The sequence below is a fragment of the Frondihabitans cladoniiphilus genome (genome assembly GCF_039544345.1).
GTDB lineage: Bacteria > Actinomycetota > Actinomycetes > Actinomycetales > Microbacteriaceae > Frondihabitans > Frondihabitans cladoniiphilus.
Genome location: NZ_BAABLM010000012.1, coordinates 1 through 55,891, shown reverse-complemented (window position 1 = coordinate 55,891; position 55,891 = coordinate 1). Strand labels below are relative to the sequence as shown.

The following is a 55,891-nucleotide window of genomic DNA, read 5'->3' as shown; positions in this document are numbered from 1 at the left end:
CGATCCTCACCGAGCTCGGCACGGAGTTCCCCGACGCCCCGAAGCTCGTCCCGACCACGTCTCTGCACCGAGCCGTCGAGGGCAGCGACTTCATCTTCGCTGCCATCCGCGTCGGCGGCCTCGAGGGGCGCCGCTGTGACGAGCACGTCGCGCTCGACCTGAACATCCTGGGTCAGGAGACCACCGGCCCGGGTGGTCTCGCCTACGCGCTCCGAACCGTGCCCGTCATGGTCGGCATGGCCCAGGTCATCAAGGACCTGGCCCCCAACGCGTACTTCATGAACTTCACCAACCCGGCGGGCATCATCACCGAGGCGATGCAGTCCGTTCTCGGGGACCGGGTCCTGGGCATCTGTGACACCCCGTCCGGGCTCGGTCGTCGCGTCGCCGGCCTCATGGGGCTCGACCACGAGCGCGTCCAGATGGACTACGTGGGTCTGAACCATCTCGGGTGGATGCGCCGCGTCATGTACGACGGCAAGGACGTCCTCCCCGAGCTAGTGGCCGACGACGAGAAGCTCGGGATGATGGAAGAGGGTCATGTCTTCGGCCTCGACTGGATCCGCACCATGGGGATGATCCCCAACGAGTACCTCTTCTACTACTACTTCAACCGGGACGCGATCCGCGGCATCCTCAGCAGCAAGCTGACGCGGGGCGACTTCCTCCAGGAGACGCAGAGCGCTTTCTACGACCGGGCGAGCAAAGCCGGCGACGGGGTCGCCGAGTTCTGGCGCGAGACGGTCGAGAACCGCAGCGCCAGCTACATGGCCGAGGCCAAGGGCGGCGAACAGGGTAAGCCGAAGAACGCCAAGGAGCGCGAGACCGACCCGAGCCACCAGGGCTACGCGGGCGTGGCCCTCAGCGTCATGGGTGCCATCAGCCGCAACGAACGGTCCACGATGATCCTCAACGTCCGCAACCAGGGGGCCATCGCGGGGATGCCGTGGGACGCTGTCGTCGAGATCCCGACAACGGTGGATGCCAACGGCGTCCACCCGCTCGCCGTCGACATCCAGCCGAACCTCCACCAACTCGGTCTCATGCAGCAGGTCAAGGCCGTCGAGCGCCACACCATCGCCGCCGCGATGACGGGGTCGAAAAGCGAAGCCCTCCAGGCCTTCGCCCTGCACCCTCTCGTCGACTCGGTCACGGTCGCACGCGACCTCCTCTCGGGCTACATCGACAAGATCCCCGAGGTCGCCGCGGTTCTGACGAAGTGACCACCGCCGTGTTCACGCGGCCCGCGTCTCGCGCGTGGGCCGTGTGGCTCGTCGGCACCGTCGCCTACTACGCCGCCGTCTTCTCCCGGACCTCGCTCTCCGCTGCCGGCGACGACGCGATCGCGAGGTACCACATCACCGCCTTCGGGCTGTCGATGTTCTCCGTCCTCCAGCTCCTGGTCTACGCGACTCTGCAGATCCCGGTCGGCACGCTGATCGACAGGTTCGGGCCCCGTGCCCTGATCGCGTCCGGCGCGGCCCTGATGGCGATCGGCCAGGTCACCCTCGCCTTCTCGGACACGCTCCCCGTGGCGATCACCGCCCGAATCCTCATCGGGGCCGGGGATGCCATGACGTTCGTCTCGGTTCTCCGGCTCGTCGCCGCCTGGTTCCCCCCTCGGCTCGTTCCGATCATGAGCCAGGTGACCGGCATGCTCGGCGGTCTGGGCCAACTGGCGAGCGTCATCCCCTTGGCCGCCCTCCTGGGCGCTCGGGGCTGGACGACCACGTTCCAGGCCCTCGGCGCGCTGCTCGTGCTCAGTCTCTGCCTGGCGTTGGGCTTCCTGCGGAACGGGGCCGCGCATCCTCACCCTGAGGCTCACATCGCTGGGCTCGGCGAATCGTTCCGCCTCGTCCGAGACAGTTGGCGCAATCCCGGAACACGTCTGGGCTTCTGGGTCCACTTCAGCTGCCCCTTCGGCGGAACCGTCTTCGGCATCCTGTGGGGCTATCCCTTCCTGGAATCCGGTGAAGGGCTGAGCATCCCCCAGACCCAGGGGGTCTTCGCCGCCTACACGCTGCTCAGCATCGTGGCGGGGCCGATCGTCGGAACACTGACCGCTCGGTACCAGGCGCACCGCGCTTCCTTGGCGCTCGGGATCGTCGCGAGCCAGGTGGCCGCCTGGGCGCTCGTCCTGCTCTGGCCCGGTGCCGCTCCGCTGGGAGTCCTGTACCTCCTGGCAGGCGTTCTCGCCATCGGCGGGCCAGGCTCGCTGATCGCCTTCGACCTGGCGCGCACCAACTCGACCCCCGAGCGCCTCGGCGGTGCCCTCGGCACCGTCAACGTCGGCGGCTTCGTGGCCGCTCTGGTCGCCATCGCGCTCATCGGCGTCCTGCTGGATGCCCAGGGAGCCGGTACTCCGGCCACCTACACGCTCGCTGCATTCCGGTCGGCCATGAGCATCCAGATCCTCCTGTGGTTCCTCGGCGCCGCAGGCATCCTCATCTCGCGGCGACACGTGAAGGCCGCCGAACCAGCCCTCGAAGGAGTCCTCCGATGAAGATCGTCATCCAGCACTCGCCCTCCGACGCCGGACGCGTCGCGGCCCGGCAGATCGCCTCGACCCTGCGCCTCCAGCAGAACGGGATCATCGGTCTCGCAACAGGAAGCTCTCCGCAGCCCCTCTACGAAGCCCTCGCCGCACTCGTGCGGGCGGGGGAGGTCTCGTTCGCGTCCACGCGAGGTTTCGCGCTCGACGAGTACGTCGGTATCGATCCCGACCATCCCGAGAGCTATCACTCGATCATCGCGCGGGATGCCATCGCTCCTCTCGGCATGGATCCTCGACTCGTTCGAGTCCCCTCGGGTTCGGGCTCCGTCGAGGAAGTCGATGAGGCGGCAGTCGAATACGAGGCGGCGATCCGCGAGGCCGGCGGTGTCGACGTCCAGATCCTCGGGATCGGCGCCAACGGCCACATCGGGTTCAACGAACCGGGCTCGGCCGCCGACTCGGTCACGCGCCGCGTCGACCTCGCGCCCGAGACCATCGCGGCCAACAGCAGGTTCTTCCCGTCGGTCGCCGACGTCCCGACACAGGCCGTCTCCCAGGGCCTCGGTACGATCCTGAGCGCTCGGGCGATCGTCCTCGTCGCGAACGGTTCCGAAAAGGCGCAAGCGGTGCGGGATGCCCTCGAGGGGCCGATCGAAGCGAGCTGCCCGGCGTCCTTCCTGCGCGAGCACGACGACGTCACGTTCTGCCTCGACGAGCAGGCCGCTGCGCTCCTCTCCGCCGAGACCCGGGCGAGGTCGGTCACCACCGCTCTCGACGACTCGACTGCGTTGTCCCACTGACCGGCGGCGCACCGGCGGAGGCAGGGCCCACGCCCGCCCATAGGATCGACTCGTGGAGTCCAAACCCGCTTCCGTCCTGAAGGCCCTCCGTGCGGAGATCATCGCCGGCAGCCTCGCCCGGGGCACACGCCTGAAAGAGGATGCCCTGGCCGAGCGTTTCGGCGTGTCGCGGGTGCCCGTCCGCGAGGCCCTGCGGCAGCTCGAGACCGAGGGCTTCGTCGTCGCCGAGAAGTTCAAAGGGGTGACCGTCGCGGACTCCTCCTCGGAGGCGGTGATCGAGCTCATGCAGATCCGGCGCGGACTCGAGGTGCTGGCGGCCGAGTTGGCTGCGGGACGCCAGGGGGGCGACAGCGCCGACCTGTTGCGCGCCGTCGTGAACGAGCAGCGCTCCGACCAGGAGGTCGAGGCGCAGACTCCCCGGTTCTCGTTCCATCGCCTCGTCGCAGCCGCATCCGGCAACGGCCACCTCGACGCCATGATCGAGCGACTCATCCACCAGACGGCGTGGGCTTTCGAGCGCGTGACACAAGAAGAGGTCGCTTCGAGCGGCGGAGACCACGCGGCCGTGGCCAACGCGATCCTGCGCGGCTCGGGCGTCCAGGCAGGTCTGCTGATGGACGAGCACCTGCGGCGCGACGAGGCGCTGTACCGCGCGCTCGACGTCTGAACGTATACGAAAAGCGCTTTTTCTCGAATCCGGCTGTCTTTGGAGGCCTGAAGTTACGGGCATCCACTTGCCTCGTAACAAAGCGTTTCCTCCCCGAAACCAGCCGGAAACACCTTTTCGTATACAAAAGAGTGTCCCCGGATGCGATACTGATTCTGATGTCAGCGATCGGTCCTCCACACCTCTTTCCGTGCCTGGAGTCGCAAATGACTGCTGTGACCCGCTCCACCGCTCCGACCCGCTCTTCGCTTCCCGGCGACGCCTCTTCCCGTAACGGTGTCGCCTCCGCCCTCGACTCCATCGGCTTCACCCGCGCCCAGTTCGCGGTGCTCATGCTGATCCTCGCCGGCGAGTTCTTCGACACCCTCGAGCAGAACTCGGTCGGCGCCATGGCCACCAACATCAAGTCGTCGCTCTCGATCGGCGACCTGCAGTTGACCACGATCAACACGGCGACCGTCATCGGCGGTCTCATCGGACGTTTCGTCGCCGGTTGGCTGGCCGACCGCTACGGTCGCCGCTTCTCGCTCAGCCTCAACCTGCTCGTCTACACGCTCGGCGGCCTGCTCAGCGCCGTCGCCTTCAACTACGACATGCTCCTCGTCAGCCGGCTCATCGTCGGCATCGGCGTCGGCGGCGAATTCATGATCGGCATCGCGATGCTCTCCGAGATGGTCGCGACCCGCTACCGCGGCGGCCTCATCGCCACCATCAACGTGGGTGCCGGCGGTATCGGCAACTTCATCTCCTACGGCTTCTTCCTCCTGCTGCTGGGCCCCCTGGCGGTTCCGCTGGGCGGGAACGACACCGTCTGGCGCTGGTCGTTCGCGATCCTCGCCATCCCCGCGCTCTTCGTGGTCCTGTTCCGCCGCCGCCTGCCCGAGACGCCGCGCTGGCTCCTCTCCCAGGGGCGTGTGGACGACGCGAACCGCTCGCTCGCCATCCTCGCGTCCTCGTCGCTGCGTCCCTCCGCCGCGTCCAAGTCGCCGGTCACCCTCACCGAGGCCGACCTTTCGCCGGTCGCCCTGCACTCCTCGCCGGCCGCCGTGTTCCGCCGCAACGTCCTGGGCCGGACGATCTCCATCGGCATCGCCTCGTGGATGGCCTTCGGGTCGCAGGTCACGCTGAACTTCCTCATGCCGACCCTTCTGGTCGAGCGCGGCTACTCCGTCTCGCAGAGCCTGCTCTACACGATGATCATGAACATCGGTTCGCTGCTGGGATGCACGGCCGCCGCCCTGATCGCGAACCGGGTCGGTCGCAAGGCGGCCGTGACCACCGCCGGCATCCTCGGCTGCCTCACGGCGCTCGCCTTCGCGGGCTTCGGCAACGACACGGCCCTCATCCTGGTCCTCGGCGCCCTGTTCCAGTTCTTCACGATGGTCACCAACACGACGCTCGCCGCCTGGACCGCCGAGGTCTACCCGACCGCGATCCGTGCCTCCGGCGCCTCGATCGTCAACGGGATCGGCAACATCGCCGGCGCCGTCATGCCCTTCCTCGCCATCGCCCTCTACGGCCACTTCGCCTTCGCCGGCGTATTCGGCCTGGCGGCCCTGATGTACGCGATCCTCGTCGTCGCCTCCCGGTTCGCACCGGAAGCCCGCGGCCGCTCTCTCGAGGACGTCAACGAGAACGCCCTGGTCGCGAGCCAGGTCTGAAGCCCCCTCGGGCGGGCCGGAACCTCCGGCCCGCCCATCACCCCCCGAACTCCTCTGGAGGAACACATGGACACCCTGAAGATCTCGGCCACTGCGAACGGCCTCAACTACCTTCCCGAGTACGTCGCCGATCAGGGCGGCCTGTTCGCGGAGCGCGGCCTCGCCGTGTCCGCCGTGGCCCGCGACCCGTGGACCGGCGTCGTCGACGACATCGAGTCGCGGGAGGCGGACCTCGCCCTCGGCGGTCTCTGGGTTCCCGCCATGTACGCCGGCACCCCCCGCAAGCTCTCCGTCGTCGGCCAGCTCAACCACATGTTCCCGATGACCATCGTCGCGCGCAACGAGACCTCGCCGATCTCTCTCGACTGGCTGGCCGGCAAGGTCGTCCTCGCTCCCGGAGCCGGCGGGAGCGCACCGTACGAGTTCACCGCCGGCCTCATCCGCGAGGCGGGCTTCGACGTCTCGAAGACGCGCTTCGTCCGCGACCTGTCCACCGCGATGCTGATCGAGCTCTACCAGGGCGGACTCGGCGACGCGATCATCCTCGACCTGGTCTCGGCCGAGGAGCTCGTCGCCGCGGGCGGTGGCACCATCGTCTTCCGCCACCTCCAGTCCGGCGGCGTCATGCCGAACAGCGTCTACTACTGCGTCTCGGAGCGGGTCGACGAACTGGGCGACCGCATCGAGCGCTTCATGGACGGCATCGCGGCCGCGATGACCAAGATCACGTCGCACGAGGCCGACGCGGAGATCGAGGCCGTCCTGGCCGCGCGCTGGCCCGACAAGGACAAGGCGCTGCTGCGCCGCGCCGTCGACGAGATGGCCGAGGGCGGCGTGTGGGACTCCGCAGTCGTCGACCGGGACGCCTCCGACCGATGGATGACGATCCTGTTCGACGGCGGCCTCACGACGCACACCCCGTCGCTCGAAGAGCTCCTCGGCGCGCGCGCCGCGGTCGACGCCTGATGACCGTCGTCCTCGGCGCGTCGGAGATCGGCGCTCTGATCGGGGCCGTCGACGTCGTCGAGGCGGTCGAGGCCATCCACGCCGATCTGGGCTCCGGCGCCGCGCGGCAGCCGGCGCCCACCGCCCTCACCGGCGCGGACGACGCGATCTTCCTGCCCATGTCGGTCCGCTCGGACCGCCTCGGCCTGGTCGCGGTCAAGCTCATGGCCGACATCCCGGCGAACGGCGACCGCGGGCTGCCCACGCAGCGGTCGACGATCCTCGTGTCGTCGTCGGTCACGGGGGAGTGCGTCGCGGTGCTCGACGGCATGGCCATCACCCGGGCCCGGACCGCCGCCACCTCGGTCGTGGCCACCCGCCACCTGGCCCGCAGCGACAGTCGGACCCTCGGCCTCATCGGGGCGGGCAACCTCGCCATCGAGCACGTGCGGGCCTTCGCCGCGACCCGGCCCTTCGACCGCATCGTCCTCTGGTCCCGCTCGTCGACGACCGTCGACCGGTTCCTGCGAGAGGTCGGCGGCGACCTGCCCGGGCGCTGCGTCCTCGCATCCGGGCCTCAGGAGGTCGTCGAGGAATCCGACGTGCTCTGCACGCTCACCCCGTCGGTCGACCCCATCGTGCTGGGGGACTGGCTGCACGAGGGCCAGCACGTCAACGCGGTCGGCGCCCGTCCTCGGCCGACGCACCGCGAACTCGACGGCCGAGCCCTGGCTCGGGCCACCGTCTTCGTCGACAGTCGGGAGACCGCCCTGGCCAAATCGGGCGACCTGCTCGTAGCCATGGCGGAAGGGACGATCCCGAAGGACGCCCACTACGCCGAACTGGGTGAAGTCATCGCCGGGCGAGCGACGGGCCGCTCGAGCGCCGACGAGATCACCGTGTTCGACTCGGTCGGTCTCGGAGCGCAGGACCTCGCCGTGGCGGCGTGCGTCATCGAACTGGCCCGGAAGAGGGGGATCGGAACGCCGGTGGCGATCGCGCCCGGGTCGTCGGCCACCTTCGCACCGCTCACGGGGGTGGCCTCGTGATCCGCATCGCCGTCGTGAACTGCAACACCACCGAGTCGATGACCGAGACCGCCGCGTCTCGGGCCCGGCTGGCAGTCGGGCCCGACGTCGAGATCGTCGGCATCACCCCGGCCTGGGGAGTCGCCTCGGCCGAGGGCTGGTACGACAGCTTCATCAGCGCCGCCGCCGTGCTCCAGACCCTCGAGACCCTGCCCGACGACATCGACGGCGTCGTGATGGCCGGCTTCGGCGAGCACGGTCGCGAGGGCGCCCGAGAGCTCCTCTCGATCCCCGTCGTCGACATCACGGAGGCCGCTGCGCACCTGGCGATGCCCCTCGGCCGTCGCTACGGAGTGGTCACCACCGTGCGTCGCGCCGTCGGGCAGATCGAGGACAGCCTCACGACCGCAGGCCTCATCGACCGATGCGCCGCGATCGAGGACACCGGGCTCGGGGTCCTCGAGCTCGACGAGGACCCCTTCGCGACCGCCGAGGCGTTCGTCGAGGCCGGGCAGCGCGCCATCGCCAAGGGCGCCGAGGTCATCTGCCTCGGCTGCGCGGGCATGGCGGGCCTCGAGGAGCACGTCCGCGACCGCCTGCCGGTGCCGGTCATCGACGGCGTGGCCGCGGCGGCCGCCCTCGTCGAGACCCTGATCCGTCAGGGGCTCTCGACGAGCAAGATCGACTCCTTCGCCACGCCGCTGGCGAAGCGCCGGAGCTGGAGCGTCTGAGGCGCCCCGGCGGGGATGCCTGCCTGGTCGGCGCCGACGAGCGACTCGCCGTGCCCGGAGGGTACGGCGTCACCCGGAACGTCCGACCTCGCCGCCGGCCGGGGTAGGGCTGCCCCTACCCCGACTCGGTGGGCACCCCCGTTCTCCTGAATCGAACCGATCCGTAGCGTCGTAGACGTCGCCACACCAACAGATCGGAACCGACATGGAAGCGTTCACCCATCTCCTCCTGGCGGGGGCCGCGTCCCCGCTGATCCTCGTCGCCGTCTTCCTCGTCGTCGCGATCGACGGCTTCTTCCCGCCGGTGCCGAGCGAGACCGTCGTCGTCGCGCTGGCCTCGATCGGGTTCGCGACCGGAGCCCCGAGCCCGTGGCTCGTCCTGCTGGTCGCGGCGGCCGGTTCGTTCGTCGGAGACAACGTCGCCTTCGCCATCGGCCGTCGTCTCGGCATCGACCGCTTCCGCTTCACTCGCGGCCCGCGCACCGCACGCCTGCTCCGGCGTGTGCGCGGAACCCTCGAGGCCCGGCCCGCGTCGACCGTTTTGACGGCCCGCTTCGTCCCCGTCGGTCGGGTGGCCGTCAACGTCCTCGCGGGGTCGAGTGCGTTCCCCCGGCGCCGGTTCATGCTCCTCAGTGGTGTGTCCGGGGTCGTTTGGGCCACCTATTCCATCCTCATCGGAGTCCTGGCCGGCGCCTGGCTCCACGACCGACCCCTCCTCGGTGCGATCCTCGGTGCCGCCGCCGCTCTGGGTATCGGCCTGCTCGTCGATCGACTGCCCCGGCAGCGCCGGGCGCTGCGACCCGCCAGGATGGGCTCATGACCGACGTCCCGACCCCCTCGCCGCGGCGATTCGGGTATGTCGGCCTCTGGCGTGCGCTCCCTCGTGAACTGGCCTTCCTGCTGACCGTGCTCCCCGTCGCGATTGTCACCTGCGTCGTCGGCTGGACCGGCCTCGCCCTCGGACTCGGCCTCGCGATCGTCTGGATCGGCCTGCCGATCGGTGTCGCGACCCTTCTCCTGTCCCGCCGCTTCGGCGAATTCGAGCTCCGCCGCCTCCGTCTGGCCGGCCGGCCGGCGATCGCAGCCCCCGACTGGAGCCTACGCCATCGCGGTCAGGGCATCTGGCGCCGGGCACTCGTCGTCCTCGTCGACGGTCGCACCTGGAGCTACTGGGCGCACGGCGCGATCGTCCAGCTCGTCCTCGGCACGATCACCTGGTCCATCGGCCTGGTCTGGATCGTGCTGGCCCTGGGCGGTCCGACCTATTGGTTCTGGGGTCGATTCGAGTCGCACGGCGACGGCGAGATCTGGCTGCACACCGTCGTGCTCGAGGGATTCCCCGGCTACACGGCCGAGCGGAGCCAATCCGGACTGTTCGTGGGCGAGAGCGTCTTCTTCGCCGTGGTCGGCGTCGTCTTCCTGGTCACGCTGCCGCTCGTCGGGCACGGCCTCGTCCTCCTGCACCAGGCCGTGGCCCGTGGGATGCTCGGCGAGGGCGAGTCCGCAGCCCTGCGTCGCGAGATCTCCGCCAGCGAGTCCTCGCGGGTGTCCGCGATCCTGGCCGAGGACGACGCCCTCCGCCGACTCGAACGCGACATCCACGACGGTCCGCAGCAGAGCCTCCTCCGGGTGCAGTACGACCTGTCGAGTTCGATCCGAGCGCTGTCGAGTGACGACGAGACCCTGCGGCCGCTGCTCGAGAGCGCTCTCGGCCTGACCAAGGACACGCTCCACGAACTCCGCGAGCTCTCGCGCGGAATGGCTCCGCCCCTGCTTCAAGACCGGGGTCTCGCGTCGGCGATCCGGTCGCTCGCGTCCCGCAGTCCCGTCCCGACGACGGCTGCCGTCGACCTCACGGTCGGCGAGGTCGATCTCGGCCCGGTCGAGCGCAGCGTCTACTTCGTCGTCTCCGAGCTGCTCGCGAACGTCGCCAAGCACTCCGGAGCGACGGCCGCCTCGGTCACGATCCGCGCCACCGTCTCGACCGGGCTCCGCGCCCGTCGGCGTCGGGACCTCGTCGTCGAGGTCGTCGACGACGGTCGCGGCGGTGCCCGCGAGGTGTCCGGGCACGGGCTCAACGGAGTTGCCGCACGCGTCACGGGTCTTCGAGGCACGCTGGTCGTCGACAGCCCCGGGGGCGGACCCACCCGGGTCACGGTGACCCTGCCGGTCGGGAGCGCTTCAGGTACGGAACTCGCGGCGCCCCTACGCTGAGGCGATGCCGTCCTCCGCCTCCGAATCCGTGCCCGTCGAACCCGTCGCCGTCGTGCGCGTCGTCCTCGCCGACGATTCCGTCCTCCTCCGCGAGGGAGTGGCCCGGCTCTTCCAGGAGGCGGGTTATCACGTCGTGGGCACCTACGGGGATGCCGATTCGCTGATGGCCGATCTCGACCGGACCAAGCCCGATCTCGCAGTCCTCGACATCCGGATGCCGCCGACCTACCGCGACGAGGGCGTGCGGGCGGGGATCGCGATCAAGGCCGTGCATCCCCCGGTCGGGGTCTTGCTCCTCAGCCAGTACACGGAGGCCGAGTACGCCGCGGATCTGCTCGACACCGGGGCCGCCGGGGTCGGCTACCTGCTGAAGGACCGGGTCTCGTCGCTCGACGAGCTGCAGGACGCGGTCGAGCGGATCGTGGCCGGCGGAACCGTGATCGACGAGCAGATCGTACGGGAGCTGCTCGCCCGTCGCCACGACCCGCTCGAACGGCTGACGCCCCGCGAGGTCGAGGTGTTGTCGCTGATGGCGGAGGGCCGCACCAATCAGGGCATCGCCGACGGCCTGCACCTGGCCGTCGCGTCGGTGGAGAAGCACACGACGTCGATCTTCCAGAAGCTCGACCTCGACGACTCCGGGGCGGCGCATCGTCGAGTGCTCGCCGTACTGGCCTGGCTCCGGAAGGACTAGTGCTCGCAGCCGCAGGACTCCCGGAGGATCAGCTTCGGCGGGTGCAGGGGGTGCTCGGTCTGCCTGCTGGCCGCCAGATCGAGGACGGCTGTGACCGCCTCCACGGCCATGGCCTTCACCGGCTGCTGGACGGCCGTCAGGCTCGGTGAGGTGTACTCCGTGTCTTCGGTGCCGTCGAAGGAGACGATGGCGACGTCGTCCGGCACCCGGAGACCGAGTTCATGCAGGGCTCGGAGGAGGCCGAGCGCCTGCATGTCCGAACTGACGAACACCGCTGACGGATAGTTCACCGACGAGAAGAGGCGCATGCCCCCCTCGTAACCGCCGGCACGAGACCACGGTTCGCGGGCGATGGGGCCGTCGGGGAGCCCCGCGTCTCGGGAGGCGGCCAGCCAGCCGCTCTCGCGGAGTTCGGGGTTGCCGCCGGACCCGCCGCCGATGATCAACCCGATGCGCGCATGGCCGTGGCCGATCAGATGGGTGACGGCCTCGTAGGCCCCGGCGTACGCGTCGACACCGATGCTGACCGTGCCGGGCCCCTTCTCGAGCACGCCGAGGACGACGGTGGGGATGCCCTGCAACGAGGGGACGGCCAGGTCGGGCCGCGCCATCGACGAGGTGACCAGGAGCCCGTCGATCTGACGTTCGGCGAGATGGGTGATGGCGCGGTGATCCGACTCGGGATCTCCGTCGCTGTTGATCAGGAGCACCATGTAGCCCCTCTCGGCGGCTGCGACCTCGAGGGCCACGGCCCACGCCGCGTAGAGGGGGTTGTTGATCTCGGGGAGGACGAGGCCGAGCGTCTTCGTCGTGCCGGTCCGCAGCGCGCGCGCGCTGAGGTTGGGCCGATAGCCGAGCGTGCGAATGGCGTCGGCCACCCGTTTTGCCGTGGCCGGTGCCACGGCTCGCGGGCCGCCGTTCACGACGTAGCTGACCACCGCGCTGGACACGCCGGCGTACCGGGCGACATCCGATCGGGTGACCTGACGAGGGGCGGGCTCGGAGACGGACATCCTCACCCTTCCTCTTCGCCAGGCAACCTGACCGATGTCGCACACCACACCGGCGTGCTCCGCATCAGTGCGATTCTGAGGCGAGTTTAGCCGTCGAGACGAGCGCGGCCGGTGCGTCTCCGTGGTCGGGGACGACGAGTCGCTCGCCACCCTGCAAGGCGGATCGGTGGGCGATGATGCCCGGCAGGGTGAAGCGCGCCGCCACCCAGGCGTTGACGGGCGGCAGGGTGCCGTCGACGACCGCGCGGACGAAGTCGTCGACGAGGAAGTGGTGGCTTCCCTCGTGGCCGCTGGGCATGCCGTGGAAGACCGAGGGGAGACGGTCGATGTCGTGAACCGTCGCATAGCCGGACACGAACGCGTCGCGCAGCTCCGGCGCGACGTTCTGCAGCGAGGGGTCGTCGTGCGACATGCTGGCCTCGGCCCGGAGGTCGTCCGAGACGTCCGTGACGTCGTGCTTGTCCTGCCACAGGCTCACCGTGGCGAGCTGCTCGAAACTGGCCTCGGTTCCGAAGTAGCGGAAGCGCGACTCGCGGATCTGAGACGGGTAGCCGACCCGGCGCATCTCGTTGATGCGCATGACGCCGCCGTTGTCGAGTTCGAAGAGAGCACTCGCGTTGGAGAAGTCGTTGTCGAACTGGCTCACCTCCTTGTCGAAGACCCCGTCGCCGCGGTCGTCGCGGACACCGATGCAGCTCACGCTGACGGCGTGGCCGGGAATCGCGCCGAGGACTCCGCCGATGGAGTGCGTCGGGTAGAGCATGGGCGGGTAGCTCGCCGTCTTCTTCCACTCCTCCCCGCCGCTGTATTGGTAGGCGGCGTAGAAGCCGAGATCCATGTCGTGCACGTAGTCTCCCTCGGCGTAGAAGATCCGCCCGAACGCGTTCTCCTCCACCTTCTTCCGGGCGAAGACGGTGGCGGGGTTGTAGAAGCTCGTCTCGCCCATCATGTAGGTGAGGCCGGTCTCGCGGACCGCCTCGATGATGGCGGCGATCTCGTCCTCCGTGATGGCCATGGGCACGGCCGAGTAGACGTGCTTGCCGGCATGCAGCGCCCGCACGACGAGCGGCCCGTGCGACCAGCGCTGGGTGAAGATGGCGACGGCGTCGACATCGGTCTCGAGGAGAGCGTCGAACGATTCGACGACACCGGCCAGGTGCTCACGCTCGACCAGGTCGCGAGCCCGCTCGGGGATCACATCCGTCACGTACACGTCCGAGACGTCGGGGTGGACCTTGAAGAGCGTCGCGAACTGGCCGGAGAACTGGCCAGCGCCGACGATTCCGAGGGAGATCATTTGGTGCCTTTCGTCTTTGAATGGGGGATCGCGCCGCCGTCGATCCGGCACGTCTTCGGCTCGAGGGCACCGGTAAATCAGTGGCGGAATCATGCGGATCTACACGAAGCGCTTTTCAAAAGTAGTGGTGAAATCGGTCAAGTAAAAGTCTTGCAGAAAAAATAGTTACTCGTGTAGATTCCCACACATCGTCCCGATGCCGCGACTCGATGACCGAGCTGCCGTCCGCGGGGTGACTCAATCGCATCCACAGAAGGAATGACAATGAAGTCGAAAACTGCTCGCGTCGGGGCGCTGATCCTCACGGCAGCCACAGCAGCGGCCCTCCTCACCGGCTGCTCGTCGGGCGCCGGAGGCTCGTCCGGCGGCACGATCCAGGTGGAGACCGGATTCGCGTCCGGATCCGATCTGCTCGCGACCTTCACCAAGGTGACGAACGCCTACGAGAAGTCGCACCCCGGAGTGAAGTTCAACCTGATCCCGTCCTCGACGAACTACGAGCAGGATCTGAAGGTCAAGCTCGCATCCCACGACGTCCCCGACATGTGGTGGACCCACGGCTGGTCACGCGACCGCTACTCGAAGTTCCTCGAGCCGTTGCAGGACCAGTCCTGGAACAAGGACGTCAACCCGCAACTCGACGCCGCCATGAGGACCTCGTCGGGCGCGATCTACGCCCTTCCGCTCGACACCGACGTCGCGGGCATCCTCTACAACAAGTCGGTGCTCACGAAGGCGGGCGTCGACCCCGAATCCCTGACCTCCTGGTCCGCCTTCGACGCGGCGGCGGCGAAGATCAAGGCGACGGGAGTGACTCCGATCGAGGTCTCGGGAAAGGCGAACGGTCCGGCGGGCAACCTCATCGACTGGATCGCCCCCGGCAAGTACACCGACGCTCAACTGGCATCGCTCAAGGCAGGTACGTTCGCGGGATCCGTCTACAAGCCGATCGTCGACCAGGTCGAGTCGTGGCGCGCGGCCGGCTACATCAACCCGGACTACTCCTCGGCGACGCAGCAGGACATGTCGAAGGCCCTCGGCGCAGGCCAGGCCGCCTTCATCTTCCAGCAGAACAGCGTCGCGGCGGATGCCCTGACGACGTCGCCCGACGCCCAGCTCGGGTTCCTCCCGGTGCCGTCCGACACCGGCAAGCCGTACCTGATCGGCGGTGAGATGAACGCCTTCGGCATCTCGAAGACCTCCAGCCACCTGACGGAACTCAAGGCCTTCCTGAAGTACCTCGCCCAGCCGGCGAACGACTCGGCGCTCGCCAAAGCGGCGGGCTCCGCTGCAGGGCTCACGACGTCCACGAGCGACCTCGGTGCCCTGCAGACGAGCTATGACCAGTTCGTCGTGAAGGACAAGACCCGACTGGTTCCCTACTTCGACCGGGTCTACCTCCCCAACGGAATGTGGAACACGCTCGTGACGACCACCGACTCGGTGATCACGGGGCAGGCCCAGCCGGCGGAGGCCGTCAACCAGGTCGGCACCGACTTCAAGAGCCTCTACGGGCAGAACAAGTAAGGGCACGGGTCGCTCATGGCCGACACACCCGCCGCATCTCGGGTGACCGGAGCCCCGGCGGCTCGCCCCTCGCGCAAGCGAGGGGCGGGCCGTCCGGCCCGCGTCAACCTCTTCTACGTCCCCGCCGTGGTCCTCCTCGGACTCTTCACGGCCTACCCTCTCGTCCGGGGGATCCTGCTCTCGTTCCAGAACTGGGACGGGTATTCCCCGGACATGACGTTCGTCGGCCTGGCGAACTACGCTCGACTCTTCACCGATCAGGTGTTCCGCACCTCGTTGCTCAACACGTTCGTCTACGGGTTCGGCAGCACCCTCGTCCAGCAGGTCCTCGGTCTGGCTCTCGCGGTCGCGTTGGACCGCGCGCTCCGAGGCCGCAACGTCGTCCGGGCGATCATCTACCTGCCCGTCCTCGTCTCACCGGTGATCATGGGCACGATGTACTACCTGCTGTTCCAGTACAACTCCGGGACGATCAACGACATCGTCATCGCGTTCGGAGGTCATCGCCACGCTTGGCTCTCCGACTCGGCCACGTCGGTCGCGCTGATCGTCCTGGTGAACTCGCTCCAGTTCGTCGGCATCTCGATGATCATCTACCTGGCCGGACTGCAGTCGATCCCGGCAGAGCTGCAAGAAGCCGCCATGCTGGACGGCGCCGGGGGCTGGAAGCGGTTCTGGGGCGTCACACTGCCGCTCCTCCAGCCGGCCTTCGCCACGAGCATCGTGCTGAATCTCATCGGCGGACTGAAGCTCTTCGACGTGATCCAGGTGCTGACGGGCGGTGGGCCCGGCTACTCGACGAACTCCGTGTCGACCTTCATCGGCAAGGCCTACTTCGACAACCAGAGCGCGGGATACGCGTCAGCCATGGGGGTCGCCCTGTTCGTGCTGATCATCGTCTTCACACTCGTCCTCAACCTCTTCCTCAACCGACGCCGCCTGGAGATGTGACCCATGACCGCACTCGACAACGCAATCGGACTCGACCCCGGCCGGACCGAGGCGGTCGCGACCGACGGACCACGTCCCGACCGACCGGCCGCACGGCTCCGCACCAAGAGGCGCGTGACTCCGGGCGGGGTGGTCCTCATCGTCGCCCTGGTCCTCATGTGCGTGCTGCAGCTGGCCCCGTTCTGGATCGCGGTGACGACGGCCCTAAAGTCGGCGAGCGACACCTCGCTGCAATTCGCCCTCCCGCTGACCCGCCTGACCTTCTCCAACTTCGTCACGGCGGCGGTGGACGGCGGGATCCTGCGGGCCATCGGCAACAGCGTCGTCATCACCGTCGCGTCCACCGTGCTCACCTGCCTGATCGGAGCCTTCGCGGCGTATCCGCTGGCTCGACGCTCGTCGGGCCTCAACCGGCTGGTCTTCGCCGGGATCGTGGCGCTGATCATGGTGCCGCCGCTGAGCATCCTCGTGCCCCTCTATTCGTTCCTGGCACAGTTGCACGGCACGAACACCTACTGGGGGATCATCCTCGTGATGGTGACCGGCCAGCTGCCGCTGGCGATCTTCCTCTACTCGGCGTTCATCCGGTCGATCCCGGTCTCGCTCGAGGAGGCCGCGGCCCTCGACGGGGCCTCGACGATCCAGATCTTCACGCGTATCGTCCTGCCGCTCCTGAAGCCGGTCACCGCGACCGTCGTCATCCTCACCAGCGTCAACGTCTGGAACGAGTTCGCCCTCTCCGGATACCTCCTGACGAATCCGGGGATCCGGACCATCGCGCCCGCGATCGCCTCGTTCTTCTCGCAGAACAGCAACAACCTCGGAGCGGCGGCGGCGGCCTCGCTGATGGCGGTCGTGCCGGTACTGATCGCCTACCTCTTCCTCCAGCGCTTCTTCATCAAGGGAATGGTCGCCGGAGCCGAGAAGTAGTCCGCCTCGAGGCCCACCCCCAGCCCCGCGACCAAAGTCGATACAAGAGAGACCCGATGACCCAGGAAGCCAACCCCAACGGCCGAGTCCGACTCGACGAGGCCGAACTCGCCCTCCTCCGCATCCGTCGCTTCACCGCGTTCCGGATCCGGCCCCACGTCTACGCCGAGACCCGCCCCGCTCGGGTGCGGTCGTGGACGGTGGGCGGCGAACCCGTCCCGTTCGACGTGGCCGTACGGCAGGACTTCACGCCTTTCGAGGCGGGAGACCGGTGGGGGAGGCCCTGGGACACCGTGTGGTTCGAGGTCGAGGGGACGGTGCCGGAGGGGTGGGAGCCCGATGAGACCGAGCTGGTCGTCGACCTCGGGTTCGTCGACGAGCAGCCCGGGTTCCAGGCGGAGGGGACGGCCTACCGGCCGGACGGCACGATCATCAAGGCGATCGAACCCCTCAACGCCTGGGTGCCGCTTCCCGCCGGAGGTGCGTTCCGCATCCTGATCGAGGCGGCCGCGAACCCGGTCGTCCAGGTACCCGGCCAGTTCGAGCCCACCCCCATCGGAGACCCCGCGACCTCGGGAACCGAGCCGTACTACGCGCTCGGTGGCATCGACGTCGCTCGGCGGGATCGGACGGTGTGGGAGCTCCTCCACGACGTCGAGACCTTGCTCGGCCTCGTCGACCACCTTCCGACGGCGGGCGTCCGGCGAGCGGAGATCGTTGCGGCTCTCGAGCGGGTGGTGGACGAGATGGACCCGGACGACATCTCCGGGACCGCCGCCCGAGGGCGCGAGGTCCTGGAGAGCGTCCTTGCGAGTCCGGCCGTTCCGAGCGCGCTCGTCGTCTCCGCCGTGGGTCACGCCCACATCGACAGCGCCTGGCTCTGGCCCACGCGCGAGACGGTCAGGAAGGTCGCTCGTACCTTTGCCAACGTGCTCGACCTCATCGATCGCGACGACCGGTTCGTCTTCGCGGCCTCGTCCGCCCAGCAGTACAAGTGGTTGCGCGACAGCCAACCGGAGCTGTTCGAACGGGTCCGTGTCGCGGTCGCGAACGGCAGGATCCGTCCCGTGGGCGGCATGTGGGTGGAATCGGACACCAATATGCCCGGGGGAGAAGCGCTCGTCCGCCAGTTCGTCCTCGGCAAGAAGTTCTTCCTGGCCGAATTCGGCATCGAGACCGACGAGGTCTGGCTCCCCGACTCGTTCGGTTACTCCGCCGCGCTGCCGCAGATCATGAGGTCGGCGGGTGCCCGCTACTTCCTCACGCAGAAACCGTCGTGGAACGAGACGAATTCGATGCCCCACTCGACCTTCCTGTGGGAGGGGATCGACGGATCCCGCGTCTTCACGCATTTCCCGCCAGCCGAGACGTACAACTCCGACCTCGGTGCGGCCGACCTCGCTCGCAGCGAGAGCGTCTTCAGCGAGAAGGGGCGGACCAGGAAGGTGCTCGGGCTGTTCGGCTACGGCGACGGCGGTGGAGGGCCGACCCGGGAGATGCTGGCGACCGCTCGGCGGAAGGCCGACCTCGAGGGCTCGGCCCGGGTGGAGCTGACCGACCCGCACACCTTCTTCGTCCAAGCGGAGGCGGACCTGGCCGACCCGGCCGTCTGGTCCGGCGAGATGTACCTCGAACTTCATCGCGGCACTCTGATCTCGCAGCACAAGACCAAGGACGGCAATCGCACGAGCGAAGCGCTGCTGCGGGAGGCCGAGCTGTGGGCCGCGACGGCGAGCATCGTCGCCGGCTCGGAGTACCCGTATGACGACCTCGAGGGCCTCTGGGAGACCGTGCTCCTGCAGCAGTTCCACGACATCCTGCCGGGTTCGTCGATCGCCTGGGTCCACCAGGAGGCGGAGGCGAACTACGAACGCGTCGCCGCACGTCTCGAGGAGATCGTCGCCGGCGCGCTCGCATCCCTCGCCGGTGACGGTCGCCAGGAGCTCTTTGCGAACGCGGGTCCGCTCGACTCGCGCGGCGTGCCTCGACTCGGCATCGGGCCGGGCCCGGCGCCGATTCGGGCGAAGGTGGTGGAAGGCGGCGGCCAGTGGGTCCTCGACGACGGCTCGCTCCGGGTCGCGATCGACCAGCGAGGGGTGATCGCCTCGCTCCGCGACCTCGTCGCCGATCGCGAGCTGATCCCCGACGGGCAGGCCGGGGGAGTCCTGCAGCTGTTCAGGGACACTCCGCGCGAATGGGACGCCTGGGACATCAACCAGGAGGACCAGCGCAGTGTCCGGGAGCTCACCGACCCCGTGTCCGTCGAGGCCGCCGACGATTGCGTCCGCATCCGCCACCGGATCGGCGACACGACCGTGCGAGTCGAGATCGGCCTCGTCGACGGCCGGCTTTCGTTCGACTTCGACATCGACTGGCACGAGAAGCAGAAACTGCTCAAGCTGTCGTTCCCCGTCGACCTGCACACCGATCGGGCGGCGTCGGAGATCCAGTTCGGGCACGTGTTCCGACCGATCCACCGCAACACGTCGTGGGACACGGCGCGGTTCGAGACCGTCGCCCACCGCTGGATCCACATCGGCGAGCCCGCCTACGGGGTCGCCATCGCCAACCGGACGGTCTACGGTCATGACGTCCGAACGCGAGTCGGCCCGGGCGGGCGCCCGTTCACCGAGGTGCGGCTGTCGCTCCTGCGGGCGCCGCTCTATCCCGACCCGACGGCGGACCAGGGGCGACACGAGTTCTCCGTCACGCTGCGCCCAGGAGGAATCCCCGAGGCGATCGAAGACGGCTACGCCCGACATGTTCCGCTCCGTCGGGTGATCGGCCGACCCGTGGAGTCGTTGATCGAGTTCTCCGAGCCTGCGGTCGTGGTGGAGAGCGTGAAGCTGGCCGAAGACCGATCGGGCGACGTCGTCGTGCGGATCTCCGAGGCCCACGGCGATCGGGTCCGGTCGACCGGACGCACCTCGTTCGCCTGGACACGGGTGGAGCCGACCGACCTTCTCGAACGGCCTCTCGGCACCGCCGACCTTCCTGTCCGTGCTGTGGACGGGGAGGTCGACGTGAGCCTGCGGCCGTTCGAGTTGCAGACGCTCCGCTTCACGCGGTCGTGAGGCGGGATCCGGCCGGGAGGATGCCCACGGCTCAGGCGGGGAGGAACCCCCAGGCGACGCCCTTCGACGTGGCCGGGACGGTCCGAAATCCCCCCTCGCTCGGCACGGTCTCGATGCCCTGCGTCTAGGTCGCTGCGACGGGGCCGCTCGGAAGGGCGGCCCCGTCAGTCGTCGCCGCGCATGATCGCCGCGATGCGCTCGACCGGGATCTTCGGGGTGCGATCGGCGCCGACGAGCCCGTTGACTTCCTGGCCGGTGTCGGTGAGCTGGGTGTAGCAGTAGCCCGCCAGGAACCGGCTGGCCTGGACCGCGCAGAGGAGCTCGTGGACGCGCTCGGCGAAATCGGCCGCGTTCGTCGCCTGCGAGTAGCCCCAGCCGTCCGCCTCCGAGTCGTCGACGGCGAACTTGACGCCACCGAATTCCGTGAGCATGACGGGTTGACCCCGGTCGACCACGCCGTCGAGGAGGATCCGTCGACCGGCCGGCCCGAACCCGCGCAGCAGTCGGCCGCGGGCCGCCTCGTCGAGATAGCGGGCTCGCACGACCTCCCCGGACGCCTCGTAGTCGTGGATCGACACGATGTCGCTGTTCTGGTGCTCCCAGCCGTCGTTCGAGATGACCGGGCGAGTCGGGTCGAGCGCTTTCGTGGTGTCGACCAGGGCACGCGAGAAGGCCTGCTGCGCGGGGTCGTGGGCGATGTGCTGCACACCCCAGCTCTCGTTCACCGGCACCCAGGTGACGATCGAGGGATGCGAGACGTCGCGCTCCACGACGTCGATCCACTCCTTCGTGAGACGGGAGACGGCGGTGGGCGAGAACTCGAAGGCGCCGGCGACCTCGCCCCAGACGAGGAGCCCGAGACGGTCGGCCCAGAACAGGAACCGCGGGTCCTCCACCTTCTGATGCACCCGCGTGGCGTTGAAGCCGAGTCGCTTGATCAGTTCGACCTCCTCGCGGAGCGCGTGGCGGGTCGGCGCCGCGAGGTGGCTCTCGGGCCAGTACCCCTGGTTCAGCACGGACCGCACGTAGTACGGCCGGTCGTTCAGCAGGAAGGCGCCCCGGTCGGCCGCGGTGGAGCGGAGCCCCAGGTACGACTCGATGGTGTCGAGCATCCCGCCGTCACGCTCGAGGGTCACGGTGGCGTCGATCAGCGTCGGCGTCTCCGGGCTCCAGAGCAGCTCCTCGTAGCCCTGCCCGTTGAGCTGGGCTGGGAGGACGACGGTGGTGGTGGCACGGGCGGACGTGACCGGGACGCGCACGGTTCCGAGGGGCTCGCCGCCGTTGCGGAGGGCGACGGTGGCCCAGGTGCCGGGCTCGACGTGGCCGCGCAGCCGGAGCTCGACGCGCACCGAACCGGTCGGCAGGTCGGGCACCCACCGCACCCGGTCGAGCGAGAGCACAGGGACCGCCTCGAGCCAGACCGTCTGCCAGATGCCGGTCGTGCGGTGGTACCAGATCGAATGCGGATCGAGCTTCCAGTCCTGCTTGCCGCGGGGCTGCGAGACGTCGCTCGGGTCGTCTTCGGCCCGGACGACGATCGTGTGCGTCGTCGACTCGCCGGCCTGGCGGACGAGCGACGTGACGTCGAACGCGAACGGGGTCTGACCGCCCTCGTGCTCGCCCAGGAGGAACCCGTTCCACCACACGGTCGCCCGGTAGTCGACGGCGCCGAAGTGCAGCAGGAGGCGCGGCGAGGCCTCGTCCTGACCGGCCGCGCGGAGGTCGTCGGCGGTCACCGTCCGCTGGTACCAGACCACCCGATGGAAGCCCGTGTCGCCGATGCCGGACGCGGGGGACTCGGGCGGATACGGCACCGTGATCCGGGCCGCCGTGTCGAGGCCGGCCGCCCACCCCGCATCCAACCCTCGGTCGTCGTCGTCGTGCCGGAAGCCCCAGACGCCGTCGAGGTCCGCCCAGTGCGGGCGGACGAGCTGGGGGCGGGGGTAGTCGCCGCTCTGGCGGCTGGCGCCGAAAGCGGGAGAAGTCGTCGCGGCACCGTTGCCGAGGTCGTTGTCCATGAGGCCAGTGTGGCGCAAAAGTACAGCGCTGTAAATCCGGAATCGCCCATCGCGCGATTCGTGAGCCTCAGGAGACGGCGGGGGCGCTCTCGCGCAGGACGAGCTCGAAGTCGGCGACGCGGTGGCGCCCGATGCCGTCGTACCCGTCGATGCGCTCCTCGAGCATGTCGAGCGCCCAGGTCGCGAGCGTGCGGGTGTCGGGGCGGATCGACGAGAGGCTGGGATGCACCAGCGCGGCCATCGCGACGTCGTCCCAGCCGGTGACCGCCACATCCTCCGGCACTCGGAGACCGCGCTCCTGCAGGGCGCGCAGGGCCCCGAACGCCGCCAGGTCGTCTCGGCAGACGATGGCGTCGAACTCGAGCCCGTGGTCGAGGGCCTCGCGGACGGCCTGCGCCGATTCGCCGGCGTTCACCGAGCGGCTGGCGATCAGCAGCGACAGGTCGAGGGGGAGGCCTGCCTGCTCGAGACCGTTCTGGTACCCGATGAGGCGGACCTTGGACGTCTGGGTCTGACTGCCGAGTTCATGTCCGAGGAAGGCGATGCGACGCCGGCCCAACCGGGCCAGGTGGCTGGTGGCGGCTGCTGCGGCGGCGATGTTGTCGATCATCACGTGGTCCACGCTCAGCGGAGCCGGCCCCTCGCCGAGGAGGACGAACGGGACGTCGCCGCGATGCTGCGCGATCTCGGCGGACGAGAGCAGTGACGGCTGGAAGATGACACCGTCGACGAGGCCGCCCTCGGCCGCCGACACCACGGCGCGCTCGCCCTCGAGGGTGCCGGAGGTCTGCTCGAGCAGCAGGCGGTAGCCACGATCGGACGCCAGCTCGGAGATGAGGTGCGCCAGTTCGGAGTAGTAGGGGATGCTCACGTCGCTGAAGACGAGGGCGAGCATGCCGCTTCGCCCGGTCGCGAGGCTCCGGCCGGACGCGTTGGGGCGATAGGCCAGGTCGTCGATCGCCTGCTGGACCCGCAGCCGTGTCTTCTCGCTCACGTGCTCGTAGCCGCGGACGACGTTCGAGACCGTCTTCATCGACACGCCCGCGACATCGGCGACGTCCTGCAATCGCGTCTTGGCCATCGCAGTTCCTTCCCGCTCGGGGCGGTGTTATCTTCGTCCGCCGGAAACAATTCGAGACTAGCGGCTTGACACAGAATTTACAGCGCTGTAAATTCACTGCCAGCCCGGTCGACATGGCCGGACTCACACTCGTCGTACTCAAAGGAGAGCAGAGAGATGCGTAGAACCATCGTCCAGCGAGCGGTCGCCACGGCGGCCGTCGTCGGCCTGGGCGTCGCCCTGGCAGGCTGCAGCAGCGGAGCGAACGCGACCAGCGGGAGCGTCAGCGGAACCGCCTACACGGGCCCCAAGGTCACCGTCACTTTCTGGAACGGGTGGACCGGCGGCGCGGCCCCGGTCCTGGTCCCCAAGTTGATCTCCCAGTTCAACTCGGAGCACAAGAACATCCAGGTGAAGGACGTCCCGATGCAGTGGGCGGACATCTCCTCCAAGCTGCCGCTCGCGGTCAAGGCCGGGAAGGGCCCGGACGTCGCGGTCGCCCACGGCGACGACGTGGCCACTTACGCCGCGGAGGGCCTCCTGCTCAAGAGCGACAAGATCGTGAAGAGCCTCGGCTACACGGCCTCCGACTTCCCGAACGGGCTCTTCGAAGGCAACCAGTACAAGGGCTCCCAGTACGGGATTCCCTGGAGCGTGACTCCGCTCGGTCTGTTCGTCAACAAGTCGGTCGTCTCCAGTGCCGGTCTCGACGCCTCGACGACGCCGACCGACGCGTCCGCCTACACCAGCAACCTCGAGGCCTTGAAGGCCAAGGGCGTGCAGGGGGAGTGGGTGGACGGCTACGTCTTCACCGGCACCTTCGAGTTCGAATCGCTGCTCTGGCAGTACGGCGGCGACCTCTTCAACAAGGGCGTCACCCAGGCCACGTTCAACTCGGACGCCGGCGTGAAGGCACTGACGCACATGACCGACACGATCAAGAACGGCTACAGCCCGGCCAACGTCGCCCAGGACGGCGACATCAACGCCCTGATCAAGGGCCAGACGGCCTACGACTGGAACGGCGTCTGGCAGACCACGAACGACGCGTTCAAGGGCGTCGACTGGACCGCCGCGCCGGTGCCCCAGATCGGCACCGAGAAGGCCGTCTGGTCGTCGTCGACCGACTGGACCTTCTTGAACAACAAGGGGCAGGACTCCAACAAGACCGCCGCAGCCGCGACGTTCGTCAAGTGGATGAACGACCACTCGTCCGGCTGGGCGGCCACCGGCGAGCTCCCCGCCGCCAACAAGGTCCGGAACGACCCGCAACTGGTCGCGAACTACCCGAACCTGAAGCCCTTCCTCGAGGAGCTGCCGTACGCGCACTACGAGACGGTCTCGCCCGGCATCACGAACGCCGAGGCCCAGATCACGACCGCGGTGAACGAGGCGATGCTCGGCAAGAAGACGCCGAAGCAGGCCCTCGACGACGCGGCCGCCCAGGCCACCAAGCTGCTGCAGCAGAACGCGCAGACCTACGGTGGCTGACATCCTCCCTCGCCCGGCCGCACGGACCTCGCGGTCCGTGCGGCCGGGAGCCCGGCGTCGCACGGCCATCGCCTACCTCTTCCTGGCGCCGTTCCTCGTCATCTTCGTGGTGTTCGTCGTGGCGCCGGCGGTCTACGGCCTGTGGATCAGCCTCCACCGGTGGAACTCGCTCGTCCCCATCCGCCCGTTCGTCGGGCTGAAGAACTACATCGACCTGTTCACGCCCGGGTCGACGACCTCGGGCGACTACTGGCAGAGCATGGGTGCCACCGGCATCTTCACCGTCTGCAGCGTGCCCTTCCTCGTGATCGTGCCGCTCGTGGCCGCGGTCCTCCTCAACCAGAAGATCAAGGGCACCACCGTCTTCCGGGGCATCTTCTTCGCCCCCTACGTGCTCGGCGTCGCCGTGGTCGGCGTGATCTGGAAGTACCTCCTCGACCCGCAGTCGGGTGTGCTCAACCACCTCCTCGGCCTGATCGGCCTGCCGTCGAACACGCCCTGGACGGTCGACGTGCCCTGGGCCTGGATCTCCCTGGTCGGAATCACCGTCTGGTGGACCTCGGGGCTCAACACCGTCATCGTCCTGGCGGGGCTGAAGGGCATCAGCGCGGATCTCTACGAAGCCGCCTCGCTCGACGGAGCCGGCCCGGTGCGCCAGTTCTTCACCGTGACGCTGCCCGGACTCCGGCCGGTCATGCTCTTCGTCACGACCACGACCATCCTCGCCTCGGCCAACATGTTCGGCCAGTCCTTCCTCCTCACGAAGGGCGGCCCGGGCAACGCCACCCGCACGGCGATCATGTACATCTCCGACGAGGGCCTCTCCCAGGGCCAGATGGGCGCGGCCTCCGCCATGAGCTACCTGCTCTTCGCGATCCTCGCCATCATCAGCATCGTCAACTTCCGACTTCAGCGAGAGAAGGCGTGATGGCCGACATCGTCCAGACCAGGCCCACGACGTCCGCACCCGTCCGCGCGCTCGGCATCCCCCCGCAGCGGAAACGCCCCCGACGCAAGACGGTCTCGACCACGACGCTCTACGTCGTGCTCGGCATCATGTGCCTGGCCATCATCGTGCCGATCGTCTGGATCGTGCTGACCTCGTTCAAGACCGACTTCGACGCGATCAAGAACTCGGCATCCCCCATTCCGCATCCGTTCACGACCAACGCCTACAAGACGCTCGCGAGCGGACAGCAGCCGATCTTCCGCTGGTTCCTCAACAGTCTCGCGGCGGGCGCCCTGCAGACGGCGATCATCCTCGTGACCGCGTCGATGGGGGCCTACGCCCTGGCGCGGCTCGAATTCGCGGGCAAGAAGATCGTCTTCGGGGCGATCGTCGCGACGCTGCTCGTGCCGCCGGTCATCTTCCTGATCCCGAACTACCTGATCGTCGAGAACCTCGGCTGGCTCGACAGCATCTGGGCGATCACGATCCCCGGCTCGGCGGGCGCCTTCGGCATCTTCTTCCTGCGGCAGTTCTTCTCCGGCCTGCCGGCCGAGATCGAGGAGGCGGCGAGGATCGACGGGGCCGGCGACCTGCGGATCTTCCTGCAGATCATCATCCCGCTGTCCCGACCCGCCCTCGCCACCCTGGCCGTGCTGAGCTTCCTCGCGAACTGGAACGACTTCCTCTGGCCCGTCTACGTGCTGCTCAGCCCCGAGCACCTGACGCTCCAGCCCGGCCTGTCGATCCTGTCCGGCGCCTACTCGACCCACTTCGGAATCGTCATGGCCGGCGCGGTGATCGCCTCGATCCCCGTGCTGATCATTTTCACCCTCGCCCAGAGGCAGATCGTCGACAGCGTCGCCTCCTCCGGCGTCAAGGGCTGAACCCCCACCGCACCACCCTTCCCCGTTCGACCGAGCGGGCGTTCGCAAAGGAGCGAATCGCATGAAGAAGAAGCACGTCATCACCCTCGCCGTGGCCGGTGCCCTGATCGCCGGGGGCGGGATCGCCGTCCCCGCGATCACCGCGGCCGCGGCTCCGAGCTGCACTCTCAGCAACCCCATCACGACCGGCGCCGACCCGTCGATCTGGTTCCGCAACAACACCTACTACCTCGTGCAGTCCGACGGCGCGCGGTCGATCACGCTCCGCGCCGCCTCGACGGTGAACGGTCTCTCGACGGCGGCTCCCCAGATCATCTGGACGTCGCCGACCGGCACCGACCACAGCGCCGAGACCTGGGCGCCCGAGATCGAGTACCTGAACGGGCAGTGGATCATCTACTTCGCGGCGGCGATCGACAACGGCGGCGACCCGGCGACGAACAACACGCACCGCATCTTCGCCATCACCGCGAACACGCAGGACCCGACGGGGGCCTGGTCGTACTTCGGGAAGATCGCCGACAGCACGAACCAGTGGGCCATCGATCCCACCGTCTTCTCCTACAACAGCAACTGGTACATGCTCTGGTCGGGCACGCCGACGAACAACGGCGGTACCGCCCCGCAGCAGATCTACATCGCGCACATGAGCGACCCGTTGCACATCGACCAGGACTACCGGCGCCTCATCGCGAACCCCGACCAGACCTGGGAGACGAGCGTGCAGGCCATCGAGGAGGGCCCCGAGGCCTGGATCGGGCCGAACAACAAGCTGACGATCGTCTACAACGCCAACGCCAGCTGGACCACGTCGTACGCGCTGGGGGAGCTGGTCTACAACGGCGGCGACCTCACGACGTACCAGTCGTACACGAAGAAGGGGCCCGTCTTCTCGTCCGGCGGCGGCGTCTACGGACCCGGCGGGGAATCAATCCCCGTGCCCGGTGCGAACGGCGTCAACTGGAACGTCTACCACGCCAAGACGACCACCACCCAGGGCTGGGACGACCGGAAGATCTACGCGCAGCCGGTGCCGTGGAACGCGGACGGCACGCCGAACTTCGGCACTCCGACCGGCAACGCCGGCTACAACGAGGCCTCCGAGCAGCGCTGCAACTGACACGCCACGGGGATGCCCACCGCTCAGGCGGGGAGGAAGCCCCAGGCGACGCCCTTCGACGTGGCCGGGACGGTCCGGAATCCCCCCTCGCTCGGCACGGTCTCGATGCCCTGCGAACGGAGGTGCCGTTCCGCGGCCGCCGCGTCGACGACGTCGAAGGTCATGCCGACGTACTGGTCGGAGTGAGTGGGGTCGCCGGTCAGCACGTCGACGATGCCGCCCGACCTCGGAGTCGCGAAGCGCAGGGTCGACTTCGCGTAGGAGATGTCGACGAAGTCCGCATCGAGGTCGGCGTCGAAGCCGTCGCCCACGACCCCGCCGTGCAGTACGTCGACGAACAGACGCCGCGCCCGGGCCGGGTCCTCGGTCAGGACGACGTGGCGGGTGCAGCGCACGATGCCCAGCGGGTCGCCGGGCACGACCCGGTCGGGCGTCCACTCGGGATCGAGACGGGGATCGGCGAGGAGCGAGTACTTCGGCCAGTGCCGGCGGCCCATCGTGTAGAACTCGTAGGTCAGCCCGGTGTCGTCCGGCAGGGACCAGATCATCGGGCAGTCGGCGACCAGGTTCGACTCGGGCACGGCGCCGTCGTGGATGATCGTCCCCTCCTGGTCGCGAGTCCGGAAGCCGTTGCTCTCGAGGTCCTGGGACACGTCCTCGATCCCGTCCGTGAACCACGCCATGTCGGAGAGGCCCTCGCCCTTCGGATACACGGCGGCGCGGTCTCCGGGAAGCACCAGGAGCGAGGGGCTGAGCACGTCGAGACTCACGTCACCGAGGACGAAGAAGTACGAGTAGTTGATCGGGTAGGTGGGGTTCAGCAGGCTGATGTCCCACTTCTCCTCCCAGCGCACCGGCTTACGGCCGAAGACTCGACTGAACCAGGCGGACGCCTCCTCGAGGTCGTCGACGATCAGCGTCGGGTGGAACATCATGGGGAAGGGGTTGAACATGGAACTCGCTCCTTTGCGACTCGCCACCACGCTAGGAGACGCGACCGGGCGGGCGTCTCGTCATTCTGTCCTGAGGAAAGGGGCCTCTCCCCGAGCCGGTCAGGACACCGGCCGGCGCGAGGCGACGTTCAGCTCCTCGACGGGCGTGTTCAGGACGGATGCGGTGCTGCCGACGAACCGGAGGTCGGTGCGGACCGGAGCCGTCGCCGCGTTGCGACCCGCGATGCGCCCCGAGACCATGGCCCAGCCGATGTGGAGTCCGTGGTTGAGCAGCTGGAGGCCGCCCTGGCCCGTGGATCCGGCGGCGTAGAGACCGGGGATCGGGGTGCCGTCCTCCGCCGTGACCCGGAGGTCCGTGTCGACCGCCAGGCCGCCGTCGGCCAGCGTGATGTAGGACTGCATCGGGCCGAGGGCGTAGTACGGCCCGGCGCCGATGCCCGTGCCGAACTCCGTCCTGCCGAAGTCGGGATCGTGCCCGGCGGCAGCGTGCTGGCGGAACCGTTCCACCGTCCCCCGCAGCGCCGCGGGATCGATCCCCGCCTTCGTTGCGAGCTCTTCGAGCGTGTCGGCCTTGAAGAACGTGTCGGGCCGGTAGCGCGCGAAGTCCTGCACGTAGGCGTACGCGACGCCCGGAAAGGTCGTCACCGGGTGCGGCCAGGCCGAGAACCGCTGCGCGACCGTCTCGTCGAAGACCATCCAGCCCCGATTGCTGTCGGCGGCCACTCCCCGGGCCAGGAGCTTCTCGGAGTCCTCGTTGGCGACGCGGACCCCCTTCTCGTTCACGCAGATGCCGCCGGCGCGGTACAGGTCGTTGCTCGGCCCGACCCAGCTGGTGAGAGCTCCGCGCAGGAGGACCGCGAGGAGGTTCTTCGGCAGGCGCTCCGACAGGAATCGGACGGCGCGCGAGACGGCCGGGGTCGCCGGCAGGAGCTTGATGGGATCCGGCATCTTGCCGGGAAGGAACCGCAGGCCCTCGTAGAGGCGGTCCATCTGCAGCATCGTCCCGCCGACGTCGTTGCCGAGACGGAAGCCGTCGCCCGTGCTGTTCGGATTAACGGCCTGCACTTTCGCCGCCGCCTCCCCGACGAACGCGGCCTTCATGTCGGTCGCCGCCGAGTAGTCGCCGGAGGCCAGGATGACGGCGCGGCGGCCCAGGTAGTCCTCGCCACCGGCTCGCGCCCCGATCACCTCGCCGTCGGCGTTGCGGAGGAGCCGCTCGACGCGAGCGTCGGTCACCACCCGGACGCCTCGTTTCCGGGCCTCGCGTGACAGGGCCGTGATGTATGCCCCCGAGTTGGGCAGGACGTTGTGCATGCGCGGCTTCTCGAACGGGGGCTCCGGGGTCGGGCCGAGGAACTGCACCCCGATGCTCGACAGCCACTCGAGCGTCGTCCCCGCGTTCTCCGCGAACACCCGTCGGAGGGCCACGTTCTCGCGTGCCTCGTCGTCGCCGTTGGCGGTCTTCATGTCCTCGATGAAGAGTTCGATCGAGTCGTTCACTCCCGCCCGGTACTGATAGGCCGTGTTGGCGGCCGTGAAACTGCCGACGGACCGGCCGGTGCTCCCGCCGACCACCGGGCACTTCTCGAGGACGAGCGATGTCGCCCCGCTGGTCGCTGCCGAGATCGCGGCGCTGAGGCCGGAACCCCCGCCTCCCACCACCAGGACGTCTGTCGTCGTTGTCATGCTGCGAGGCTAGGGACGGCGCCCCGGGAGGCGCGCCGCTTTTCTCGGGGCCAGAATGCGGGGGATGCGCTGTGGGGGTTCTGCGCGGATGGTTTCTACTGGCCAGAATCCCGTCGATTTCGACCCGCGCGTCGGTCGGAATGGAGACCGGAGCCGTGGTGGATGGCATGGTCCCAGTCATCACACGGCCACGGACACGGCTTCGACGAGGAGGCATTCCCATGCACAGCCAGGTCATCATCACGGGCGGCGGTATCGGTGGAATCGGGGCGGCGCTGATGCTCGGCCGCCGCGGGGTGCAGGTGACCCTGCTCGAGCGTGAACCCGAATTGACCGAGGGTGGCTTCGGCCTGCAGCTCGGGCCGAACATCACCCGGATGCTCAAGCAGGAGGGGGTCTTCGACTCCATCGCCGGCGGCATGGTGTTCCCGAAACGGCTCGCCTTCCGGAACGCGACCACCGGGGAGTTCTTGAACTTTCTGGACTGCGACGACATGGAGCGCCGCTACGGGTCGCGCTACGCCGTCATGCACCGGAACGATCTGCTCCAGGCCCTGGCACAAGGAGCGCGTGCGACCGGCAACGTCACGATCCTGAACTCGGAGAAGGTCGTCGACTTCACCGACCACGGGGACCACGTCAGCGTCGCCACGGACACCGGCAAGACCTTCACGGGCGAGGTGCTCCTGGCCGCGGACGGCATCCATTCGCGGGTGCGCCGGCAGTGGGTCGGCGACGCCGTCGTGCCCACCGGGTACGTCGCCTACCGCGGCACCCTGCCCGGCGACCGCGTCTCGGCCGACTTCGACTTCGACGATCTCACCCTGTGGATGGGTCCGGGCCTGCACTTCATCCAATACGGCCTCCGCGACGGCCAGGAACTCAATCAGGTCGCGGTCTTCCGCTCTCCGGGCTACCTCCGCGGCGACGAGGACTGGGGCGGTCCCGACGAGCTCGCCGAGCGATTCGCCGGCACCTTCCCGCCGGTCGAGGAAGGCATGAGGGGACTCAGCATGGTGCGGGGTTGGCCGATGGCCGACCTCGAGCCCCTGGACAGCTACACCCGGGGGCGGATCGCCCTTCTGGGGGATGCCGCCCACGCGACCCTCCAGTATCTGGCGCAGGGCGCGGGACAGTCCCTTCTCGACGGGGCGAGCCTCGCCCGGCATCTCTCGGTGCTGGGGGATGCGCCGTGGAGCCCAGACGCCGTCGCGGAGGCGTGGGCCGGTTACGAGGCCGACCGGGTCGAGCTCGCCAGCCGTGTGCAGCGCACCAGTCGGTTCTGGGGCGAGATGTGGCACGTCGACACGACGGGCGCGATCATCGTTCGCGACCAGCTGTTCCGGATCACCGACCAGTACGACTACAAGATCGTCGACTGGCTCTACGGCCCCGTGGTCGACGAGAGCGCACCGATGCCGCTGCTCGCCGCCACGGCGGAACGCTGAGCCGCTAGCTCTCGTCCGCTTCGGTCGCCGACTTCCGGACGAACCGCCACTCGGCGCCGAAGCCGTGCTCGGGCTGGATCGAGACGACCTCGTCCGAGAGGCGCACGGGGGCCACGCCGACCTCCTCGAGGTGCCGGAACGCCTTGTCCGGGTCGGCGACTTCGAAGGTCACGCCCTGATAGAAGTCGCGGCCGTCGGAGAGTCGTTCCGCCCACGGCGCGGGATCATCGGGCACCGCGAACTCGAGCGTCGTGTCGGCCAGGCGGACGAACGTGCTCTCCGCACCCAGCTCGACGTTCCGGGTGCTGTCGAGGACGACGGCGCCGAGGGCGTCGCGATAGAAGCCGAGCGCCCGGTCGAGGTCGAGGGTCAGGATGGTGTGGTGCGACGTCCGCAGGATCCCGAGGGGGTCGGCCGGGTCCAGCTTCGGCCCGCTCCAGTCGTCGCCGAGGCGAGGGTCGGCGAACTCGGCGTACTTCGGCCAGTGTCGCGGTGACGTCTGCTGGAACTCGTATCGGAAGCCCGTGTCCTCGGGAAGCGTGAAGCCGGTGAGGATGTCGTCCGCGAACGACGAGACGGGCTTGGCGGCGGTCGTGATGAGCTGCCCCTGCTGATCGATGGCGCCGATGCCCCGATCAGCCAACTCGGCGAAGACGTCGACGGCGTCGTCGGTCGACCAACCCAGCCCGATCATCCCCTCGGGGACGCCCTTGTAGCGGGTCTGCCCGGCGAGCTTGCCGGTGGCGTGCAACGTGGGGCAGAGGAACACCCAGTGCTCGTCGGCGATGAAGGCGAAGAACGAGTAGTTCTTCGGGTATTCCGGGTCGAGGAGGTCGAGATCGAGCGTCTCCTCCCACCGCAGGGGGCGGCGGCCGAAGACGTCGCGGAACCACCCCCGCGCGGCTTCGAGATCGTCGACCGCGATCGTGGGGTGGTACAGCATCGTGATTGTGAACGGCACAGCTCTTCCTTTCGTGGTGGGTTTTTCTGTCTGAGAGAACAGGCGCTCGGCACCGCGTCGCCCCGGTCAGGATCGGAGCATGACCATCTACACCGTGACCTACACCTACGACGAGAACCGAGCCGACGATCGGGCCGGGCTGCTCCCGGAGCACCGGGCGTGGCTGACCGGAAAGAAGGACGACGGGGCCCTGATCGAGGCGGGTGTCTACACGGACTCGGCAATGGCTCTCCTCCTCTTCCGTTTCGACTCGATCCTGACCGCGGAACGAGAGCTCGACGCCGACCCCTTCGCAGTGGCCGGACTCATCACGAGCCGGGTGCTCCATGCCTGGAAGCCGGGCTGGGGCCCTGTCGCGGCACTGGCCGAGGCCTGAGCGCTCTCCGTCATGATGACGAGATCCGGGCGTCGGCCGGCACATCTTTCTTGCGAGCAGAAGACCGCCACGGCCGAGCCCGGATCCTTTCTGGCAGCGAGAAACTTCGCCTGAGGCTCGGGGCCCCTTCAATACGGTGAGGACGAGTCGGAGGGCCCGCCTTCGACCCTGGATACCGGACAACGAAGTTACGGAGACCACATCATGTCGACCACCGAAGCCCCCGAAATCAGCTTGGCCACCGACACACCGTCGATCAATCGATGGTGGATCGTCGTGGCCGGCTTCATCTCCCTCATCGTGGGCGTCAACACGGTGAGCGTTCTCTGGAACGTGCTCACCCCGTCGTTCAAGACGGCCTTCGGTTGGAGCAACCTCGAGATCTCGAACGGCCTCTCGATCTTCATCGTCTTCGACGGCATCAGCATCTTCACGATGGGGTTCCTCGTGGACAAGTTCGGAGTCCGGCGGGTCGCACCGCCCCTCGCTGCCGTCTTCGGTCTCGGGATCGCCGCGCTGTCGATCGTGCCCGACAATCTGGCCGTCTTCTACGTCATCTGCATCATCATCGGCTGTGGCTGCGGACCGGCCACCCAGGCGGCCTACTCCATCGTCATCCGCGCCTGGTTCGGGCGGCGGCGGGGCCTCGCGCTCGGAATCCTCAACGTCGGCCTCGGACTCTGCACGACGATCATGCCGCTCATCGCCGGAGCACTGCTCACCGCGGTGGGCTGGCGCGGCACGGTCGGCATCGTGGGCCTCATCAGCGCCGTGGTCCTCGTGACCGGGTACCTGCTGGTCGCCCGGATGCCGAAGCAGTACGAGGTCGAGCGGCTCCGCGCGGCCAAAGAGGGCCGGACGCCGGGCATTCCGTTCCGCACGATCGTCAAGACGTCTCCGAGGGCCTTCTGGATCGTCTGCATCTCGGTCTTCCTCCTCTCCGCCGGAACGGCCGGCGTGCTCGGCCAGATCGTGCCGATCGCAACGGGCCAGGGTGCCACGCTCAAGACGGGCCTCGCGCTCCTGTCCGTCTCCGGTCTCAGCTCGATCGCGTCGCGCTTCGTCGTCGGCTACTTCCTCGACCGCGTCTTCGCCCCCGTCGTGGCGGCCATCGTCTTCGTCCTCTGCGGCGTCGGTCTGGCGCTCATGATCACGACCCACGCCACCCCGATCCTGTTCCTGGGCGCGATCCTGATCGGCCTCGGACCGGGCTCGGAGAGCGACGTCATCGCCTACATCATCAGTCGCTACGTCCCCGAGCACTCCTACGGCCGCATCTACGGGTTCGCGATGTTCCTCTACGCACAGGGCACGGCCCTCGGCATCTTCATGCTCGGCTACTCGATCACGAAGACGGGATCGGCCTTGACAGCGGCCTGGGCGATCGTCGCGATGGCGATCGTGTCGGCCATCGTCATCCTCTTCCAGGGGCCCTACAAGTACAAGGTCGACGGCACGGCCAACCCTGTCGGCCAGCGGCAGAAGATCTGGGCGCCGACCAACTGACACCCGTCACCCGCAACCGACACCAGCCACCACAGATCGAACGGATCGCACTCCCATGGCACGAACTGCACTCGTCACCGGCGCCGCCGGCGGCATCGGCCTCGCCATCACCCGGGCGCTCCTCGACGAGGGCTACGAGGTCGTCCTCGTGGACGCCTCGCCGAGAGTCGCCGAGCTGGCAGCCGAACTGGCCGGCTCGGGGCTCCCCGCCACCGCCCTCCAGCTCGATCTCGGGGACATCCCCGCCGTCGAGGCCGCTGCCGCCGCTCTGCTCGCCGAACACGGCGTCGTCGACACCCTCGTCAACAACGCGGGAATCCACATCCATGGCCCGAAGGACGAACTCCAGACGATGGACATCATCGATCTCGAGAACTGGGAGAGCACGTTCCGCGTCAATCTGACAGCCCCGTTCGTGCTCTCCCGCGCTCTCCTTCCCGCCATGAAGGCGCAGGGCTGGGGGCGCGTGGTGAACATCGCCTCGCGAGCCGGGCGAACCTGGATCCCCGGCGGCTCGGCGAGCTACAGCGCGAGCAAGGCGGGGATCATCGGGTTGACCCGGACGATCGCGGGGGAGTACGCCGCGTTCGGAGTGACCGCGAACGTGGTCTCGCCCGGCCCCATCGAGAGCCCTCTGATGCGGAGACAGTCCGACGAGGTCATCGCCGCCGGTCTCAGCGGGATCCCGCGCGGCGTGGTGGGGCAGCCGGAGGACATCGCCGGAGCGGTCCGCTATCTCGCCTCCGAGGGGGCGGCCAACGTCGTCGGCGCCGTGATCGACGTGAACGGCGGCGGCTTCATGCCGTGACGAACGCGGCGTCCCCCTCCCGTCCGACCCCTCCGATGGAAAGTCCCATGACCCCTTCGATCCCCCGTCCGTCCGCGTCCCCCTTCGACGTCGTCGTCCTCGGCGCCGGCCTGGCCGGCCTCACCGCGGCCTGGTCGGCGGCTCGACGGGACGCCCGTGTCCTGGTGCTCGAGAAGGCCGATCGGCCCGGCGGCTCGTCCGCCCTGTCGGCGGGCATGTTCTGGACCGCCCCCACGCTCGAGGCCTTCGAGAAGAGGATCCCCCTGGGCGACAGGGTCCTGGGCGGCCGCCTCGTTGGCGACTACCCCGGCGCCGTCGAGGAACTGCGCGCGAGCGGGGTGCAGGTGAACGCGGATCCTCAGTTCGGGATCATGACCTACGGCATCGGCTATTCGTTCGACGTCCGCGGCCTCCTCGCTCGGCAGACGGAGCGTCTGGACGAGCTCGGCGTCGAGGTGCGGACCGGGACGACGATCGCGACGGCCTCGCGGGACGACGACGGGCTCTTCCGACTCGAGCTCTTAGGAGAGGACGGCTCGACGGTCCGCTCGAGGTCGTTGATCCTGGCCTCCGGCGGCTTCCAGGGATCGTCGGTGAAGCTCGCGGAGCACATGAGGGCGAACGCGGGACGCCTGGTGCACCGATCGAATCCGGTCAGCGCCGGCGCGGGCCTCGATCTGGCGGAGGCGCTCGGGGCGACCACGGCGGGCGACCTCGGCACCTTCTACGGCCACCTCCTGCCGTCGCCCCTGGCCTCCTTCGAGCCGGCGAACTTCCTCCCGTACTCGCAGTACTACTCGGAGAAGACGATCCTGGTGAACGCGGACGGCAAGCGGTTCGCCGACGAGACCCTGGGCGACGAGCTTCTCAACCAACTGCTCGCCCGACAGCCCGGCGCTCGCGGTGCTCTCGTGTTCGACGACGAGGTGCGGCGGAACGATGCGACAGCGGAGCCGTTCCCGAACCTCGGCGTGCTCGACCGCTACCAGGCCGGCGTCGACGCGGGTGCCGCGCACGTCGAGGCTCAGACCCTCGACGACCTCGCTTCGCGGATCGGCGCGCTCGGCATCGCCGCCGACGCCTTCCGCCGGACCGTCGCCGACTACACGGCAGCGGTGGGAAGCAGCGACGACTCGGCCGGGGGAGTGGCGGTCTCGCCGCAGGCGCGCATCCCCCGGACCCCGCCCTTCTACGCGATCGCGGTGCAGCCGTCGATCACGTTCACACTCGGCGGCATCAGAATCGACGAGAACGCGAGAGCGCTGGATGCCGCAGGTCAGGCGATCCCCGGCCTCTTCGCCGCCGGTGCCGACATCGGCGGCCTGTCGAACTTCGGCTACGCGGGCGGCCTCGCCCCGGCCTACATCACGGGACGATGGGCGGGGGATGCCGCCGCGGCACATCTCGATCCGGTCACGACTTCACGAACAGCAGCACGAGAGGAAAGAGCATGAGCGACGAGAAGCAGTACGACGTGGTGGTCCTGGGGGCCGGGATCGCCGGCCTGACGGCCGCCGTCCGATCCCAGGAGAACGGCCTCTCGGTCGCCCTGGTCGAGAAGACGCCCGCGATCGGCGGGAGCAGCGCCATGAGCGGTGGCTACATGGCCTTCTCCGGCACGGAGGAGCAGGCGGCCCACGGCGTCGTCGACTCGGAGGACCTCTTCCTCGCCGACATGCAGGTCGTGGGGCAGCACATGAGCGACGAGAAGCTGCTCCGGGCCTACCTCGACAGTCAGACCGACACCTACCGGTGGCTGAAGGCCAAGGGCTTCGGATTCCGGGTCCTCGAGCGCAGCGCCGGGCAGACCGTGGCGCGCAGCCACCTCTCGCAGATCAAGGACATCGTGCGGAGCCTGGCGGACGAGTTCGTCGCCGGTGGCGGAGACCTCCTCCTCGACCACCGTGCCGTGGAGCTCGTGCGGGAGGCGGGCTCCGGCGGCGGAGGCCCACGGGTCACCGGCGTCATCGTGCGGGGCGACGACGGAGTCAGGACGCTCTCGGCCCGCGCAGGCGTCGTGCTCGCCACCGGCGGCTTCAGCCGGTCGGAGGATCTCCTCCGCACGTTCGCTCCCGAGCAGCTCGCGGCCATCCCGTACGGCGGTCTCGGCAACACCGGCGACGGCCTCAAGATGGCGTGGAAGCTCGGTGCCGGCCTCGCCGACATGTCCTACGTCTCGGCGACCTACGGCTCTCACCCGGAGACGACCATGGAGTTCCACGAGCTCCTGACCGCGTACTACTGGGGGGCGATCATCGTGAACACCGGCGGCGAGCGGTTCGTGGACGAGTCGCAGTCGTACAAGCTGCTCGGCATGGCGGTGCTCACCCAGGACCAGGGGCTCGGGTTCCAGGTGTTCGACTCGAAGGTCCGAGCCAAGTCCGAGCCCGGAGTGCCGCTGGCCGACATCGACATGCTCGAAGACATCGGCCACGTGTTCTCGGCATCGACCCTGCCCGAGCTGGCCGAGAAGGCCGGTATCGACCCGGTCGGGCTCCGCGCCACCGTCGACCGGTACAACGCGGCCATCGCGGCTCACGGCCCGGACGAGCAGGGGCGGACCGGCATCAACTCGGGCGTCGGCGACCTGCTGCCCATCGACGCGCCGCCCTACTACGCGTACCCGGCCAAGGCGCTGATGACGACGACGTACTGCGGCGTCACGGTGACACCCCGATCGGAGGTGGTCGACATCGACGGCGACGTCATCGCCGGTCTCTACGCGATCGGCGAGGTGACCGGGGGATTCCACGGGGCCGCCTACATGACCGGCACCTCGCTCGGGAAGGGCGCCGTCTTCGGATCCATCGTCGCCGACGTCCTCGCCGCGACCGTCGCGGTCGACGCGAACAGCTAGTTGCCGACCAGGCCCGTCGGCCCGAGCTGACGGGCCAGGTCGACCTCCATGTCGGCGCGGGCGCCCCGGGCCAATTCCAGGACGCGGGGATGCAGCAGGTGGTCGCGTCGTACCGTCGGCGCCGAGATCGTGAAGGCGGCGAGGGCGCTGCCCGTGGCGTCGTGCAGGGCGAAGCCGATGGCGGACACCCCGGTCTCGGTCTCCTGGTCGTTGCGACCGAAGCCGTCCCGACCGATCTGATCGAGCTCCCGCAGGAGGATGGCGAACTCGACCTCGGAAAGGGTCTCGCCCGCCAGTTCGGCGGCCGGGCTGCGGTACAGGCGCTCGAGGGCGGATCGCCCGAGCTCGGCGAGCAGCGCCTTGCCGCCGGAGGCGCGGTTCGCATCCAGGACGCTGCCCGTGCGGTTGCCGATGCGGAGCAGGGCGGTCGACTCCACCGTCTCGAGGAAGCGGACCTTCGCTCCGACGCGGAACATGAGGTTCACGGTCTCGTCGACCCGGTCGGAGAGCAGTTCCATGTGCGGCCGGCAGGCGTTCCGGACGAGCCGGGTCCACGGCATGAGTGCCGGTGCTGCTCCGAGAGCCGGGCCGGGAGCGTAGGCGTGCGAGTCGTCCTTGATCGCGAATCCGCGGTAGACGAGCATCGCGAGCAGGCGATGCACCGTCGATGCCGCGACGTCCAGTTCGACGGCCGCATCGGAGACGCGCACCTGTCCGACGTCGCGGAGCATCTGGATGAGTCGCAGAGCGTGGTCCACCGACGTGATGGCGTACGACGGCTTCTTGATCAGTTCCTTGCCGTGAGAGGTCGTCATCGACTTCGTCACCTTTCGATCGATGTCTCGAGTCTGACGCGCTTCGCGGCCGGAGTCACTCGCGTCGGCCACCGGTCGATCAATTCGGTGTGAGCACCGCTCCTCCGCAGACCGAGAGGCACTGCCCGGAGATGTAGCCCGCCATGTCACTGGCCAGGAACTCGACGGCCTTGGCGATGTCGTCCGGCTGGGCGAACCGGCGCAGCGGGATCGCGTCGATCTCGTCCTGCGTGCCCACACCGCGATCGCCGGCGGTGGAGGCGATCCGGGAGGTCAACGTGACTCCCGGGGAGACGCAGTTCGCGCGGATCCCGTCGGGCCCCAGCTCTGCCGCCAACGCGCGCATGAAATAGAGGACGGCGATCTTCGAGGCGCCGTAGTTGGCGAGCAGGCCCTGCTTGTAGGTCGTGATGGCGCTCTGCCCCGTGGCACTCACGATCGATCCGCCGCCGGTCGTCTTCATGACCCGGGCCACGGCCTGCGACATGAACACCACGGTGTTGAGGTTGACGGCGAAGACACGGTCGATGTCTTCGATCGGCACGACGCTCGGCTTGCTGCGGTCGGCGGGGGTGATCATGCCGCCGGCCATGTTGACGAGGATGTCGATCCGGCCGAAATCGCGGGCGATTGCGTCCACCGTCGCGTCGACCGCGGCCTGGTCGGTGAGGTCGGCCTGGTAGCCGGCGCTGCGGCGACCCATCGCCTCGATCTCGGCCGGGACGGATTCTGCTCCGAGGGATTCGCCGAACTCCTTGGCTGCCTCGAGATCGCGATCGACGATCACGACGTCGGCGCCCGCGCGTGCCAGGCGGAGAGCGCAGGCCCGTCCGATCCCTCGAGCGGCACCCGTCACGACGGCGACCCTGCCGGTCAGATCGTAGGGATTGTCGGTGGTCATGTGGCCCCTCCTTCTGCGGGAGACGGCATCGTCGCCAGCCTCACCGTCGTCGTCGACGTCCGCGCCTTCATTCTGTCAACGCCGCAAGCCCACACCTGTCGAATTCTGTCCTGCGGAATCGCGCGCTGCCTCGGATCCGTTCCCAGCGGCCTCGGGGTCGGCGACCCGCAGCAGGGAACGACGGAAGGCGGTCAGTTCCTCGGGCCCCAGGTCGGCGGTGAGGAGTCCGTCCATGCGTTCGACGAGGGGGAGGAGGTGCGCCGTCTCGGCCCGACCGAGCTCGGTGAGGCGGAGGACGTTGCGTCGACGATCGCTCTCGTGCCGGTCGCGACTGAGCAGGCGGCGGCGCTCGAGCCGGAGGACGATGTCGGCGATGGTCGAGCGGTCGAGATCCAGGCGATCGCCGAGTTCCCGCTGGCTCAGGCCGGGGTCCAGGAGCAGCGCGTCGAGGACCCCGAACTGGACGCTGGTGGTCTCGGTGGACACCTCGGCGAGCCACAGAGCCGCGTGTGCCTGCTGCGCACGGCGGACCAGGAGACCCGTGTACTCGGTGCGACGCGTCAGAACCACCGCGGTGCGACGGGGACCGGCGAGCCGTCGGCCGTCACGACGCCCACCCAGGGGCGACCGCTGGCCCAGGCCGCGAGCTGAGCGGCGCGGCCGCGGAGGACGACGGGGCCGTCGCCGGAGGTCGCCTCGCGGTCGATCGGATCGAGTCGGAATGCGGGCAGCCCCTCGCCCTCGCGCCGACGCCCCCAGGCCGCGAGCACATCGGCGATGACCGCATCGACGAACTCCGCGGGGAAGTCGTCGAACGAGGCGCCGTTGGCCAGGTCGACCGCATGGATCCAGACCTCGCGGGTGCGCATCCAGACCGTCTCGGAAGCCGGTACCGTTCGGCCCTGCGCCGTCCGGACGAGGTTCGACCACTGCTCGGGCTCGAGATCGCGCCATTCGACGTTGAGATGGATGGCGGCGTGATCGGAGAGGTTCCGCAGCGCCTGCGTGGGAAGCGTCGCGGCGAAGTCGATCTCCTCGAGGCGCTGGTCGGGGGTGTCGTACATGGGGGTCTCGACGCCGCTCGCAGCCCACTCGGTCAGACGAGTGAGCGCGCGGGCGTTGAGACCGACGTGCGCGATGACGTGCCGTCGATCCCAACCCGACAACGTCGACGCGTCGTCCATCGCGGCATCGCTCAGTTCGTTGAGCTTGCGCGAGAAGTACGACTGCCCGCGTCGTGCGAGCAGCAGTTGCGCCCTCAGGGTCGGATCGGTGGTCTTGTCGGTGCGTGCAGCCATGCTCAGGCCTCCACTCGAACTGCGTTGGTGAGGATGCCCAGACCCTCGATCGACGTCGTGAGGACAGCGCCGTCGGTCAGATATCGCGGCGGTTTGCGCGCATGGCCCACGCCGCCCGGCGTCCCGGTCGCGATGACGTCGCCGGGATTCAAGGTGACGATCTTCGAGATGTACGACACGAGCGCGGCGGGGCCGAACACCAGGTCGTCGGTCGTGGCCGACTGCATGACCTCGCCGTCGACCCTGCTCTGCAGTTCGGTGCCGAGCCGGTAGTCCTCGCGGAGGGTCAGGAACGGGCCGAGAGGCGTCGAATCCTCGAACGTCTTGCCCTGGAACCACTCCGGGGTCCGGTATTGGAAGTCGCGCATCGTCACGTCGTTGATCACGGTGAATCCCGCGATGGCCGACAGGGCCTCCTCCTCCTCGAGTCGACGCGCGGGGGCGCCGATCACGAGCGCGAGCTCGGCCTCCCAGTCGAGCGCCTGGGCCGCGTAGGACGGCAGGACGATGTCGTCGAAGGGCCCGATGAGCGCTTCCGGGTATTTCGCGAAGAGCGTGGGGAACTCCGGCAGCTCTCGGCCCATCTCGCGGATGTGATTGGCGTAGTTCAATCCGACGCAGACGATCTTCGACGGCCTGGTCACGACCGGCGCCCAGTCCTTCGGCGCGACATCGGAAGTGCGCCGGCTCGGACCCTCGGCATCCCGCGCAATGGACGACCACTCCGGCTCCTGCAGCAGTGCTCCGACGTCGTCGAACCCGGCGATCTCGACGACGGAGTCGTCGTCGACGCGAACGGCGGTCGTCGAGAGTCCCGTGCGCAGGGTTCCCAGCTTCACTTGGCGGCTTCCGGGATGTACGTGCGCGAGAAGTTGAGTCGATCCATGATCGGCCCGTCGTTGAAGCGGAACAGGTCGAACTGCGAGTCGGCGTGGATCGACCACGGCACCCAACTCGGCACCACGAAGAGGTCGCCGGTGGTCAGGCGGTGCTCTTCGTCGCCCAGGACGACGGTCCCCGATCCTTCGAAGACCTGCCACACCGACGACCCGACCTCGTGACGCGGAGCGCTGGACGCGCCGGCTCGGAAGCGATGGAACTCGCAGCGGATGGTCGACATCACGTCGCCGCCGGTGGTGGGGTTGGTGAACCGGATCGCCGCGTGCCCCTGCGAGACGGTGGCGGGAAATCCCTCGTCCTCGAGCTTCAACTGCTCGGTCAGAGCCGCGTCGGTGGCCTCCCACCGATAGGCGGACAGGGGCGAGCTCTTCTTGTCGTCGAGCTGGCTGAGCGGGCGCAGGCCCGGGTAGGCCCAGAGGCGCTCCGCACGCGACACGGCCGGCGAGGCCTCGTCCGTCACGCGGTCGGCCCCGAACTCGAAGAAGCCCACGTCCATCTGACTGGAGAACGGGATGTCGAGGCCGTCGATCCACGCCATCGGGTTCGCGGTGTCGTTGTGGTGGCCGTGGAAGTTCCAGCCCGGGGTCAAGAGGAGGTCGCCGCGACGCATGGCCACGGGATCGCCGTTCACCACGGTCCACACCCCCTCGCCCTCGACGACGAAGCGGAAGGCGTTCTGCGAGTGCCGGTGTTCGGGAGCGGTCTCGTAGCCTCCGAGATACTGGATCGCCGCCCAGAGGGTCGGGGTCGCGTAGCCCGTGCCCGGGAGTCCGGGGTTCGTCAGGCCGACGGCCCGGCGCTCGCCGCCTCGGCCGATCGGCACGAGGTCGCCCGAACGCTGCGCGATGTCGAAGAGCGCCTTCCACCGCCAGACGAATGGAATCGCTTGCGGGGTGGGCGTCACCGGCATGAGGTCGTCGCGCTGGGTCCAGAGCGGAGCCATGTTGTTGGCGTCGAAATCCTTGTAGAGCTGCACCAGCTCGGGGCTGTCCGCGGTTCCGTCCATCTGCTTCATGAGTGTCCCTCTCTCGACTGCATCGTCACAGTGCTCAGCACGCCAACGATAGGAAGGGCGACGGTCTCGACGGTGTCTCTTTCTGGTGAGCGGAAAGGGCGACGGCGCCCAGCCGAGCAGCGCCCAGCCGGACGGCGCCCAGCCGAGCAGCGCCTAGCCGAGCAGCTCGACGCCGAATCCGGCCACCACCCTCCGGACCTCGGCGAGGTAGCGCCGGCCCTGTTCGGTGAGGGGGATCGCGGAGTGGCCGATCCAGCCGATCTCGATGTGCTCGTCGACGTCGAGGGGCACGGCGACGATGTCCGGGTCGAGATCGTCGCTCACGATCCCGGTCGAGATCGTGTAGCCGTTGAGGCCGATCATGAGGTTGAAGATCGTCGCGCGATCGGAGACGCGGATCTCCCGACTGCTCGACAGCGTGGAGAGGATCTCCTCGGCGAAGTAGAAAGAGTTGTTCGTGCCCTGGTCGAAGGTGAGTCGCGGCAGGTCGGCCAGATCGTCGAGGGTCGCGCGATCCCGCGAGGCGAGGGGGTTCTTCCGGGAGATGAAGATGTGCGGCTCGGCGACGAAGAGCGGGTGGAAGACGAGTCCGGAGTCGCGCAGCAGCTTGTCGATGACGTTGCGATTGAAGTCGTTCCGGTAGAGGATGCCCAGTTCGCTGCGGAGCGTCCGGACGTCCTCGATGATGTCCCAGGTGCGGGTCTCCCGCAGCGAGAACTCGTACTCGGCCGCTTCGGTGCCCTTCACCATCTGGACGAACGCGTCGACCGCGAACGAGTAGTGCTGCGTCGACACCCCGAGCAGCCGCCGAGACGGTGGGCGACCGAGGTAGCGCTGTTCGAGGAGCGCCGCCTGTTCGACCACCTGCCGGGCGTACCCGAGGAACTCGGTGCCGTCGCTCGTGAGCGTGACCCCGCGGGCGGAGCGGAGGAGCAGCGTCCGGCCCACTCGGGACTCGAGGTCTTTCATCGCGGCCGACATGGTCGGCTGCGCCACGAAGAGCAAATCAGCGGCCGCGGTGATCGAGCCCTCGGCTGCGACCTCGATGAAGTAGCTGAGCTGCTGGAGGGTGATGCCGCTCGTCTGACGGGCCATAGGGAAAGACTATAGGCAGGTATCGAAGCTTCGAATTACTCGATGCCCGTGCGCTCGGGCACGATGGACGAACCGACTTCCACGAGGCCCACCCCGGCCGAGCATCCCCCGGATTGGCCGCCCATGGCGAACGACTTCGCGTTTAGCATCACCAGCACCCGTTTCGACGAGGACTACACCCCGTCGAGCAACTCGCGGGCCACGACCAACTTCGCCAACCTGGCCCGAGGCGAGCGCCGGCAGGAGAATCTCCGGAACGCCCTGACGATGATCGACCGTCGGTTCAACGACCTCGCTCGCTGGGACAACGCCGCCGGGGACCGCTACACGGTCGAGCTGGACATCGTCACCGTCGAGCTGCAGTTCTCGGCGGACGGCGAAGACCAGCAGTTCCCCCTGCTCGAGGTCCTCGACGTCCACATCGTGGACCACCTGACGGGCCGCCGGCACCAGGGCATCGTGGGCAACAACTTCTCGTCGTACCTCCGCGATTTCGATTTCAGCATCCTGCTGCCCTCCGTCAACGACGACGCCGCGGCGTTCACTGTCCCCGACGACTTCGGCGCTCTGCACGGCAAGCTGTTCCAGCACTTCCTCGACTCCGCCGTCTACCAGGAGCGCTTCCCGATGACCCCCGTCATCTGCATCAGCGTCTCGACGAGCAAGACCTACCAGCGGACGGACAACCACCACCCGATCCTCGGCGTCGAGTACCGCCAGGACGACCCGTCGCTGACCGACGACTACTTCGGCCGGATGGGTCTGACGGTCCGGTACTTCATGCCGACCGGCAGCGTGGCGCCGCTCGCGTTCTATTTCCGCGGCGATCTGCTGAACGACTACTCCAACCTGCAGCTCGTCGGCACCATCAGCACGATGGAAACCTTCCAGAAGATCTATCGCCCCGAGGTCTACAACGCGAACTCGGCGGCCGCGAGCACCTATCGACCGAGCCTCACGCAACAGGACTACTCGCGGACGGAGATCGCCTACGACCGGGACGAGCGCAGTCGACTCGCCCTCACGCAGGGGCGGTTCACCGAGGAGCACTTCGTGAAGCCGCACAAAGAGGCCCTCGAGCAGTGGGCCGCCACCTACCCCGAACCCATCCGATGACCGACGGAGAAGCGACGATCATGAACTCACTCCTTCCCACCTCGACCGTCGGCAGCCTGCCGAAACCGACCTGGCTCGCGGAGCCGGGAACCCTCTGGTCCCCGTGGAAACTGCAGGGGGATGCCTTGGTCGAGGGCAAGCAGGACGCGTTGCGCATCGCCGTCCACGAGCAGCTCCGACGCGGTATCGACATCATCAGCGACGGTGAGCAGACCCGTCAGCACTTCGTCACGACGTTCATCGAGCACCTGAGCGGCGTCGATTTCGAGCAGCGCGAGACCGTCCGGATCCGTGATCGGTACGACGCGAGCGTGCCGACCGTCGTCGGGGCGGTGAGTCGCGAGAAGCCGGTGTTCGTCGACGACGCGAAGTTCCTCCGCGCTCAGACCGATCGGCCCATCAAATGGGCGCTTCCCGGCCCGATGACGATGATCGACACGCTCTCCGACCGTCACTACAAGAGCCGCGAGAAGTTGGCGTGGGAGTTCGCGACGATCCTCAATCAGGAGGCGAGAGAGCTCGAGGCGGCCGGGGTCGACGTCATCCAGTTCGACGAGCCCGCCTTCAACGTCTTCCACGACGAGGTGCAGGACTGGGGCGTCGCCACTCTGGAACGGGCCGCCGAAGGCCTGCGCGCGGAGACCGTCGTGCACATCTGCTACGGCTACGGGATCAAGGCGAACAACGACTGGAAGGCGACGCTCGGGCCGGAATGGCGGCAGTACGAGACGTCCTTCCCGCTCCTGCAGCAGTCGACGATCGACACCGTCTCGCTCGAGTCCCACCACTCGCACGTCCCGGTCGACCTCGTCGAGCTCCTGCGGGGCAAGAAGGTCATGCTCGGGGCCATCGACGTGGCGAGCGAGACGGTCGAGACCCCGGAGGAAGTCGCGGAGACGCTTCGGAACGCCCTTCGCTTCGTCGACGCGGAGAACCTGATCCCGAGCACCAACTGCGGCATGGCGCCGATGTCGAGGAACGCGTCGCTCGAGAAGCTGAGTGCGCTGTCGGCGGGCGCGGCCATCGTGCGCGCCGAGCTCGGGGCCTAGCCGGCGGGGTCGGTGGCCGCGTCGGGTGCGACCTTCGCCGCCAGATCCACGGCGAGGCGGATGCCGGTCTCGTAGTCCTCGGGGACTTCCCATGCGGCGAAGTGGCCGCCTTTCGCGAACTCGAGCCAGGTGTGCGTGGCGAAGAGGCGGCGCGCGAATTCTTCCGGTGCGTTGACGAGGTCCTTCGGGAACATCGTGAACACGGTCGGTGCGGTCGGGCGTGACCTCTTGTCACTTTTCTTGGCGTACGGAGTGAAAGACGTGCCGATGCTGCCCGTCGTCCAATAGGCCATGACCCACGTGAGCAGCTCGTCTTTGCTGAACACCGTCTCGATGTCGCCGTCCGAGTCCGTCCACGCGCGCAGCTTCTCGATGAGCCACGCGGCCAGCCCCGACGGCGAGTCGTTCAGTCCGACCGCCAGCGTCTGAGGTCTGGTCGACTGCTCGTGCATGTAGCCGCCCTCTGCGGCCTGCCATCGGTGTCCGCGCTCCACGTAGCGCTGTTCTGCCGCGCTCAGGTCGTCGGGGAGGTCCGTCAGGAAGTGGTACTGGGAGACGTCGGCGAGGTGCAGGGCCACGACGTTGTCGGGGTACTTCGCGGCCAGGGCCTCAGCCACGTCGCAGCCGACGTCGCCGGCCGAGACGACGTAGCGAACGTGGCCGAGGTCGAGCATCATGTCGGCCACGGCGTCGGCCATCGCCGCGGCCGACAGCCCTCCTTCAGCGATCGGGAGAGCGAACGGAAACCCGGGCAGCGCCGGCACGACGACGTCCAGGTCGCGCAGCCGGGGGAGGAGTCGCTCGAAGCGCAGGACTGAATCGGGCCAGCCGTGAAGGAGCAGGACGGGAGCGCTCGTGCCCGGCCCGATCGTGGCTCGCTGATGAACGACTCGAAGGGCATGAGGCGCGGCGCCGCCGATCTCCCAGGGCAGGTCGCGGATTCGCCCCTCGTGTGTCCGCCAGTCGTACTCGTCGGCCCAGTATCGGACGAGCTCGGCGAGGTAGTCCCCGTCGGTACCGAGGTCCCAGCCGCGGTCGGATGGCAGGGAGACGCGTCGGTAGGACCTCAGCCTGCGGAGGAGGTCGACGAGGGCCTCGTCCTCGAAGCGATCCGGAGCGGCGGACCGGCTGACTCTGTTCATGCGTCGGACTCCTTCGGGTGGTCGACCGCCCAGTCGGCCCGAGGGGCTTGAAGGGCGCTGGTCGGATCGATTGCGCTCGGGCCATTGTGGCTCGAGGGTCCGACATCGGTGCCGGGGGCTAGGCGAAGTCCGGCGCGTGATCCCGAGCGAAGGCGGCGAAGGCGATCGGACGGCGACCGAGGACCCGCTCGACGTCGGAGGAGACAGCCGCCGCTTCGTGCGCGGCGTAGTGGGCATAGTCCTCGACGAGTCCCGCGACCTGCCACGGGGGCAGGATGCCTGCGAGGGCCGTCGCGAAATCCTCGGGAGACGCGTTCACGAACACGACGTCCTTTCCGAGGGCCGATCCGAGGGCGAGGGCCATCTCCGCGTGGGTCAGTGCTTCCGGCCCCGTGAGATCGAGGGTGCCGAGGGGGGTGCTCGAGAGCAGCGCCGTCGCCGCGACGGCCCCGATGTCGCGGACGTCGACGGCGCTGACACGCGCGTCGCCGACGGGTGCGAAGAAGGCTCCCTGGGCTGCGATCGAATCCCGAAAAGCGAACAGCCCCTGCATGAAGAGATTCGGGCGGAGGATGGTGGCCCCGATGCCGGATGCCAGGAGGTGCGCCTCGACGGCGGCGTGATAGCGCAGGAATCGGACGGGCGAGTCGTCTGCCGCGGCCAATTGGGAGAGCAGGACGATGTGCTCCACTCCCGCCGCGCGAGCTCGATCGATGAAGTCGATCTGCTGCTCCTCCGCCGCTTCGCTCGACGGCGTGACGAGGTAGGCGGCCGTGACGCCGTCCAGGGCCCTCGACAGGGAGGCTCCGTCGTCGAAGTCGGCCAGGACCCGCGTCGCTCCGGCAGGCAGGGGCGCCGACGTGCGGCGCGTCATGGCCGCGGCCCTCCCGCCCGATTTCGTGAGGGCGTCCAGGGTCGCGCCGCCGGTGGCGCCGGTGGCGCCGGCGATGAGGATGGTCTCGTGCATGATGTTCCTTTCGTGGGGATATGTGTGATTGATCACTCACCCGCTGTGATCACGAAACGTGTCCGAGTGAGCGACGATCGGTCGTCAGGGGGTGGCGGTGTCGGGGTGGCGGATGCCCCGAGCGATGAGGCGCGCCCAGTCCGCGTCGACGTCGCCGATGCCTGCCGTGACGACGAGGTGGCAGAGCTGGCCGAAGGCCAGGAATCGTTGAACGGCGTCGTCATCGGCTTTCGACTTCTGCGACGCCGTGGTGGTGACCTTCTCGAGCCCCCGGCGGAGGGCGGCGCCCACCTCGGTGACGCCCGCCGACGACTGCGCGTGGACCTGGAGCAGCAAGAGGGTCCGGTCGGCGATGAGCCCGGCATAGGCGGCGGCCATGGCGTCGAGGACATCGTCGGGCTTCGTCGCACTCGAGGCGTCGGCGGCGCGGGTGAGGGTCTCGACGATCTCGACGAAAGAGCGGTCGAGGGCGGCGACGAAGAGGTCCTGCTTGGTCGGGAAGAGTTTGAAGACGTACGCGCTCGAGATGCCGGCCGCCTTGGCCACGTCGGCGACGGTGGTGCCCGCGTAGCCCCCGACGGCGAACGTGTCGCGAGCGGCGTCGACGATCGCGGGAATGCGACGTTCCGACGTGGACAGCGACTTCGTGGGCATGTGAGTGACTGTACACTCACTCTTCTCGTCGGACAACTGCGAACGGGCCGAAGGTGCAGGGCGAAGGGTCTGTGAGCGCGGGATGCCCGTCACCGATGTGATGATTCGGGGGAGTGGGCGACTATTCGCCGACCGGAGATCCAGACCTCCTCGATCGACTGCGTCGCCCGGATGTCCTTCCACGGATCCCCTTCGACGATGAAGAACGAGGCCGGACCGGTCGAGTCGATTCCGGTCTGCTCGGCACCGAGGAGCCGTCTGTTCACAGCCAGGCCGGCGCCGAGGGCGGCAGAAGTGCTCAAGCCCGCTCGGGTGAGCAGTTCGAGCTCCCGATGCTGGGCGAACCCGAGGAGCTTGAACCGAAACCCGCTGTCCGTGCCGAGCCCGACGTCGATTCCGTGCGTGTGGGTTCGGCGCACGTTCTCCAGGGCGATCTCGAGGCTCCGCGCCGGATGGGCAGGATCGACGGACAACCGCTCGTGGCGGAGTCGCTCGACACCTCTGGGCCCGGCGGCGCGGCGGAACGAGTCGTCCTCGAGGTAGGGGTTGTGAAGAGTCGAGAAGGCGAACTCGGCCTCCTCGCGGGAGAGGGTCGGGACGAGGGTCGTTCCGTGGACCGCCATGGAGTCCAGGAGTCGATCGGAGATCGGGCGGTCGCGGATGGAGTGCGCCAGGACATCGACCTCGAGTTCGACGAGGGACTCCGCATCGGCGTGGTCCTTCACGTGGGCGAACGTCGTGATGCCGTGGTCATGTGCTTCAGCGATGATCGCTCGCGCGATCGCCGTCAGCGTCTTCGGGACCGTCCCTCCGAAGCTGTCGGTCCAGATCTTCACGGTGGTGCATCCCTGAGCGGCGAGATCGCGCACGTACCCGCGAGCCTGCTCCGGCTCCGTCGGCCGGTACCGCAATCGAGGCCGCGTGAGTTCGGGCGGCCACCCGTCGACGGCGCCGAATCCGACCCCTGCGCTGTGGCCGACGGCCCGGCCGAGAGGGTCGGCCGCACGCCGCTCCACAAGCGTTTCGGTGAGCCACGGCTGGTCGGTCCCGAGCGAATGCGCGAGCCCGATTCCGAAACGAGCCAACTGCTCGAGTTGCCCGTCGATGTGATCGATCGTGTGGAAGTCGGGGTCGTCGTGAACCCCGTCCGAGATGCCTAGGTGCAGGTGGGAGTCGGCCAACAGGGGGATGGCCGTCAGTTCGGGCCCGCCCGCCTCAGCCGGAACCGGGGGAGCCCAGGGCCTGACCGAGTCGACGGAGCCATCGGGACCGATCGTGATGTGTGCGGGCCCGAGATCGCCGCCGCCGAGGCCTGCGTGGTGATGCACGAGAAGGTGTGTCGAGGACATCTTCGACAAGGTACCGTCCGGTACTATCTCTGTCAAAGCGCACCTGCACGCAGACGGCATGTCCAGCACGCGCCCCACCGATTCCCCTCGCTCGAAGGAGGAGGCACATGCCCGTTCCACCAGGCGCTCGACTCGACCCCGAGGCGACCAGGGAGAGAATCCTCCACGTCTCCGAAGAGATCTTCGCGACTCGCGGCACGGCGGCGGTCAGCGTCTCCGATCTGGCTGCAGCGGCCGGCGCGTCGAAGGCCTCGATGTACAAGAACTTCCGTTCCAAAGAGCTGCTGATCGAGGCGACTCTCGCGGATCGAAGCGCGCGGGTCCAGGAGTGGTTGAGGCACGGCGTGGAATCGCTTCCCCCCGGCCGTCGACGCATCCTCCGGATTTTCGACCTGCTGCTCGACTGGTACCGGCAGGACGACTTCCATGGCTGTGCCGTGGTGAGCGCTGCCGCGGAGACGCGGATGTCCGACGAGGCTCTCCGGGCCATCGCTCGCCGGCACCTCGACTCCTATCGAGCCCTGATGGCGAGATCCCTCCAGGGGGCGGGCGCGAACGATGCCGACGCGCTGGTCGAGCACCTCTTGATCCTCATCGAAGGCGCGACCGTCGTCAGTGCGGTCGACGGCGAGCCGGAGGCAGGCGTCAGAGCGCGTGAGATCGCCGGGCTCCTCCTCCAGGCTGCCGGGGTGGCCGGCTGACGAGTCCAAAATACTCTTGACTCGGATCATCCTAACTCGTACGATTTGAGAATGAGAACGTCACGCCTCCCGCTCTGGTCCGACCCGCTCCCCACGGCGACGCCACCCGCCGACCTGGCGATCCATCGCATTCCTACTGGCACCTATTCCGCTCGTGCGGCGCTCGCCGTGACGGGCGGGTCCGTGTTCGACAAGCGGCGTTTCGCCGCCACCGCGGTCCTGATCTCCCACCCGCAGGGCGACCTGCTCATCGACGCGGGGTTCGGCGAGAACCTGGCCGAGCACGTGAAGATGCTCCCTCGCCTGGAACGCGCGCCCTACGAGCGGGGAGAGACGGTTGCGCACCAGTTGCGAGCCGCCGGTTACGACCGGTCTCGGCTCCGGGGAGTGCTCGTCACGCATGTGCACTGGGATCACGTGAGTGGCCTCGACTCCCTGCGGGTCCCCGTCTGGATCAACGCAGACGAGCTCCGCTACGGCGCCGAGGACGCCCACGGCGCCGTGTTCCGTTCGGTGTCGAGTGGCCTGGAGATCCACGAATACGCGCTCGACGGGCCTCCCTACCTCGGCTTCCCGGCGAGTTTCGACGTCTACGGGGACGGATCCGTCGTCGTCGCCCTCGCTGCGGGCCACACGTCCGGTTCCGTCGTCGTCTTCGTCGCTCTGCCCTCGGGCGAGCGGTACGGCTTCATCGGCGATCTGACCTGGCAGATGGACGGCATCACCCGCGGGGCCGAACGCCCGTGGATGCTGCGTCGGGTCGCCGACGTGGACGCCGACACCGTCCGCCTCGGGCTCCAGCGCAGCATCGCCCTCAGTGAGGCGGTACGAATCGTGCCGGCCCACGACGTCGGCGCGTACGAGGGCATCCCCCTTCTGCCGTCGGTCTTTCCCGCTACGGGTGAGTGAGAATGTGACCATGCAGACATCCGACGCCGACGCTCTCGCGACGAAGGGGCCCCATCGACCGGAGCTGCCACGACCCGTTCTGGGGCCCGGCCCGGACTCCGAGCTGACCTGGCTCCTCCACCGCGCCGCTCAGCGAATGCACGCCGCCGTCGGGGCCGAAGCGGAACGGCATGGTCTGACCCTCCGTGACCACATCGTGCTCAGTGCCCTCCACAAGACGCAGAACCTCACCCAGCTCGAACTGGGGCAGGCGCTCGGCATGGACAAGACCACGCTCGCCACCGAGATCGACAGGCTGGTGAAGGCCGGCCTCGTGACGAGGAGCGTCGACGCCCGTGACCGCCGGGCGCGCATCCCCGCTCTCTCCATCGAGGGAGAACGCCTTCGCGCGACCATCGCGGTCGGGGTCCACGCTGCCGAGACGGCCGCCGTGAACGCCCTCGACGAGCAGCAGACCGCGCTGCTGCGCGCGACTCTCTACACGATCATCGGCACCTCCGACGATCCGGGGTCGTGCATCTGAGAGCCTCCGACGAACCCGGGCAGTCGGCGGTGACGCTCACACGGCGGGGTCGGTCGCCGGCTTGATCCAGAACGGCGAGTAGTGGTACCCGTCGGGGTCGTCGAACTGGCGCTGGTACATGAAGGGGTAGTCGTCGGTGTCGCCGATCCGGCCGCCGGCGGCACCGGCGCGCTCGGTGAGCTCGTCGACCGCCTCCTGGCTGCCGAGATCGAACGAGACGGTGACCTTCGAAGGGGTGTCCGGGCCGCCGACGAGGGCCTCGACGCCTCCGACGCTCTCGTACATCTCGCGGCTCGTGAGCATGATGTACTGGTCGGCGCTGATCGCGAAGCACGAGGCGTCCTGATTGGACATCTCGGCGTGGAGGGTCCAGCCGAGCGCCGTGTAGAAGGCGGTCGCCCGTTCGACGCTCTCGACCGGGCACGTGATGTAGAGGCTCATACGGCCGATGCTCGCAAAGGTCGCGGTGCCCGGTCAAGGCCCCGCTGCGGGAATAGGCTCACGGGGTGACTTCGACTCCCCTCACCCTCGGTTCCCGGGTCGAAAGCCCCGCCTCCCGCTCGGCCCACGGCCGCGGCTGCCCCCTCGCCTCCCAGTGCTCGTGCGTGTTCCAGCGGATCGCGATGCGCGAGACGGGGGATGCCCGGGCCGACGTGGCCGCAGAGGTGGCGACTCCTCGCGATACCTCCGCCTCCGCCGTCGCCGAACCCGCCGCCTTCTCCGAGGCCGTGGCGGAGTGGACCGCGTGGGGCTGGAACGTGGTCGCTTCGGCGCCCGACGAGGTCGTCCTGCAGCGCATCCACCGGGTGTCGTTCTGTGCCAACCTCGGTCTCGTCGTCGTGACCGGGGCCCTGTGGCTGCTCTACTGGGTGCCCCGAGCCCGGCACCCCCGGGTCGACTCGGTGACGCTCACGCTCGAGGCCGACGGCACGGTCCGGTCGTCGTCCCGCCTGCACTGAGCCGCCCGGCCGCGCCCGCCGTCAGTTGCGCCCCTGCTTCGGCAGCGCGTCGATCCGCGCCATCTGCTCGTCGTCGAGAGCGAAGCCGTCGAGGTCGATGTTCTGCCGGATCCGGTCGGGGTTCGACGAGCGGGGGATGCTCACGATCTCCTTCTGGAACAACCACCGGAGGCTGACCTGCGCGGTCGTGACGCCCAGGTCGTCGGCGATGGCGGTCAGGTCGGGGTCCCGGAGCACGGGCCCGCCCTGGCCGAGCGGCGAGTACGCGGTCACGGAGATCCCCCTCTGCCGGCTCTCCTCGACGAGAGCCTTCCGCTGCCGCAACGGGTGGAGCTCGATCTGGTTGACGGCCGGCACGGTGTCCGACCCGGCGGCCAGGGCGTCGAGCTCGGCGGCGTCGAAATTCGAGACGCCGATCGCGCGCACCCGGCCGGCCTCCAGCAGCTCCTCCATCGTCTTCCAGGTCTCGAGGTTGCTCGCGGCGGCCTGCGGCCAGTGGATCAGGAGGAGGTCGATGGTGTCGACCCCGAAGTTCCGCGTCGAGGCGTGGAAGGCGCTGCGGACGCCGCGCTCGGTCATGTCGCTGCGCCAGATCTTCGTCGTCAGGAACCGGTCGGTCGGCGCGAGCCCTGCATCGGCCAGACCGCCGGTGACGGCGCGTTCGGTGCGGTACATCGTGGCGCTGTCGAAGGCGGGGTAGCCGGCTCGCGCTGCCGCGGCGACGGCCGTGCGATCGACCTGCCAGGTGCCGAAGCCGATCGCGGGGATGCGGAGTCCGGCGGTGTTCGGCAGGGGGAAGGTGGTCTCGGCGACGGTCATGCCTCCACTCTGGCAGGCGGTCCGGGACAGGGCATGAGAAGCGGGGATGCACGGGCCGAACCGACCCGTGCATCCCCCGTTCTCTCGGCGGAGCCTTTCGACGTGCCGCGCCTCGAGGCCCCGCTAGGAGGTCGCGCTGCCCGGGTTGCCGCTCGCCACGATCGCGCCGTTGATGCCGGCGGGGAAGAAGCCGCCCTTGTCGATCTGCACCGGCGTCAGGTAGACGACGTTGAGCACACGCTCGGCCGTGCGACCGTACGCGATGCTGTTGGCGTCGGTCGGCACCAGGTTCAGGGCGCCGTTCAGCGTGAGGCCCTGGTCGTCGTCGGTCGGGCCGTCGAGGCTGTCGCGGGCGTTCGAGATCGCGGTCGCCGGCGCCTGGAGCCCTTTGGTCGCGAGCGAGGTGCGGATGATTCCCGCGTGGTACGCCTCGACCGAGAGGATGCCCGCGGCCGCACTCAGGTACGTCTTGTTGTAGATGAGAGGAGCGGCGCCCTTGTAGGCCGTGACCCCGACGTCTTCGAAGATGAAGGCGCCGAGGAGGAAGTTCTCCTCGCTGGCGAACGGGTCGAAGGTCTCACCCGCCTTGATCAGGCCGGCGGCCTGGGCTGCGGCGGAGAAGCTCGACGAGAGGTCGATGGCCGGGCGCGAGACCTTGGCCCCGCCGAGGGCTGCGCGGAGGAAGGCGACGTGCGCCTTTTCGTCGGCCGCGATCTCGGTGGCGATCGCCTTGATCTGCGCGGTCTTGAACGGCACCTTGTGCCCGCCGACGACCGGCCCCTGGGGGTCGATCCCGTCGATCATCGTGCTGTCGAGGCCCACGCCGGTGACGGCGCGGAGGTAGAACTCGGCCTCGAGGTACTCAAGGTTCAAGGCGAAGTTGAGGATGGCGGAGTCGGAGATCGCCTGGTCGGACGGCGAGATGTCGGAGGGGGTGACGGTCGCGGCCTGGGCCGGTGCGGCCCCGGCCAGGGCTGCGACGCCGACGCCGAGACCCGTCACGCCGGCGGCGGTCAGGAAGCGCCTCCGATCGAGGGGGTTCTCGGCGCTTCGGGAGATGGCACTGCTGATGAATCGTTTGTCGAACATCGGTGTTCCGTTCTGGGAGCGTGCGCGATCGACGTGATGGATGAGTGCGCAGGGTCCCAGATGCTCTGCGCTCACGTCGGACGGAGGGGGATCCGTCTTGGGGGACAAGTTACACAGTTCGGGGGACGGATGGCCAGACCTCACCCGTGAATTCTGGGAGCGGGATCTCGATGAGAAACCGGACCCGTCGATTCGGGCAGGGGTGCCGAACACAGTGCATCGGGCAGACGCCCACAAACCTTCCACCAAAGGATCACCAAATGTTCAAGATCTCCAAAGCCGGAGTCTCCTTCGCCGCAGCCGGTCTCCTCATCGCCGGAGTCGCCGGAGTCGGCGTCACCGCCGCCAACGCCACCCCGAACGTGCACCTCGCCGCCTCCTCGAAGATCCCCGCCCCCGTGGCAGCCGTCCCCGCCCTCTTCGGCGGCAACACCTCCGTCGCCCTCG

At 68.5% G+C, this 55,891-nt stretch carries 53 protein-coding genes (1 of these 53 cut by a window edge); 32 read left to right on the top strand and 21 right to left on the bottom strand.

The window, feature by feature from the left end:
* The 11 genes from ABEA39_RS17910 to ABEA39_RS17860 form a co-directional block, all read left to right on the top strand.
* Positions 1–1,223: the 3' portion of a 6-phospho-beta-glucosidase gene (locus tag ABEA39_RS17910; RefSeq protein ID WP_345377337.1), read on the top strand. 139 nt of this gene lie to the left of the window's left edge; only the last 1,223 of its 1,362 coding nucleotides appear in the window; its start codon lies off the left edge, out of view; the stop codon is at positions 1,221–1,223.
* Complete coding sequence (locus ABEA39_RS17905) at positions 1,220–2,503, top strand: MFS transporter (RefSeq protein ID WP_345377336.1); 1,284 nt, start codon at positions 1,220–1,222, stop codon at positions 2,501–2,503. The genes ABEA39_RS17910 and ABEA39_RS17905 overlap by 4 nt, the downstream gene beginning before the upstream one ends.
* Positions 2,500–3,294, top strand: coding sequence for a glucosamine-6-phosphate deaminase (locus ABEA39_RS17900; RefSeq protein ID WP_345377335.1), 795 nt, complete (start codon positions 2,500–2,502; stop codon positions 3,292–3,294). The genes ABEA39_RS17905 and ABEA39_RS17900 overlap by 4 nt, the downstream gene beginning before the upstream one ends.
* A 52-nt stretch (positions 3,295–3,346) precedes the next feature.
* Entirely contained in the window at positions 3,347–3,961 is a 615-nt protein-coding gene (locus ABEA39_RS17895; RefSeq protein ID WP_345377334.1) for a GntR family transcriptional regulator, read from the top strand.
* A gap of 206 nt (positions 3,962–4,167) precedes the next feature.
* The gene (locus tag ABEA39_RS17890; RefSeq protein WP_345377333.1) at positions 4,168–5,622 is read left to right on the top strand and encodes an MFS transporter; all 1,455 of its coding nucleotides are present in this window, start codon (positions 4,168–4,170) and stop codon (positions 5,620–5,622) included.
* A gap of 66 nt (positions 5,623–5,688) precedes the next feature.
* Positions 5,689–6,588 carry an ABC transporter substrate-binding protein gene (locus ABEA39_RS17885; protein ID WP_345377332.1) on the top strand — a complete coding sequence of 300 codons (900 nt, stop codon included), beginning with the start codon at positions 5,689–5,691 and terminating at the stop codon, positions 6,586–6,588.
* Complete coding sequence (locus tag ABEA39_RS17880) at positions 6,588–7,616, top strand: ornithine cyclodeaminase family protein (RefSeq protein WP_345377331.1); 1,029 nt, start codon at positions 6,588–6,590, stop codon at positions 7,614–7,616. Before ABEA39_RS17885 ends, ABEA39_RS17880 begins: the two co-directional genes overlap by 1 nt.
* Positions 7,613–8,326: an aspartate/glutamate racemase family protein gene (locus tag ABEA39_RS17875; protein ID WP_345377330.1), complete on the top strand. Its 714-nt coding sequence runs from the start codon at positions 7,613–7,615 to the stop codon at positions 8,324–8,326. The genes ABEA39_RS17880 and ABEA39_RS17875 overlap by 4 nt, the downstream gene beginning before the upstream one ends.
* A gap of 205 nt (positions 8,327–8,531) precedes the next feature.
* Positions 8,532–9,146: a DedA family protein gene (locus ABEA39_RS17870; RefSeq protein ID WP_345377329.1), complete on the top strand. Its 615-nt coding sequence runs from the start codon at positions 8,532–8,534 to the stop codon at positions 9,144–9,146.
* Positions 9,143–10,540 (top strand): sensor histidine kinase, encoded by a 1,398-nt coding sequence (locus tag ABEA39_RS17865; protein ID WP_345377328.1) that lies wholly within the window; start codon positions 9,143–9,145, stop codon positions 10,538–10,540. Before ABEA39_RS17870 ends, ABEA39_RS17865 begins: the two co-directional genes overlap by 4 nt.
* Positions 10,541–10,544: 4 nt before the next feature.
* A complete protein-coding gene (locus ABEA39_RS17860) occupies positions 10,545–11,234 on the top strand; it encodes a response regulator transcription factor (protein ID WP_345377327.1) in 690 nt (229 codons plus the stop codon).
* Here the strand turns inward: ABEA39_RS17860 and ABEA39_RS17855 are convergent.
* Both ABEA39_RS17855 and ABEA39_RS17850 read right to left on the bottom strand, forming a co-directional pair.
* Entirely contained in the window at positions 11,231–12,247 is a 1,017-nt protein-coding gene (locus ABEA39_RS17855; RefSeq protein ID WP_345377326.1) for a LacI family DNA-binding transcriptional regulator, read from the bottom strand. The two genes, ABEA39_RS17860 and ABEA39_RS17855, sit on opposite strands and share 4 nt — an antisense overlap.
* 64 nt (positions 12,248–12,311) lie before the next feature.
* Positions 12,312–13,544 (bottom strand): Gfo/Idh/MocA family protein, encoded by a 1,233-nt coding sequence (locus ABEA39_RS17850; RefSeq protein WP_345377325.1) that lies wholly within the window; start codon positions 13,542–13,544, stop codon positions 12,312–12,314.
* Positions 13,545–13,808: 264 nt separating this feature from the next.
* On the opposite strand from ABEA39_RS17850, the gene ABEA39_RS17845 reads away from it, so the two are divergent.
* Genes ABEA39_RS17845 through ABEA39_RS17830 form a run of 4 tightly spaced genes read left to right on the top strand, consistent with a single transcriptional unit; the run spans position 13,809 to position 20,026 of the window.
* Positions 13,809–15,071 (top strand): ABC transporter substrate-binding protein, encoded by a 1,263-nt coding sequence (locus tag ABEA39_RS17845; protein WP_345377324.1) that lies wholly within the window; start codon positions 13,809–13,811, stop codon positions 15,069–15,071.
* A 15-nt stretch (positions 15,072–15,086) separates the two neighbouring features.
* Complete coding sequence (locus ABEA39_RS17840) at positions 15,087–16,022, top strand: carbohydrate ABC transporter permease (protein WP_345377323.1); 936 nt, start codon at positions 15,087–15,089, stop codon at positions 16,020–16,022.
* 3 nt (positions 16,023–16,025) lie between these two features.
* Positions 16,026–16,952 carry a carbohydrate ABC transporter permease gene (locus ABEA39_RS17835; protein ID WP_345377322.1) on the top strand — a complete coding sequence of 309 codons (927 nt, stop codon included), beginning with the start codon at positions 16,026–16,028 and terminating at the stop codon, positions 16,950–16,952.
* A 56-nt stretch (positions 16,953–17,008) separates the two neighbouring features.
* Positions 17,009–20,026, top strand: a complete 3,018-nt coding sequence (locus ABEA39_RS17830; RefSeq protein WP_345377321.1) for an alpha-mannosidase — start codon at positions 17,009–17,011, stop codon at positions 20,024–20,026.
* Between the two features lie 164 nt (positions 20,027–20,190).
* Here the strand turns inward: ABEA39_RS17830 and ABEA39_RS17825 are convergent, their stop codons facing one another.
* Together ABEA39_RS17825 and ABEA39_RS17820 are read right to left on the bottom strand one after the other, a co-directional pair.
* A complete protein-coding gene (locus tag ABEA39_RS17825; RefSeq protein WP_345377320.1) occupies positions 20,191–22,044 on the bottom strand; it encodes a glycoside hydrolase family 2 protein in 1,854 nt (617 codons plus the stop codon).
* 67 nt (positions 22,045–22,111) lie between these two features.
* Entirely contained in the window at positions 22,112–23,125 is a 1,014-nt protein-coding gene (locus ABEA39_RS17820) for a LacI family DNA-binding transcriptional regulator (protein ID WP_345377319.1), read from the bottom strand.
* Between the two features lie 156 nt (positions 23,126–23,281).
* Here ABEA39_RS17820 and ABEA39_RS17815 point away from each other — a divergent pair, with 156 nt between their 5' ends.
* The 4 genes from ABEA39_RS17815 to ABEA39_RS17800 all read left to right on the top strand — a co-directional run bounded on the left by ABEA39_RS17815 (position 23,282) and on the right by ABEA39_RS17800 (position 27,548).
* The gene (locus ABEA39_RS17815; protein WP_345377318.1) at positions 23,282–24,595 is read left to right on the top strand and encodes an extracellular solute-binding protein; all 1,314 of its coding nucleotides are present in this window, start codon (positions 23,282–23,284) and stop codon (positions 24,593–24,595) included.
* Positions 24,588–25,523 carry a carbohydrate ABC transporter permease gene (locus ABEA39_RS17810; RefSeq protein WP_345377317.1) on the top strand — a complete coding sequence of 312 codons (936 nt, stop codon included), beginning with the start codon at positions 24,588–24,590 and terminating at the stop codon, positions 25,521–25,523. Before ABEA39_RS17815 ends, ABEA39_RS17810 begins: the two co-directional genes overlap by 8 nt.
* Positions 25,523–26,428 carry a carbohydrate ABC transporter permease gene (locus tag ABEA39_RS17805; RefSeq protein ID WP_345377316.1) on the top strand — a complete coding sequence of 302 codons (906 nt, stop codon included), beginning with the start codon at positions 25,523–25,525 and terminating at the stop codon, positions 26,426–26,428. Before ABEA39_RS17810 ends, ABEA39_RS17805 begins: the two co-directional genes overlap by 1 nt.
* Before the next feature lie 61 nt (positions 26,429–26,489).
* The gene (locus tag ABEA39_RS17800; RefSeq protein WP_345377315.1) at positions 26,490–27,548 is read left to right on the top strand and encodes a family 43 glycosylhydrolase; all 1,059 of its coding nucleotides are present in this window, start codon (positions 26,490–26,492) and stop codon (positions 27,546–27,548) included.
* Between the two features lie 23 nt (positions 27,549–27,571).
* Here the strand turns inward: ABEA39_RS17800 and ABEA39_RS17795 are convergent, their stop codons facing one another.
* On the bottom strand, positions 27,572–28,501 hold the full coding sequence (locus ABEA39_RS17795) for a VOC family protein (protein WP_345377314.1): 930 nt from the start codon (positions 28,499–28,501) through the stop codon (positions 27,572–27,574).
* Between the two features lie 99 nt (positions 28,502–28,600).
* Complete coding sequence (locus ABEA39_RS17790; RefSeq protein WP_345377313.1) at positions 28,601–30,187, bottom strand: FAD-dependent oxidoreductase; 1,587 nt, start codon at positions 30,185–30,187, stop codon at positions 28,601–28,603.
* Positions 30,188–30,408: 221 nt separating this feature from the next.
* Here ABEA39_RS17790 and ABEA39_RS17785 point away from each other — a divergent pair, with 221 nt between their 5' ends.
* Positions 30,409–31,635 carry an FAD-dependent monooxygenase gene (locus ABEA39_RS17785; RefSeq protein WP_345377312.1) on the top strand — a complete coding sequence of 409 codons (1,227 nt, stop codon included), beginning with the start codon at positions 30,409–30,411 and terminating at the stop codon, positions 31,633–31,635.
* Between the two features lie 4 nt (positions 31,636–31,639).
* Here the strand turns inward: ABEA39_RS17785 and ABEA39_RS17780 are convergent, their stop codons facing one another.
* Positions 31,640–32,596, bottom strand: coding sequence for a VOC family protein (locus ABEA39_RS17780; RefSeq protein WP_345377311.1), 957 nt, complete (start codon positions 32,594–32,596; stop codon positions 31,640–31,642).
* Positions 32,597–32,675: 79 nt separating this feature from the next.
* Here ABEA39_RS17780 and ABEA39_RS17775 point away from each other — a divergent pair, with 79 nt between their 5' ends.
* The 5 genes from ABEA39_RS17775 to ABEA39_RS17755 all read left to right on the top strand — a co-directional run bounded on the left by ABEA39_RS17775 (position 32,676) and on the right by ABEA39_RS17755 (position 38,143).
* Positions 32,676–32,972, top strand: coding sequence for a YciI family protein (locus ABEA39_RS17775; RefSeq protein ID WP_345377310.1), 297 nt, complete (start codon positions 32,676–32,678; stop codon positions 32,970–32,972).
* A 204-nt stretch (positions 32,973–33,176) separates the two neighbouring features.
* Positions 33,177–34,478, top strand: coding sequence for an MFS transporter (locus ABEA39_RS17770; protein ID WP_345377309.1), 1,302 nt, complete (start codon positions 33,177–33,179; stop codon positions 34,476–34,478).
* Between the two features lie 55 nt (positions 34,479–34,533).
* Positions 34,534–35,286 carry an SDR family NAD(P)-dependent oxidoreductase gene (locus ABEA39_RS17765; RefSeq protein WP_345377308.1) on the top strand — a complete coding sequence of 251 codons (753 nt, stop codon included), beginning with the start codon at positions 34,534–34,536 and terminating at the stop codon, positions 35,284–35,286.
* 47 nt (positions 35,287–35,333) lie between these two features.
* Positions 35,334–36,740, top strand: coding sequence for an FAD-dependent oxidoreductase (locus tag ABEA39_RS17760; protein WP_345377307.1), 1,407 nt, complete (start codon positions 35,334–35,336; stop codon positions 36,738–36,740).
* A complete protein-coding gene (locus ABEA39_RS17755) occupies positions 36,737–38,143 on the top strand; it encodes an FAD-dependent oxidoreductase (RefSeq protein WP_345377306.1) in 1,407 nt (468 codons plus the stop codon). The genes ABEA39_RS17760 and ABEA39_RS17755 overlap by 4 nt, the downstream gene beginning before the upstream one ends.
* On the opposite strand, the gene ABEA39_RS17750 is transcribed toward ABEA39_RS17755, so the two are convergent.
* The 7 genes from ABEA39_RS17750 to ABEA39_RS17720 all read right to left on the bottom strand — a co-directional run bounded on the left by ABEA39_RS17750 (position 38,140) and on the right by ABEA39_RS17720 (position 44,167).
* On the bottom strand, positions 38,140–38,958 hold the full coding sequence (locus tag ABEA39_RS17750) for an IclR family transcriptional regulator (RefSeq protein WP_345377305.1): 819 nt from the start codon (positions 38,956–38,958) through the stop codon (positions 38,140–38,142). The two genes, ABEA39_RS17755 and ABEA39_RS17750, sit on opposite strands and share 4 nt — an antisense overlap.
* Before the next feature lie 79 nt (positions 38,959–39,037).
* On the bottom strand, positions 39,038–39,859 hold the full coding sequence (locus ABEA39_RS17745) for an SDR family NAD(P)-dependent oxidoreductase (protein WP_345377304.1): 822 nt from the start codon (positions 39,857–39,859) through the stop codon (positions 39,038–39,040).
* Between the two features lie 75 nt (positions 39,860–39,934).
* Positions 39,935–40,429, bottom strand: coding sequence for a MarR family winged helix-turn-helix transcriptional regulator (locus ABEA39_RS17740; protein WP_345377303.1), 495 nt, complete (start codon positions 40,427–40,429; stop codon positions 39,935–39,937).
* Entirely contained in the window at positions 40,420–41,157 is a 738-nt protein-coding gene (locus ABEA39_RS17735; protein WP_345377302.1) for a maleylpyruvate isomerase family mycothiol-dependent enzyme, read from the bottom strand. The genes ABEA39_RS17740 and ABEA39_RS17735 overlap by 10 nt, the downstream gene beginning before the upstream one ends.
* A 2-nt stretch (positions 41,158–41,159) precedes the next feature.
* Entirely contained in the window at positions 41,160–41,996 is an 837-nt protein-coding gene (locus ABEA39_RS17730; protein WP_345377301.1) for a fumarylacetoacetate hydrolase family protein, read from the bottom strand.
* Positions 41,993–43,072: a cupin domain-containing protein gene (locus tag ABEA39_RS17725; RefSeq protein WP_345377300.1), complete on the bottom strand. Its 1,080-nt coding sequence runs from the start codon at positions 43,070–43,072 to the stop codon at positions 41,993–41,995. Before ABEA39_RS17725 ends, ABEA39_RS17730 begins: the two co-directional genes overlap by 4 nt.
* Before the next feature lie 153 nt (positions 43,073–43,225).
* Positions 43,226–44,167 carry a LysR family transcriptional regulator gene (locus ABEA39_RS17720; protein WP_345377299.1) on the bottom strand — a complete coding sequence of 314 codons (942 nt, stop codon included), beginning with the start codon at positions 44,165–44,167 and terminating at the stop codon, positions 43,226–43,228.
* A gap of 123 nt (positions 44,168–44,290) precedes the next feature.
* Between ABEA39_RS17720 and ABEA39_RS17715 the strand changes: the two genes are divergently transcribed.
* A complete protein-coding gene (locus ABEA39_RS17715; protein WP_345377482.1) occupies positions 44,291–45,283 on the top strand; it encodes a DUF1852 domain-containing protein in 993 nt (330 codons plus the stop codon).
* Between the two features lie 20 nt (positions 45,284–45,303).
* Complete coding sequence (locus ABEA39_RS17710; RefSeq protein WP_345377298.1) at positions 45,304–46,332, top strand: methionine synthase; 1,029 nt, start codon at positions 45,304–45,306, stop codon at positions 46,330–46,332.
* On the opposite strand, the gene ABEA39_RS17705 is transcribed toward ABEA39_RS17710, so the two are convergent.
* The 4 genes from ABEA39_RS17705 to ABEA39_RS17690 all read right to left on the bottom strand — a co-directional run bounded on the left by ABEA39_RS17705 (position 46,329) and on the right by ABEA39_RS17690 (position 50,444).
* Positions 46,329–47,474 carry an epoxide hydrolase family protein gene (locus ABEA39_RS17705; protein ID WP_345377297.1) on the bottom strand — a complete coding sequence of 382 codons (1,146 nt, stop codon included), beginning with the start codon at positions 47,472–47,474 and terminating at the stop codon, positions 46,329–46,331. The genes ABEA39_RS17710 and ABEA39_RS17705 overlap by 4 nt on opposite strands.
* Positions 47,475–47,592: 118 nt before the next feature.
* Entirely contained in the window at positions 47,593–48,441 is an 849-nt protein-coding gene (locus ABEA39_RS17700) for an NmrA family NAD(P)-binding protein (protein WP_345377296.1), read from the bottom strand.
* An 84-nt stretch (positions 48,442–48,525) separates the two neighbouring features.
* The gene (locus ABEA39_RS17695) at positions 48,526–49,095 is read right to left on the bottom strand and encodes a TetR/AcrR family transcriptional regulator (RefSeq protein ID WP_345377295.1); all 570 of its coding nucleotides are present in this window, start codon (positions 49,093–49,095) and stop codon (positions 48,526–48,528) included.
* An 89-nt stretch (positions 49,096–49,184) separates the two neighbouring features.
* Entirely contained in the window at positions 49,185–50,444 is a 1,260-nt protein-coding gene (locus tag ABEA39_RS17690) for an amidohydrolase family protein (protein ID WP_345377294.1), read from the bottom strand.
* 107 nt (positions 50,445–50,551) lie between these two features.
* Here ABEA39_RS17690 and ABEA39_RS17685 point away from each other — a divergent pair, with 107 nt between their 5' ends.
* The 3 genes from ABEA39_RS17685 to ABEA39_RS17675 are packed head-to-tail and all read left to right on the top strand — an operon-like array spanning position 50,552 to position 52,577.
* Positions 50,552–51,145, top strand: a complete 594-nt coding sequence (locus tag ABEA39_RS17685) for a TetR/AcrR family transcriptional regulator (RefSeq protein ID WP_345377293.1) — start codon at positions 50,552–50,554, stop codon at positions 51,143–51,145.
* Positions 51,146–51,196: 51 nt separating this feature from the next.
* Positions 51,197–52,054 (top strand): MBL fold metallo-hydrolase, encoded by an 858-nt coding sequence (locus ABEA39_RS17680; RefSeq protein ID WP_345377292.1) that lies wholly within the window; start codon positions 51,197–51,199, stop codon positions 52,052–52,054.
* Between the two features lie 10 nt (positions 52,055–52,064).
* Complete coding sequence (locus ABEA39_RS17675) at positions 52,065–52,577, top strand: MarR family winged helix-turn-helix transcriptional regulator (RefSeq protein ID WP_345377291.1); 513 nt, start codon at positions 52,065–52,067, stop codon at positions 52,575–52,577.
* Between the two features lie 36 nt (positions 52,578–52,613).
* Here the strand turns inward: ABEA39_RS17675 and ABEA39_RS17670 are convergent, their stop codons facing one another.
* Entirely contained in the window at positions 52,614–53,018 is a 405-nt protein-coding gene (locus ABEA39_RS17670) for a VOC family protein (protein ID WP_345377290.1), read from the bottom strand.
* A gap of 65 nt (positions 53,019–53,083) precedes the next feature.
* Here ABEA39_RS17670 and ABEA39_RS17665 point away from each other — a divergent pair, with 65 nt between their 5' ends.
* Positions 53,084–53,536: a hypothetical protein gene (locus tag ABEA39_RS17665; protein ID WP_345377289.1), complete on the top strand. Its 453-nt coding sequence runs from the start codon at positions 53,084–53,086 to the stop codon at positions 53,534–53,536.
* A 21-nt stretch (positions 53,537–53,557) separates the two neighbouring features.
* Here ABEA39_RS17665 and ABEA39_RS17660 read toward each other — a convergent pair whose 3' ends face one another.
* Positions 53,558–54,355: an aldo/keto reductase gene (locus tag ABEA39_RS17660; RefSeq protein WP_345377288.1), complete on the bottom strand. Its 798-nt coding sequence runs from the start codon at positions 54,353–54,355 to the stop codon at positions 53,558–53,560.
* 123 nt (positions 54,356–54,478) lie between these two features.
* Complete coding sequence (locus tag ABEA39_RS17655) at positions 54,479–55,444, bottom strand: ferritin-like domain-containing protein (RefSeq protein WP_345377287.1); 966 nt, start codon at positions 55,442–55,444, stop codon at positions 54,479–54,481.
* A 260-nt stretch (positions 55,445–55,704) separates the two neighbouring features.
* On the opposite strand from ABEA39_RS17655, the gene ABEA39_RS17650 reads away from it, so the two are divergent.
* Positions 55,705–55,891, top strand: a 187-nt coding sequence (locus ABEA39_RS17650) for a hypothetical protein (RefSeq protein WP_345377286.1), incomplete at its 3' end; no start/stop codon positions are given.

Coding starts and splice junctions, on each gene's coding strand:
- ABEA39_RS17890 (WP_345377333.1), top strand. CDS start 4,168: ATGACTGCTGTGACCCGCTCCACCGCTCCGACCCGCTCTTCGCTTCCC.
- ABEA39_RS17820 (WP_345377319.1), bottom strand. CDS start 23,125: ATGGCCAAGACGCGATTGCAGGACGTCGCCGATGTCGCGGGCGTGTCG.
- ABEA39_RS17715 (WP_345377482.1), top strand. CDS start 44,291: ATGGCGAACGACTTCGCGTTTAGCATCACCAGCACCCGTTTCGACGAG.
- ABEA39_RS17830 (WP_345377321.1), top strand. CDS start 17,009: ATGACCCAGGAAGCCAACCCCAACGGCCGAGTCCGACTCGACGAGGCC.
- ABEA39_RS17695 (WP_345377295.1), bottom strand. CDS start 49,095: ATGCCCACGAAGTCGCTGTCCACGTCGGAACGTCGCATTCCCGCGATC.
- ABEA39_RS17865 (WP_345377328.1), top strand. CDS start 9,143: ATGACCGACGTCCCGACCCCCTCGCCGCGGCGATTCGGGTATGTCGGC.
- ABEA39_RS17775 (WP_345377310.1), top strand. CDS start 32,676: ATGACCATCTACACCGTGACCTACACCTACGACGAGAACCGAGCCGAC.
- ABEA39_RS17870 (WP_345377329.1), top strand. CDS start 8,532: ATGGAAGCGTTCACCCATCTCCTCCTGGCGGGGGCCGCGTCCCCGCTG.
- ABEA39_RS17700 (WP_345377296.1), bottom strand. CDS start 48,441: ATGCACGAGACCATCCTCATCGCCGGCGCCACCGGCGCCACCGGCGGC.
- ABEA39_RS17765 (WP_345377308.1), top strand. CDS start 34,534: ATGGCACGAACTGCACTCGTCACCGGCGCCGCCGGCGGCATCGGCCTC.
- ABEA39_RS17685 (WP_345377293.1), top strand. CDS start 50,552: ATGCCCGTTCCACCAGGCGCTCGACTCGACCCCGAGGCGACCAGGGAG.
- ABEA39_RS17860 (WP_345377327.1), top strand. CDS start 10,545: ATGCCGTCCTCCGCCTCCGAATCCGTGCCCGTCGAACCCGTCGCCGTC.
- ABEA39_RS17745 (WP_345377304.1), bottom strand. CDS start 39,859: ATGACCACCGACAATCCCTACGATCTGACCGGCAGGGTCGCCGTCGTG.
- ABEA39_RS17760 (WP_345377307.1), top strand. CDS start 35,334: ATGACCCCTTCGATCCCCCGTCCGTCCGCGTCCCCCTTCGACGTCGTC.
- ABEA39_RS17680 (WP_345377292.1), top strand. CDS start 51,197: ATGAGAACGTCACGCCTCCCGCTCTGGTCCGACCCGCTCCCCACGGCG.
- ABEA39_RS17845 (WP_345377324.1), top strand. CDS start 13,809: ATGAAGTCGAAAACTGCTCGCGTCGGGGCGCTGATCCTCACGGCAGCC.
- ABEA39_RS17885 (WP_345377332.1), top strand. CDS start 5,689: ATGGACACCCTGAAGATCTCGGCCACTGCGAACGGCCTCAACTACCTT.
- ABEA39_RS17795 (WP_345377314.1), bottom strand. CDS start 28,501: ATGTTCAACCCCTTCCCCATGATGTTCCACCCGACGCTGATCGTCGAC.
- ABEA39_RS17670 (WP_345377290.1), bottom strand. CDS start 53,018: ATGAGCCTCTACATCACGTGCCCGGTCGAGAGCGTCGAACGGGCGACC.
- ABEA39_RS17660 (WP_345377288.1), bottom strand. CDS start 54,355: ATGACCGTCGCCGAGACCACCTTCCCCCTGCCGAACACCGCCGGACTC.
- ABEA39_RS17750 (WP_345377305.1), bottom strand. CDS start 38,958: ATGACGACCTCTCACGGCAAGGAACTGATCAAGAAGCCGTCGTACGCC.
- ABEA39_RS17805 (WP_345377316.1), top strand. CDS start 25,523: ATGGCCGACATCGTCCAGACCAGGCCCACGACGTCCGCACCCGTCCGC.
- ABEA39_RS17815 (WP_345377318.1), top strand. CDS start 23,282: ATGCGTAGAACCATCGTCCAGCGAGCGGTCGCCACGGCGGCCGTCGTC.
- ABEA39_RS17735 (WP_345377302.1), bottom strand. CDS start 41,157: ATGGCTGCACGCACCGACAAGACCACCGATCCGACCCTGAGGGCGCAA.
- ABEA39_RS17880 (WP_345377331.1), top strand. CDS start 6,588: ATGACCGTCGTCCTCGGCGCGTCGGAGATCGGCGCTCTGATCGGGGCC.
- ABEA39_RS17720 (WP_345377299.1), bottom strand. CDS start 44,167: ATGGCCCGTCAGACGAGCGGCATCACCCTCCAGCAGCTCAGCTACTTC.
- ABEA39_RS17655 (WP_345377287.1), bottom strand. CDS start 55,444: ATGTTCGACAAACGATTCATCAGCAGTGCCATCTCCCGAAGCGCCGAG.
- ABEA39_RS17850 (WP_345377325.1), bottom strand. CDS start 13,544: ATGATCTCCCTCGGAATCGTCGGCGCTGGCCAGTTCTCCGGCCAGTTC.
- ABEA39_RS17835 (WP_345377322.1), top strand. CDS start 16,026: ATGACCGCACTCGACAACGCAATCGGACTCGACCCCGGCCGGACCGAG.
- ABEA39_RS17755 (WP_345377306.1), top strand. CDS start 36,737: ATGAGCGACGAGAAGCAGTACGACGTGGTGGTCCTGGGGGCCGGGATC.
- ABEA39_RS17710 (WP_345377298.1), top strand. CDS start 45,304: ATGAACTCACTCCTTCCCACCTCGACCGTCGGCAGCCTGCCGAAACCG.
- ABEA39_RS17840 (WP_345377323.1), top strand. CDS start 15,087: ATGGCCGACACACCCGCCGCATCTCGGGTGACCGGAGCCCCGGCGGCT.
- ABEA39_RS17825 (WP_345377320.1), bottom strand. CDS start 22,044: ATGGACAACGACCTCGGCAACGGTGCCGCGACGACTTCTCCCGCTTTC.
- ABEA39_RS17690 (WP_345377294.1), bottom strand. CDS start 50,444: ATGTCCTCGACACACCTTCTCGTGCATCACCACGCAGGCCTCGGCGGC.
- ABEA39_RS17785 (WP_345377312.1), top strand. CDS start 30,409: ATGCACAGCCAGGTCATCATCACGGGCGGCGGTATCGGTGGAATCGGG.
- ABEA39_RS17675 (WP_345377291.1), top strand. CDS start 52,065: ATGCAGACATCCGACGCCGACGCTCTCGCGACGAAGGGGCCCCATCGA.
- ABEA39_RS17790 (WP_345377313.1), bottom strand. CDS start 30,187: ATGACAACGACGACAGACGTCCTGGTGGTGGGAGGCGGGGGTTCCGGC.
- ABEA39_RS17900 (WP_345377335.1), top strand. CDS start 2,500: ATGAAGATCGTCATCCAGCACTCGCCCTCCGACGCCGGACGCGTCGCG.
- ABEA39_RS17725 (WP_345377300.1), bottom strand. CDS start 43,072: ATGAAGCAGATGGACGGAACCGCGGACAGCCCCGAGCTGGTGCAGCTC.
- ABEA39_RS17770 (WP_345377309.1), top strand. CDS start 33,177: ATGTCGACCACCGAAGCCCCCGAAATCAGCTTGGCCACCGACACACCG.
- ABEA39_RS17855 (WP_345377326.1), bottom strand. CDS start 12,247: ATGTCCGTCTCCGAGCCCGCCCCTCGTCAGGTCACCCGATCGGATGTC.
- ABEA39_RS17705 (WP_345377297.1), bottom strand. CDS start 47,474: ATGAACAGAGTCAGCCGGTCCGCCGCTCCGGATCGCTTCGAGGACGAG.
- ABEA39_RS17800 (WP_345377315.1), top strand. CDS start 26,490: ATGAAGAAGAAGCACGTCATCACCCTCGCCGTGGCCGGTGCCCTGATC.